Below are 40,390 nucleotides of genomic sequence, written 5' to 3'. Positions count from 1 at the left end.
AAAGATCTGATCGCACAGATCGAAGGTTAAGTGAATAAGGGCGCACGGTGGATGCCTTGGCACTAGGAGCCGATGAAGGACGGGACTAACACCGATATGCTTCGGGGAGCTGTAAGTAAGCTTTGATCCGGAGATTTCCGAATGGGGGAACCCAATATCTTTAATAGGATATTACCTTTAAGTGAATCCATAGCTTAAAGGAGGTAGACGCAGAGAACTGAAACATCTAAGTACCTGCAGGAAGAGAAAGAAAAATCGATTCCCTGAGTAGCGGCGAGCGAAACGGGACCAGCCCAAACCAAGATGCTTGCATCTTGGGGTTGTAGGACTCCGATGTGGGAGCAAGCAAGATAGCCGAATGACTTGGAAAGGTCAGCTAAAGAGGGTGAAAGCCCCGTAGGTGAAATGTTGTAAGCCCCTAGGAGGATCCTGAGTACGGCGGAACACGAGGAATTCCGTCGGAATCCGGGAGGACCATCTCCCAAGGCTAAATACTCCCTAGTGACCGATAGTGAACCAGTACCGTGAGGGAAAGGTGAAAAGCACCCCGGGAGGGGAGTGAAATAGAACCTGAAACCGTGTGCCTACAACAAGTTAGAGCCCGTTAATGGGTGATAGCGTGCCTTTTGTAGAATGAACCGGCGAGTTACGATTGCATGCGAGGTTAAGTTGAAGAGACGGAGCCGTAGCGAAAGCGAGTCTGAATAGGGCGAGTGAGTATGTAGTCGTAGACCCGAAACCATGTGATCTACCCATGTCCAGGTTGAAGGTGCGGTAAAACGCACTGGAGGACCGAACCAGGACACGTTGAAAAGTGTTTGGATGAGGTGTGGGTAGCGGAGAAATTCCAAACGAACTTGGAGATAGCTGGTTCTCTCCGAAATAGCTTTAGGGCTAGCCTCGGAAGTGAGAATGATGGAGGTAGAGCACTGTTTGGACTAGGGGCCCATCTCGGGTTACCGAATTCAGATAAACTCCGAATGCCATTCATTTATATCCGGGAGTCAGACTGCGAGTGATAAGATCCGTAGTCGAAAGGGAAACAGCCCAGACCACCAGCTAAGGTCCCCAAATGTATGTTAAGTGGAAAAGGATGTGGGGTTGCACAGACAACTAGGATGTTGGCTTAGAAGCAGCCACCATTTAAAGAGTGCGTAATAGCTCACTAGTCGAGTGACCCTGCGCCGAAAATGTACCGGGGCTAAACATACTACCGAAGCTGTGGATTGCACTTAGGTGCAATGGTAGGAGAGCGTTCTAAGGGCGTTGAAGGTAGATCGTGAGGACTGCTGGAGCGCTTAGAAGTGAGAATGCCGGTATGAGTAGCGAAAGACAGGTGAGAATCCTGTCCACCGAATAACTAAGGTTTCCTGGGGAAGGCTCGTCCGCCCAGGGTTAGTCGGGACCTAAGCCGAGGCCGACAGGCGTAGGCGATGGACAACAGGTTGATATTCCTGTACTCGTTGTTTTTGTTTGAGCAATGGAGGGACGCAGGAGGCTAGGAAGAGCAAACAGTTGGAAAAGTTTGTCTAAGCAGTAAGTCTTGTGATGAGTCAAATGCTTGTCACTATAAGGATGAGCTGTGATGGGGAGGTTGATTAAGATCGACCGAGCTTCTGATGTCACACTGCCAAGAAAAGCTTCTAGTGAGAAAACAACGACCCGTACCGCAAACCGACACAGGTAGTTGAGGAGAGAATCCTAAGGTGAGCGAGAGAACTCTCGTTAAGGAACTCGGCAAAATGACCCCGTAACTTCGGGAGAAGGGGTGCTGCTCTATGAGCAGCCGCAGTGAATAGGCCCAAGCGACTGTTTATCAAAAACACAGGTCTCTGCAAAATCGTAAGATGAAGTATAGGGGCTGACGCCTGCCCGGTGCTGGAAGGTTAAGAGGAGTGCTTAGCGCAAGCGAAGGTACGAATTGAAGCCCCAGTAAACGGCGGCCGTAACTATAACGGTCCTAAGGTAGCGAAATTCCTTGTCGGGTAAGTTCCGACCCGCACGAAAGGCGTAACGATTTGGGCACTGTCTCAACGAGAGACTCGGTGAAATTTTAGTACCTGTGAAGATGCAGGTTACCCGCGACAGGACGGAAAGACCCCATGGAGCTTTACTGTAGTTTGATATTGAGTGTCTGTACCGCATGTACAGGATAGGTAGGAGCCGTAGAAGCCGGGACGCCAGTTTCGGCAGAGGCGCTGGTGGGATACTACCCTTGCGTTATGGCCACTCTAACCCGCACCACTGATCGTGGTGGGAGACAGTGTCAGATGGGCAGTTTGACTGGGGCGGTCGCCTCCTAAAAGGTAACGGAGGCGCCCAAAGGTTCCCTCAGAATGGTTGGAAATCATTCGAAGAGTGTAAAGGCAGAAGGGAGCTTGACTGCGAGAGCTACAACTCGAGCAGGGACGAAAGTCGGGCTTAGTGATCCGGTGGTTCCGCATGGAAGGGCCATCGCTCAACGGATAAAAGCTACCCTGGGGATAACAGGCTTATCTCCCCCAAGAGTCCACATCGACGGGGAGGTTTGGCACCTCGATGTCGGCTCGTCGCATCCTGGGGCTGTAGTCGGTCCCAAGGGTTGGGCTGTTCGCCCATTAAAGCGGCACGCGAGCTGGGTTCAGAACGTCGTGAGACAGTTCGGTCCCTATCCGTCGCGGGCGTTGGAAATTTGAGAGGAGCTGTCCTTAGTACGAGAGGACCGGGATGGACTTACCGCTGGTGTACCAGTTGTCTCGCCAGAGGCATCGCTGGGTAGCTATGTAGGGAAGGGATAAACGCTGAAAGCATCTAAGTGTGAAGCCCACCTCAAGATGAGATTTCCCATTTCTTTAAGAAAGTAAGATCCCTGAGAGATGATCAGGTAGATAGGTCAGAAGTGGAAGTATAGTGATATATGGAGCGGACTGATACTAATCGATCGAGGACTTAACCAAAAGAATCGGTAGATTGATGAACTTCAAATCCAGTTTTGAGTGAAGCAATTTACTCAATAAAAAAGTGTGGTGGCGATAGCAAGAAGGATACACCTGTTCCCATGCCGAACACAGAAGTTAAGCTTCTTAGCGCCGATTGTAGTTGGGGGTTTCCCCCTGTGAGAGTAGGACGTCGCCACGCAAAACTAAAACTTCTCAGTTAACACTAACTGAGAAGTTTTTTTGCATAAAAGATGTGAAGTAGCTTGTTCAGACATGTGAAAATTCGAGTGTTACTCAATTTTGTAGAAATGTGAAAAGCAGATAAAAAAGCGAATATTCAAGTTGATTTCACTTGAATATTCGCTTTTTCAGTTTGAATAAAATAAGGTCTATTTAAGCATCTTCAAGGACTAAATAAGTCATGGATAATGGTCCATGTACACCAACAACTAGAATCATTTCAATATCACCTGAGTTTGATGGACCGGAAATAAAGCTTAGGTTAGAGCCAATTTTTTCGCCACGCAAAACTTTTTGATTATAATCAGCCGTTGCTTGGGTAATACGTGGGACAATTTGGCTTTTTGGAACGATAGCAACAAAATGTTGTGGTAAAAATTGCAAGGTACGTCCATGACCAGCGTGTGTTTCAAACACAACAGTTGCTGATTCAGCTAGTAGATATTCAGCAAAGGCAATACCAACATTGGCATGATTAGCAGCCTCCAGATTTTCTTCGCGATATTGCGCACCTTTTTTCCAAATATAAGTATGCGGATGATTGGCTAAATCATTTAATTGATATTCACTAAAACGTGGATCGTCTGGAATAATATAATTGCCTTGTCCTTTTTCTTCAAGGATTTTCTGTAAGCTTTGGGCTAGGTCAGCTTTTTTAATTACTTTAAAGTCAGTGTAGATTGCATCAGATTGTTCTTTTGCCACTTCAAGTAGTTCGTCTTGTGATAGGCCTTGTAATTTTTGTAAATTAATTGTATTTTGAGGACGAAATGGCTCGTCAGCTAGACTGTGTCGCGTATAGTCGAGTTTTTTGGCAATTTTATTTAAAAAAGCTTCTTGTTTTTCTGTAGCATCGGCAAACATTTATTTTCCTCCTTGCTCTGCTTTATGACGTTTGAACCATTCTCTAAAACCATCTTTGGCTTTTGGCGGACGTGGTAAATCACGATAATCTGTCCAATTTTTAGCAATGGCTGGTGCCTTTGTTAGATAACCACCATGATTATATAGATTTTCAACAGCAGGTTCTTTTTGTGTAGCCATCATGGCAGAACCAAGGTGATCTACTTTTTCAACAAATTTAAAAACAGGAGCAGAACCAGTTACAGTAGCGGCCATTTTCATACCAAATTGCTCCATCTTGCTTGTACGTTTTAATTCATCGGCCATTACAGTCCGATGAGCGATTAATAAATTGTGTAGTGGAATCTTGACTGGACATGTCTCAGTACATGCACCACACAGACTTGAAGCATATGGTAAATCACCAAATTCTTCATAGCCACCTAGAATTGGTGAAAGGACAGCCCCCATTGGTCCTGGATAAATCGAACCATAGCCATGTCCACCGATATGACGATAAACTGGGCAAACATTTAGGCAAGCACCACAGCGAATACATTGTAGCATTTCTTGGAATTGAGTACCGAGTGCATTCGAACGGTTATCATCTACAATAATGACATAAAAATCTTCTGGACCGTCTGATTCTTCATCAGCTTTGCGGCCAGCGTAGGTAACGTAGCTAGTTAGCTTTTGACCAACAGCACTACGGCATAATAAGCTATCTAATACTTCGGCTTCTTGCATACTTGGAACAATTCTTTCCATTCCCATCAAAACGATTTGTGTTTTAGGGATGGCAATGACTAAGTCGGCATTTCCTTCGTTGGTTACGAGATTAATCATTCCGTTATTCGCAATTGCAAAATTACAACCGGTGATGCCAATATCAGCTGATAAGAAATGCTCACGTAAAACTTTGCGTGCGAATTTAGCCATTTCTTCTGGTTCACTGCTGCCTTCATAGCCCAAATTTTCAAAGATTTTTTGAATTTGATAGCGATCTTTATGAATATTAGGAAAAACGATATGTGAGGGCTCATCCCAATTATCCATTTGTAAGATAAATTCAGCTAGGTCTGATTCAATGACTTCAAGTCCCATTTCGACAAACATTGGATCTAAACCAACTTCGGTAGTAACCATTGATTTAGATTTGACGATTTTTTTAGCATTTTTTGCTAGTGTAATTTCTTTTACATAGTTTCTAGCTTCTTCTTCAGTTTGGGCAAATAAGACATGTCCGCCTTGTTTTTTGACATTTTCAGCGAACATCTCTAGGTAGTCGGGTAAATGAGCTAGGGTATGTTGGCGAATTTCTTGTCCTAGCTTACGCCATTCTTCCCAATCGCCCATATCTTCCCGAGAGGCTTCGCGTTTAATCCATTGACTATCTTGTGCTTTTTTTAAGGCTGCTTGCATTTGAGTATCATTGATGCTTTTTTCGCAGCGTTCTTCAAAGGTTAAGGTACTTGTTTTTAAACCCATATTTTCTACTCCTAACACAAATAAAATTGATTAATCTATTGATGAAAATAGCTATTTAGGCATGTACCAATGATTGAATCCGACTTTCATCGACATCATGATTTAATACTTCAGCAATATGCATGATTTTGATTTTTTTGCCTTCACGATTGAATTTACCACCGATATTCATCAAGCAGGCCATATCCGCACTAATGAGGATTTCTGCACCAGTTGAAATGACGTCATTCATTTTTTCAGTCACCATGGCATTAGAAATCAATGGTTCTTTGACTGAGAAGGTGCCCCCAAAACCACAACAGTTTTCAATATGAGGTAATTCTACATATTCTAAGCCCTTGACATAGTTCATCATGATAAAAGGTGTTTGTTTTTCTTTTAGAATACGAGACATGTGGCAAGAACGATGATAGGTTACCTTCGCATTTAAGGTTGCGCCGACATCGGTTAAGCCTAATTCATAGTGTAAAAATTGGGTGAATTCGAAAGTTCGTTTGCTTAAATCTTCTGCTAAAGCCCGGTATTGTGGGTCATCTTTAAAGAAATGGGCGTATTCTTTGAAGGTAGCGGTACAACTACCTGCAGCACCTACAATGTAGTCTGCATCTTTAAAAGCTTCGATTTGGTTGATTAAAACTTTTCTAGAAGCTTCACGGTAACCACTATTTAGGGTTGGTTGCCCGCAACAAACTTGTTCTTCGGGTAGTAAGACGTTGACACCAAAACGTTCTAAGACTTCAGTCATCGCAATTGGAACATTAGGGAATAATGCGTCAACTACACAGCTTGTAAATAAACTTGCATTCATTTGGTCACACTCATTTCAAATTAAAATAATTAAATAAATAATAACGTATATAATCCCATTTTACGCCTATATTTAGAATTATTCAAAATATTAAAAGAAATTAATTATTGAAATTTTAAATGACAAAAATGATAACGATTTTATATAGTGATAATATGCAAAAAGCTTGATAAATTAAAACTTTTTCTTGTATAAATATCGATGTTTGATATTATGATAGAAAATGCACAAATATACCTTTAAAAATTCTTGACAAATTCTTTAGGAGAATTTTATTTTTTATCTTTAAAATAAATATAAAAAATGGAGGGATGATTAATGAAAAATACGATCAAATGGTTTTTAGCAGGAATAGCCTCAATTGTGCTAGCCTATCTTTTAATCAGTGAATTAGCTTATCCGGTATTGATGAAGTATCATCATTTGGCCACAGCAATGAATCGCTTTGCTTATACAAAATTATTTTTAGAAATCTACGCTGCTTTGAGTTTATTCTTTTTATATGTTCAATGGCTAAAGGGAAAGTTTTCAGCAATTTATTTGTATTTATTTTATAGTGTCTATTTATTTTTACTTTTTATCGTATTATTTGGTAAAGCGCGCAACTATCATTCATATAGCTTAGAACCATGGGATTTTTTAGTATGGAATCGGACGACATTAACTGAAGCTTTGCTTAATGTGATTTATTTTATTCCGTTAGGTGTATTATTTCGTTTGGGAAGTAAATGGTGGGAATTCTTTTTGATTAGCTTTTTAGTGATTTTGGGTGTTGAGACGATTCAATATGTTTTTTCCATCGGGACCTTTGCAGTCAGTGATATTTTGTTAAACTTATTCGGTTGTAGCATCGGGGCTATTTTTTATCAATTATTGTCTAATCGGATGGCAGAAAATAAAAAAATCAACTAGAATAGAGAGAGCGATTCTTTTGATGTATTGAAAATGATGAGGGTTCTATAGTGAGGGAGTATGTATGAAAAAAGAATTAACTTTGCGTTCAGTATTATTGGGCGCATTGTGTACCAGCTTTGGGATGAGCTTTATTTGGCCATTGACCAGTGTCTATTTACATGATGAGCTGCATTTATCATTGACTCTAGTGGGAGTGGTTTTATTTTTTAATTCATTGGCTAGTGTGATTGGCAATGTTGTAGGTGGACTGTTTTTCGACCGGTTTAATCCTTATCGCTTGTTACTGCTTGGTGGCTGGTTAATGTTTTTTACGCTAGTCATTTTAACCATTAATCATGGTGTCTACGCTTTTGCTATTTGTTTATTCTTCTTAGGATTGGGTGCTGGTTGGAATGGAACGGTGGTTAGTGCGTTGGGGGCGAGCTTAAAACAATATGATGGTCGCTATGTCTTTAATATGATTTACTTTGTCCAAAATTTAGGCATCGTAATCGGTTCATCAGTCGTTGGCTTTTTGTATGATTGGCAGTTTAGTCTACCCTTTTTCGTTTCTACTTTGGTAAGTGTTGGCTTTTTGGCGGTAGTTTATTTAGGTTATCGGGTGTTAAAAAATCAAGTGACGAATAAGGAAAAAAATCCGGCTAACAATCAGAAAGCTCAATTAGTTAAAGGCAATGCTCGGCTAATATATTGTTTATTATTTTCCTTGTTTTTAATGTGGGTCATGTATCAGCAGTGGGGGAGTAATGTGTCTGTATATATGACGAGTATGCAGATACCGTTCCGTTATTATAGTGTGCTTTGGACGGTAAATGCTGGTTTAATCGTATGCATTCAATTTTTTATTGTTCGTTTTGGTCATTTGATTAAAAATCATTTTCTTCCCATTTATGGAGGAATTAGCTTTTTTGCTATTTCTTTTGTCGTATTGTTTTTTGCACATAGCTATCCATTGTTTGTCTTAGCGATGGTGATTTTAACATTAGGTGAGGCTTGGGCATTGCCACAGGTACCCGTAGTAGTGAATCAATTAACGCCAGAAGGAAGCAAAGGTAAATACTTAGGCTTAGCCAATTCCTTTGGTTCAGCTGGTCGGGCAGTGGCACCGTTATTTGGTGGTTTGATGATTGAGCTCGCTAGTTACCAGACCTTATTTATGATTGCTGCAGTGGTGAACTTAGCGTTGGTCTTCTTTTTGTGGGGGGCTAAGGCGATTTTAAACGCATCAATTAAGTACTATGAGTAAATCTATGCTTTTCCTAAAAAATGCAACTAGCTGCGGATTCCCCATTCGCAATTAGTTGCATTTTTAGCTATCCTATAATTGCTTCATTTCAATTTGATTTGCTTGAAAGTAGTCGTTAAAAAGCTGATGAATTTCTGGAAAAGCTTTTTTTAGGCTGATTAAGCGTTGCGTTTCTTTAGCTAAAAAGCAATGCTTTGATTCCCCTGTTGTTAATAAATGGTTGCATGCTTGGTCATAAATCCTATAGTGAAAATTTAAACGACTGCCCGTATAGGTGGTAATCCAGACTTGAATCAAAATCTTTTGTCCATAGCGAATCATTTCTTTGTATTCACAGCTCACCCCTAATACTGGAACGATAATGCCTAATTCTTCCATTTTTTCATATGGAAAGCCTAAAAAATCGAGTAAATCCACCCGTGCTTCTTCAAACCAACGAATATAATTGGCATGGTGAATAATCGCCATTTGATCGGTTTCATAGTAATGCGGTTTACGCGCATAGCCAGGATAAGTCTTCAATAAGGTCGCTTCCCTTCAAATTTTTTCCTCTATTCACATTATAAGCAAATAGATGAAAAATAGCGATGGATTATTCTTAGAGTTTATGAAAATTTTCTTATACTTTTCTAGGGTGGAGTATTGACTTTTTAGGACTTATCAAGTATCTTAAAAATTGATATGGTAAAAATCAATGAAAGAGCAGAGTAGATGTTCAGTTTAACTTTCAAGAGAGAGCTACCTTGGCTGGAAGTAGCTTAAGTTGTGACATTGAAGAACAATCTGGAGATGGATAGTGAAAAGCTATTCCGTGGGCGAGCGTTAATCGCAAGTTGAGAGAGTCGAGATAGAATTGGTTATCTTTGACTTTGAATTTAGGTGGCACCACGATTGATTCGTCCTTGTATGGTAAGATACAAGGACTTTTTTTATTCAGCATGTGCTTAGTTAGATAGAAGGAACTTGAGCGTACGCAGTCTGAAAGAAATTGACAAAAGAATAAAATTCCTTTCGTACTGAGGGGCATTTTTGTTAAAACGAGTTGACGAATACTGATTAACTCAAAAATGTGCAACACATTGACAGATTTTCTAAGTAGCTAGTCGTTGAATAAAAAAATCAGACTAAAAAAGAACTACGAGTTTAAGCTTATCAAGTAGATAGAAATAAGGAGGAAGTTATGGCTTATCAACGTCCTAAAGGCACTAATGATATTTTGCCAGGAGAATCACAAAAATGGCAAGCTTTGGAACAAACGGCAAGAAAACTATTTAATCAATATCAATTTCATGAAATTCGTACACCAATCTTTGAGCATATTGAAGTTATTTCTAGAAGTGTAGGAGATACTACTGATATTGTTACCAAGGAGATGTATGATTTCCATGATAAAGGAGATCGTCACATCACCTTAAGACCAGAAGGCACTGCACCAATTGTTCGTTCATTTGTAGAAAATAAATTATTTGGTCCAGAATTTCAAAAACCATACAAGGTTTATTACATGGGACCAATGTTTCGTTATGAACGTCCGCAAAAGGGGCGTTTACGTCAATTCCATCAAATAGGCGTAGAGGTATTTGGCTCTGATAATCCGGCAACTGATGTCGAAACCATGGCGATGGCTTTGCAATTCTTTGGTGAATTAGGGATTAAAGATTTACGCTTAGTGATTAATTCATTAGGTGATCAAGCAACTCGAAAGGCTTATCGTCAAGCCTTGATTGACTATTTAACCCCATTTAAAGAGCAATTGAGTGCAGATTCTAATCGTCGTTTACTAGAAAATCCTTTACGTGTATTAGATAGTAAGGACGAAAAAGATCGAGCGGTGGTTGCCAATGCACCGTCTATTTTAGATTATTTATCTCCAGCAGCTAAGGAGCACTTTGAGCAAGTGACGCAAATGTTGGATGCACTAAATATTGCTTATGAAATTGATAGCAATATGGTTCGTGGCTTGGATTACTATACGCATACGATTTTTGAAATCATGAGTGATGATAAAAAAATGGGCGCACAATCAACTATTTGTGCAGGTGGTCGCTATAATCAATTGGTGGCAGAGCTTGGTGGCCCCGAGACATCTGGTTTTGGGTTTGCGATGGGCTTTGAACGTCTGTTGATGATTTTAGAAGCACAAGGCATTCAACCGGCTACTGAAAAACCACTGAATGCGTATGTTGTTGCTTTAGGAGCAGCAACTAATATTGAGGCCTTACAAATTGTTCAAAGTATTCGTCAAGCCGGCTTTAGTGCCGAACGTGATGTAATGAATCGTAAGGCAAAAGCACAGTTCAAGACAGCTGATAAATTACAGGCTGAGTTAGTCTTAACTATTGGTGAGACCGAATTAGCCAATGGAGTCGTAAATGTTAAAAATCTGGCGACACGAATTGAAAAAGCTTATCCACTAACGCAAATTCAAACACAATTTGCAACGGTTTATGCGGAAATGATGAAAACAGAAAAGGAGTAAAAAAATGGCAACAAGAACATTGTATTGCGGACAAGTTTCAAATGAAACAATTGGCCAAACAGTAACATTAAAAGGTTGGGTACAAAAACGTCGTGACCTAGGAGGCGTTATCTTTATTGATTTGCGTGACCGTGAAGGCTTCGTGCAAGTAGTCTTTAACCCAGAAGTCTCTAAAGAAGCTTGGGCGATTGCTGACAAATGTCGTAGTGAATATGTTATCGAGGTAACAGGTGAGGTCATTGCTCGTGCACCTGAGGCAGTAAATCCTAAAATTGTTACCGGTGGCGTAGAAGTCATGATTACAGCAATCACGATTTTAAATAAGGCGAAAACCCCGCCATTCCAAATTGAAGATGATCAACAAACCAATGATGAAGTGCGTATGAGATATCGTTACTTGGATTTACGTCGTCCAAAAATGACCCAAAACATTATCATGCGTAATCAAGTGACACGAGCTATTCGTACTTATTTGGATGAAAATGACTTTTTAGATATTGAAACACCATATCTAGCGAAATCAACCCCAGAAGGCGCCCGTGATTATTTAGTGCCATCTCGTGTACATCCAGGACATTTTTATGCGTTACCACAATCACCACAAATCTTTAAGCAATTATTGATGAATGCTGGTTTTGATCGCTATTACCAAATCGTTCGTTGTTTCCGTGATGAAGATTTACGTGGTGACCGACAACCTGAATTTACACAAGTAGATATGGAAACTTCTTTCTTAACTGCTGAAGAAATCCAAACCTTAACTGAAGGTATGATTGCTAAAGTGATGAAAGAGGTAAAAGGCATTGAGGTCAGCCTACCATTCCCACGTATGACTTATGATGAAGCAATGAATCGCTTTGGTAGTGATAAGCCAGATACCCGTTTTGCAATGGAGTTAGTCGATCTTTCTGAAGTAGTAAAAGATTTAGACTTTAAAGTATTCCAAATGGCTTTACAAAATGGCGGCGTAGTGAAAGCCTTAAATGCTAAAGGGGCTGCTGATAAATATTCACGTAAAGATATGGATAATTTAGCGCAATATGTTAGCCAATTTGGTGCTAAAGGCTTAGCTTGGTTAAAAGTGGAAGCAGATGGCTTAAAAGGCCCAATCGCTAAATTCTTAGGCGATGCTACAGAAGGCATCATTCAAGCAACCAATGCTGAAGTGGGCGACTTATTAATGTTTGGTGCTGATAGCTTTGAAGTGGTTTGTGCTTCATTAGGTGCGGTTCGTACAAAATTAGGAAAAGAACTAGGTTTGATTGATGAATCTAAGTTTAATTTCTTGTGGGTAGTAGATTGGCCACAATTTGAATATGATCAAGAAGCTGGTCGCTATGTTTCTGCGCACCATCCATTTACTTTACCAAAAGCTAGCGATATTGAATTATTGGCTACTGATCCAGCGAAAGTTCATGCAGAAGCCTATGATATTGTTTTAAATGGTTACGAATTAGGTGGCGGTTCTTTACGTATTTACCAAAAAGAAGTGCAAGAGCAAATGTTTGAAACGCTAGGCTTTTCTCGTCGTGAAATGCAAGAACAGTTTGGCTTCTTGTTAGATGCCCTAGACTATGGTTTCCCTCCACATGGTGGAATTGCTTTAGGACTAGATCGCTTTGTGATGTTACTTGCAGGTGAAGACAATATTCGTGAAGTCATTGCCTTTCCGAAAAATGGTCGGGCGGTTGATCCAATGTCGCAAGCACCAAGTACCGTTTCACCATTACAATTATTTGAATTAAATATTGATGTCACAGCAGTCGAAGAAGACTAATTAGCTGTTTTTAACTCGTTAGCAACCAGGAGAGGAGGGTTCCCCTGTCCTCTTTGGTTGCTTTTTTTGATAGTTAAAAAGAAAAAAACACCTAAGAAAAGTTAAAAATTTTTCATAAATGCCTTTTTTTATTAGTTAGAGCGTATAATGGCAATGAAAAAACGATGAAGCGAGAAGGTAACGATGGCGCAGAAATTCTTTAAACTCTTTCCACATGCTGATTATGCAGCAAAATTTTCATTTTCAATTGTTTATGCTTTATTAGCGGCAATTTCAGTCAACTTTTTTTATCAACCAGGACATATTTACTCCAGTGGAATCACAGGGGTAGCCCAAATTATTACGACGATTTCAAGCAAGTATTTTTCTTTTAGTATTCCTTTTTCTCTAGCCCTTTTAATGTTAAATATTCCCTTATTTTTCCTTGGCTGGTTTAAGATTGGTCATAAATTTACGATTTTTACGGGAATTACCGTAGTCTTAACCTCACTGTTTACGCAAATCCTACCAGAAGAGATATTATCGAAAGATCCAATTATTTGTGCCATTTTTGGTGGTGCCGTGATGGGAGCAGGAATTGGTTATGCTTTGAGAAATGGGTTATCCTCAGGTGGGTTAGATTTTGTCAGTATTGCCATTCGTAAAAAAACCGGTAAGACAATTGGTTCTATTTCCATTGTTTTTAATGTCATGATTATGTTTATAGCTGGTATCTTATTTGGCTGGGCTTACGCTTTATACTCAGCTTTAGCGATTTTTGTTTGTGGTAAGGTGACAGATGCGGTTTATACTAAGCAAAAGAAGATGCAGGTGACGATTATTACTCGTTTTCCTAATGAAGTCATTGAACATATTCAAGAAAAAATGCGCCGAGGGATTACGATTATTAATGAAGCAGAGGGTGCTTATAAGCATGAAAAACAAACGGTGCTAATTACCGTGGTTACTCGCTATGAATTACCTTTATTGCGTTTAGCGATGAAAGAAGCAGATCCACATGCCTTTGTGAGCATTGCGGAAAATGTCCAAATTCTTGGCCGATTTTATGAAGAAAAATTATAGCTTTTAAACAAGCTTATTTTGTTTTAAGACAAAAAAGCTTGTTTTTTTTATAAATTTTTTTAGATTAGAAATTTTCGATGATTTTTTTGTGAATCTATGGCATTATAGAAAAGTACAACTATTTTTAATGAAGAAGGTTAATTACGTTATGCGTTTTAAACATAGATATATTACTGGTTTCGATGGCATTCGAACCTTGGCTGTTTTAGGGGTCATTTTTTATCATTTATTCCCTAATACCATTAAAGGAGGCTATTTAGGCGTTCCTGTCTTTTTTGTTATATCCGGCTACTTAATTGTTGATATTTTACGACAGGAGTATGAAGAAAAGCAGACGATTCAATTAAAGCAGTTTTATTATCGGCGAATGAAAAGACTCTATCCGGCTTTAATTGCGCTTTTATTATTGGCCTCTACCTATATTACGCTTTTTCAAAGGCAGCTACTCAATAATTTACGAGGAGTATTTTTTAGTAGCCTACTATATATCAATAACTATTGGCAGATAGAACATCGCCTGTCCTATTTTGATCGATTCCATAATGAGAATCCGTTCACGCATTTATGGTCACTATCGGTGGAGGGCCAAAACTATTTGATTTTACCACTTATTTTAATTGTCCTTTATCGTTTGACAAAAAAACGGCAATGGATGGCTAGCTTCTTTTTAGGTGGGAGTGTGCTCTCTGCTATCTGGATGGCAGTGCAATATCGCCCAGGTATGGATCCAACTGCGATTTATGATGGTACGTTTTCTAGGCTGTTTTCTATTTGGCTTGGTGCCGCCTTGGCAATGGTTTGGCCAAGCAATAAATTAAAAGAAGCCATTTCCTCACAAGCTAAGCAGATATTGGATATTTCAGGGATTATTTCGCTTGTTTTGATTCTCCTCTCTTTTTTGATGTTAGGAGCCCAAAGTAGTTTTTTGTACTATGGTGGAATGTTTTTGGTTAGCTTGTGTGCGACGGTATTAGTAGCTAGTGTTGCTCATCCTGGCTCGAATCTCAATCATTGGTTAACCAACCCGGTGTTTGATTATATTGGTAAACGTAGCTATGGAATTTATCTTTATCAGTTCCCGATTATGATTTTTTACGAAAGTGCGGTAAAGCAAATCACCAATCATCTATGGTTACATACCATTATTGAGCTCATTTTAATTTTAGCCATTAGTGAATGCTCTTATCGCTTAATCGAAGAGCCGCTAAGACGCTTTGATTACAGTCAAACAAAAGCAAAATTAGCTACTTGGTTTAAACTACCTATCCTGTCAATGGAAAAACCATGGTTAATCCCTGCGCTAATTGTTTGTTTTATTGGCTTCATTGGTATTTTAATCGCACCAAGTAATACTAAAACAGCTGATCAGCAAGCTTTTGAACAGCAATTAACTGAAAATAAGAAAAAAGCAGATGCTACTAAATCAACTGAGCAAGCTGATTCTAATACCCAATTATCAGCAGATACCTTAGAAGGCAAGTATCAGTTGACTACCCAGCAAATTGCGCTGGCTAAAGAGTTATCTATTACTGCAGTTGGCGATTCGGTGATGTTAGGATCGGTTGAAGAATTGAAAGAAATTTTTCCTAAAATCATTGTAGATGCTGATGTAGGTCGTCAATTATACAGCGGTGCAGAAGTGATTCAAAAGTTGAAGGATGAAAAACTTTTGTCTAAAAATCTGATTATTGCTTTAGGAACCAATGGCGTTTATTCGGAAGAAAACTTTGACCAAATGATGCAGTTGATAGGAAAAAAACGCCAGGTATATTTGGTGAATACCTATGTGCCAACGCAGCGTTGGCAAGATGATGTGAATCGTTTCTTAGCTAAAAAAGCTAAGGAGTATAGTAATATTACTTTGATTAATTGGCATCATTTAGCCGAAAAGCATGAAGCTTGGTTTGAAGCAGACAATGTTCACTTAAAGCCAGATGGTCAAATCGGCTATACCAGCCTCATTGCCCAAACAGTATTAGGAAAATGAAAGAATGAATAAAAAGATAGTTCGTTCACTTGTGGTAAAATTACGACAAGTTGGACGAACTATCTTTTTTCGTAAGAATCAAGTAAATTATTTCTTAGTATTTTTTATGCTAAATTGCTTCATCCAGTAGGGAATTTGTTGAATTAATTGCGTAGGTAAAACTACATATTGCTCTTTAGCAATTTGATCGGCAATCAGGCTATGTAGATAAACAGCAGCTAAAATCGCTTGCGTTTTGTCGGCAAATTGTGCAATGAAAGCACCAATGATGCCTGCTAGGGTATCGCCTGTGCCGCCAATCGCCATTCCAGGATTACCTAAAGGATTTTGATAAATTTCACCATTAGGCAGATAGATTTCTGTTTGATGGCTCTTTAACACGACAAAAGTTTGTAATTGTTGTTGCACAAATAGATTCTTAGCGGGCATTTGTTCTTCAATTAAAATTTGGCTTAATCTTTGCCATTCCATTTGATGGGGTGTTAGTACAATCTGATGAGGATAATTGAAACGCAGCTGAATTTCAGACAAAATGGTTAAGGCTGAGCCATCGATGACTAACCATTGCTTTTCTGTTTGGTTACTAATGACTGATTCTAAAATCGTTCTAGCATGTGGATCCGTATCCAAACCAGGTCCGATAATGATTACATCTGCTTCTAAGCAACGTTTTTCTACTTCAATGAGATTTTTCCAATCGATGATCATTGCTTCAGGAATCCGGCTGAGAATCGCGGTCCGATTAATATGATCAGTAATCACTGTAGTCAATCCAGCTCCAGCATGAATACAAGCTTGTGTGGTCATAATAATGGCTCCCCCATAATGAATGTTACCACCAATACAGCAAACTCTGCCAAAATTGCCTTTATGGCAGTTAGCAGGTCGAGCTTGGATAATGGAAAGAATAGATGGATCAAGTAAGTTTAACAAGTAAATCACCTCGAATTTATTTTATCACAAATGAATATAGAAAAAAGATTAGATTTTTCTCCCACTTTCTTGACATTAGTGTTATCATAGAAAAGTGAGTATAGGTGGTGATTGTAGATTTGCCATCAAGATTTAGGAGGTATGACAATGTCTATCGATTGGAAAAAAGAGGTCGAATCACGTAAAGAAGACTTACTTAACGATTTAGTCGAATTATTAAAAGTTAAGAGTGAACGTGAAGATGACAAGAAAACAGCAGATGCTCCATTTGGTCCAGGACCCAAAGCTGCTTTGTTGCATATGCTAGGATATGGAGAACGTGATGGTTTCACTGTCAAAAATGTTGACAACTATGCTGGACATATTGAATATGGACAAGGCGATGAAACACTAGGAATCTTCTGCCATATGGACGTAGTACCGGCAGGCGATGGTTGGGATACTGATCCTTATGAACCGGTCATTAAAGATAATCGAATCTATGCTCGTGGTTCATCAGACGATAAAGGACCAAGTATTGCTGCATATTATGCCTTAAAGATTATTCGTGATTTAGAATTACCATTGTCTAAAAAAATCCGTTTTGTTGTAGGATCTGACGAAGAAAGCGGATGGGGCGATATGGATTATTACTTTGAGCATGAGGAAAAACCGGATTTTGGTTTCTCACCTGATGCTGAATTTCCAATTATCAACGGAGAAAAAGGAAATGTTTCCCTACGTCTACATTTTGCTTCAACGAATGAAGGGACAGTTAAATTGGATCGTTTCCAAGCCGGTTTAAGAGAAAATATGGTACCCGGCAAAGCAGAAGCGACGGTTACATTTACAGATGCAGCTCAGGCTGAATCAGTGGCGGAAAGCTTTAATTTCTATTTAAATACTAAGCCAGTAACTGGACAAGCTACGGTTCAAGGGGCTACTGTTCAATTTGAAGTCGTTGGTAAATCTGCTCATGGGGCTAGTCCGCATTTAGGTGTCAATGCTGGAACTTATTTAGCAGCCTTTTTAAGCAGCTATGACTTTGCAGGTGGTGCGAAGGATTTCTTATCAACCATTGAAGAGTTTATCCATGAAGATGTATATGGTGAAAAATTTGATATTGCCTATGAAGATGAAAAAATGGGTAAATTAACGATGAATGCTGGATTATTCAGTTTTGTAGCTGATGGTGATGAAGCCTATGTTAACTTAAATTTCCGTTATCCTAAAGGCACTTCCTCTACTTTATTAACAGCTGGCATGATTGCTAAAATTGGTGTGAATAAAGTGAAGATTGAAGAACGTCCTCATCATATGAAACCTCATTATGTACCAGCTGATGATCCATTGGTAGCTACCTTGCTAGCTGTGTACGAAGAACATACTGGTCAAAAAGGTGGCGAACAAATTATCGGTGGAGGTACATTTGGTCGTTTATTAGAACGTGGTGTTGCTTATGGTGCGATGTTCCCAGATTACATTGATACTATGCACCAAGCCAATGAATTTATGGATTTAGACGATTTATTTAATGCGACAGCGATTTATGCTGATGCGATTTATCGTTTAGCAAAATAGATATTTATTTTAAACATTTTCTATCTTTTTGAAACTTCGGAAAATGTTGTAATTCATATATTTGGCTTTTGATGAAAATGACGATAACTGATTAGAAAATATTTAGCGGTGTGATTTTGGTGTGATATTTTTAGATATTCCCCCAAAAATCACACCGCTTTTTGTCTTGTTAAAATGCGTTGTTTTTAATTTGCTTAGACACTAAATTGATTCCCTCACTAGCAGTTTTATTTTTGATAAAAGAAATGCGGCAACGTTTTTATTCTGCTATTAAAGATGGTATAATCGAGGCGGAAATTAACGAACAAAAACAAGCTGAGCACATCAGAGATACTAATAAATGGTATTGAATAATTGAGACTAATCTAGCTAATGGGAAAGCAGTTTGAAACGGTTAGCTAAATATACTATAGAAAACCTAGAGTGTACATTGTTTCAACGGGTGGAGATAAGCGATGAAATTATGGACTTTTTTAAGGCAGAACGTGAAACTTGTTCTAAAAGATGGCACGATAGTTTCAGGATTTGTCCAAGAGTATTGTAGTAAAGATGATAATGATGAGGAAGTTGACTCAATCGCTTTAGATGTCGAGGGAACTCTTTATGAATATTTTGAAAAGGAAATTTTTAGTATTTCATTAACTTAGTATTTAGCTAAAAATGATAAAAAAGCTTCGAACAAAAAATGTTCGAAGTTTTTTTGCTTGAAATTCCTATTTTACAATCGATTTAGCTCCAAGATAGCTCCAGTGTTGGCATCGGCTAAGAATTCGTAGGTGACAATCTCATTGTCTTCATAGCGGTTGATACCGCCTAAATAGCTATCAGTTTTGAAGGCGAATTTTTGGAAGGGTTGTTTTTCGTATTGAATCCAACCACCTTCAATAGGGCCTTCCTTTAAAAAGGCTTTTTTAACCTTTTCTAATATTTTATCAGCATGGAGTGCTTGCTCTTTTTGTTTTAAACTTGCTGATAAGATACCACTTGCTAGACCTAAGCCAATTCCTAGAAATAAGCCGTTTTTAAAAGTTGAATTTTTTTTCAATCTTATCACCCGTTTAGAATTATTTGTTTACATTATAACAAATATTTTTTTTAAATACATCTGATAACTGAGTTTCCTAGTTTTTAGTTAAGCAACTCATTGATAATTTTTATGTATCACTGAATAAATAGATTAAAACGCGATTTTTTTTAATATCTAGATAACGTAATAAGATAAATGCTGATTATTGATAAGAAAATCATATCATCAAGCGTTTGACGGGGATAAAATAATTCGTGTAATATCAGGACTATCACGAATAAGGATGAATGAAGGAGTGTGTCTATGAAAAAAACGGGACTATATATCTTATTATTATTTTTAACTTTTGGTTTAGCAGCGTGCGGGCAAAAGGCAACTGCTACTCAAGGTCAACAAAAAACATCTGCTCAAAATCAAACCTTTACCTATGCGATTGATAGTGATCCCAGCTCATTAAATCCCATCAATACAAGTGATCGCTGGGGATTAACGGTAAGTAATATGATGTATTCGCCGTTGATTCGGATTCAGCCAGATGGTGACATTAAGTATGAGTTAGCCAACAAAATTGATACCTCTTCAGATGGCAAGACCTTGACTGTTCATTTGAAGAAGGATATTAAATGGTCAGATGGCCAGCCTTTTACCGCCGATGATGTCGTTTTTACTTATCAACAAAAACAAAAGAAGGAAAATGGGAATGCCACTCATTTATGGATGAATGATCAGCCGATAGGTATTAGTAAATCTGATGATTACACAGTTATTTTTAGTTTACCAACAGTGAGTGCTGCTGCCTTGGAAAATATTGTTAACGAAACCTATATCATTCCTAAACATATTTATACTCAAACAACTGATTTCTCTGGCTCTGAGTTAAATCCAACTGGTGTCGGAACAGGTCCTTATCAGCTAGTGAAGTATCAAAGAGGGGAATATTTACAATTCAAGGCGAATACGTATTACTATGGCGGCCAGCCTAAAATTAAAAATGTGACTTTAAGAATTATTCCTAATGCAGATACGATGAAGGTTGCTTTGCAAAAAGGTGAGATTGATGCATCGTTTGTATTACCAAGTGTCATTAGTGATTTAGATCAAAAGCAATTAAATGTTTATCCATATAGTGAAAATCGTATTGGTTACTTAGGGTTAAATACACATACTGAGCAATTAAAAGATGTTCGGGTACGTCAAGCGATTTTTTATGCGTTGAATAAAGCGGATATGAATAAAGCAGCTTATCTAGATGCTAAATATTATCAAACACCAAATAGCTTTTTACCACCTAAGAATCCATTCCATACGGATGATGTGTCAGCTTATAAGACCAATATAAGTAAGGCTAAAAAATTATTAGCTCAAGCAGGAGTAAGTAGCTTAAAATTAAATTTAGCTTATACTTCAACTGATCCGGCTCAAACCTTACAAGCTACATTAATTCAACAACAATTGCAAAAGATTGGCGTTACGGTGGAATTAGCTGGTGGAGATGGAACAGCTATCTTTACAGAATTACGTACGAAGGATTCAACAAAATATAATCTATTTTTAGGTGGTTATATTATGGGAAATGATCCTGATGGGTATAGTCGCTTATTTAAATCTGGTGGTGCCTCCAATTACTTCCAATATAGTAGTCCAACAACGGATGAATTATTTGAAAAAGGTGCGATTACTTTAGATAAGCAGCAACGTACGACTATCTACAATCAGCTACAGGCACAAATTGCTAAGGATGCTGTCATTTATCCAATTGTAGATAATAAGAAAATTTTAGTGGTAAATAAACGAATCAAAAATGTTAAAAAAGCAAATTTAATTCCAATCTATACTTTTGAGGATATGTCAAAATTAAGCTTTTAAAATAAATAATTAAGTAAAACACGGACACTAGGATAGTGAATTTCTTAGTGTCCTTCAATGTTAATTTAGCAAAAGAGGTGCCTTTTATAATGATGTCACGGTTTATTTTAAAAAGAATTTTACAATTAATTCCGATGCTTTTGATTATTTCATTTATTGTTTTTTCACTTATTCATCTTGCACCCTATGATGTAATTGACTCTATTACTTTACCAACAATGGATAAAGAGCAGGTACAGCTTTTAAGAGAACGCTATGGCTTGGATCGTCCTTTTTTAGTGCAGTACTTTTTATGGTTAAAGCAAATAGCTAGTGGTCATTTGGGTTATTCAATGATTTCTCAGCATAGTATTGCGGATGATTTGTTAGCACGTATTCCTAATACGATTGCTTTGGTTTTACCTGCATATCTGACAGCCTTAGTGATAGCAGCGATTTTAGGATTGTTGGCTGCAGCCTATAAAAATAAATGGCTTGATCGGTTAATTGAAGGCATTGCCTCAGTGGGGATTGCAGTGCCAACTTTTTGGTTTGCAATGATTTTGATCTATCTTTTTGGCTATAAGCTGAATTTAGTCCCAATTATTGGTATGCATACGGTTGGTCAAGAGCATTCATGGAGTGATTATTTTGCTCATTTTATTTTGCCTTATGTTACGTTAACTGTTGCTTTTTGCCCAGAGCTAATCAGATATGTACGCTCTTCAGCTTTGCAACAGGTTGATCAGGATTATGTAATGGTTCAACGTGCGTTTCATGCGACCAAATGGCAAATTTTCTCACGTCATATAGCTAGAAATATTTTAATTCCGATTGTGACACAAATTGGTCTTGCATTACCAATGTTAGTAACTGGCGCGATTATTACTGAAACAATTTTTGGTTGGCCAGGAGTTGGTCCATATATTATGAGTGCGACCAAAAGTCTAGATTATCCGGTAATCATGGCAGTGATGTTACTTTCAGCGAGCTTGGTTATTTTAGGAAATTTATTATCAGATATTTTGTATTATATTGTGGATCCGCGCATTAAAGGAGAGAAGACAGCATGAAAACCATAATCAAAAATTTAAAAGGCATGCTTGCACACTCCCTCATCTATAGGATTTCAATCATCTATTTGCTATTGTTAATTTTCATTTGTGTGCTTGCTCCTTTTATTCCAATAGATCCTAATCAAACGGATGTTTCTCAGTTATCACAACTACCTAGTTTCAAACATTTTTTTGGAACAGATGAAGTGGGCAGAGACTATTTTATCCGAGTGATTTATGGTGGACGTATTTCATTAACGGTAGGTATCTTAGCTATGCTAACGGCAACTACGATTGGTAGTCTAGTCGGGTTAATTAGTGGTTATTTTGGTGGGAAAATCGATCAAATTTTAATGCGAATAGTGGATGTTCTTTCTTCAATTCCTTGGTTAGTCTTAGTGATTGTCCTTAGTGTCTTTTTGAAGCCGGGCTTTGGTACTATTATCCTTGTTATCGGTGGTTTTTCTTGGATGAGCATTGCCCGATTAATTCGTGCGGAAACATTATCGGTAAAGTCAAGAGATTATGTACTTTATGCACAATTTTTAAATCGCCCGTTTATCTATATTATCCAAAAACATATTTTACCAGCGATTTTACCTACGTTGATTGTGGCTTCGTCATTGAGTATTTCAGGGGCAATCATGACAGAATCGGCGCTTAGCTTTTTAGGGATAGGAATTCAGCAACCATTAGCTTCTTGGGGAAGTTTATTACAAAATGCGCAAACCAGTTTACAAAAAGCACCACATATGGCGATTTTACCGGGAATTTTTATTATCTGTACGATCTATTCTTTGAATAATCTAGGTGAAATGCTTAAAAATTATTTACAACGAAAAAATGAATTCATGAATTAGGAGAAAAATGATGGAAGATACGATTTTAACAATCCAGCAATTGTCGATCTATCATCGCAAAGCCAAAGACCAACCCCTTGTTCGACCATTAGACTTAGCTATTCCTAAGGGGAAAACTATCGGTATTATAGGTGAGTCCGGTAGTGGGAAGAGTTTGACGATGAAAGCATTAATGGGGATTCTGCCTAAACAACTTACTGCAGAATATACAAGCTATTATTACAATGGTCAGCAGGTTACACAAACACAGCATTTACCGATGGCGATGATTTTTCAAGATCCAATGACTGCATTGAATCCTTTAAGAACGATTGGTTACCATTTATTTGAGGTTATTCGTAGACGAGAAAAAAATATAACGAAACAAGCGCTTTTGACTGAGAGTATCGCAGCTTTGGAAAAGGTGGGGATTAGCTACCCAGCTGAACGTTTAAAAAATTATCCTCATGAGTTATCTGGTGGAATGCGTCAAAGAATCATGATTGCGATGGCCTTATTAACCAAGCCTAAAATATTAATTGCCGATGAACCAACAACAGCACTGGATGTAACGATTCAATTTCAAATTTTACAACTAATCAATCAACTTCAAAAAACAGAAGGATTGACTGTCTTGTTAGTTACTCATGATTTTGGGGTGGTAGCTGGAATGTGTGATGAAGTAAAGGTCATGTATCAGGGAGAAATTATTGAACAGGGTGATACGGAACAAATTTTTTATCATCCTCAGCATGCATACACACAAAAGTTGTTACAGGCTGCTGATTTGCAACACCTAACTATTTAAATGGAGGGAAGAAAATGAGTTTATTACGTATTGAAGATGCTTCAAAGCAATTTATAGTAACTAAAGGTAAGGCTAGGCGAACGATTCACGCATTAAATCATGTTTCTTTAGCCATTGATGCAGGTGAAACCCTGGGTATTGTTGGAGAATCTGGTAGTGGGAAAACAACGCTTGGCAAGGGAATGATTACCTTCCAATCCTTTGATCAAGGCAAAATTTTTTATTAATTGAGGAAATTATTGAAAATGGAAATAATTGTAAGATTAGTAAGCATATTGGGAAACTAGTATGTAGCGAATAGTGCGAGCTATTCCGATAAAGAAATTGAATTGCTGGGAAGCCGTAAAGCTAATTTAACCACAACGTAGAGATGAAAAATACTCAAGCGTGAAGGTGACGAAAGTAGAAAAAATAAATTAGATGATATAAGGTTCAAACCTAAGTATTTTAAAAATTGGTGATCAGCAGCGAAGCTCTAAATAGGAGAACGTTCAACGACTATTCCTCTTGAGGGAAGTACATTACAAGCGATGGGTAATGGAAGTGGTTTCGCCTAAGTCTAGCATTCTAGATAAGGATAAGATATAGTCTGTGCTTAGTAGAAATACTAAGAAGTTCATTAGAGAACTGCATAGGTGTAGCGTACTTATGTGAACAAATCTGTTAGTTGTCTATGTAATCACTTGGATTAGTAACTAACAGCTCAGAAAGAAAAAGCAATTGATGATTTTTCTAAGGATGAATACCAACAATTTAAACAAAAAATTCAAATTATTTTTCAGGATCCTTATACGGCGCTTAATCCGTATTTAACCGCGTTAGAATTAGTTAGCGAACCGTTATTAGTACAATTTTCTAAAAAAGAAGCTCAGCAAAAAGCATTGGATATGCTGCAAAGAGTGGGGATTGAAGATGTAAATAAGCTCCCTAGCGATTTTAGTGGTGGTCAAAGACAAAGAATAGGGATTGCACGAGCAATGATTAATCAGCCAGAATTGATTTTATGTGATGAGCCTACTTCAGCCTTAGATGTCTCTATTCAAGCCCAAATATTAAAATTATTGAAGCAACTACAAAAAGAGCATAATCTAGCCTATTTGTTTATTTCACATGATTTAGGGGTGATCAGACAGATATCTGATCGGATTGCTGTATTGTATCGAGGTTTTTTAGTAGAAATTGGTACTACTGAGGAAATTTTTCATAGCCCTCAGCATGAATATACTAAAAAATTGTTACAGTCTATTCCTATTTTGGATCCGAAAAAAGCGAAGGCACAATTTTTGAATACGCAAATTACTGATAATATAGCTGTACCTAGTGAGCAAGCCACCTATCAAGCCCTTTCGGCGACTCATTATGTTTTAGTAGATAAAAAAGCGTAATAAATTAAGCAGAAATGCCTCATTTTTTTACCGTTCGGGTTATAATAAAGCTAACAATTATAGGAAGGTAGTCAGTAATGATTGACTAAAAGGAAAGTTAAATGAATGAAAAGACATTTCAACGGATTAAGGAATTAACTGAATTAACTGGGACAAGTGGCTTTGAACAGGATATTCGGCAATATATGCGTGAAAAGATGACCCCCTTAGTCGATGAGATTCAACAAGACCGTTTGGGTGGAATCTTTGGTATTCGCCATCATGAAGACAAAACAGCACCCAAAATTTTAGTTGCGGCTCATATGGATGAAGTAGGTTTCATGATTACGCAGATTACTGATCGTGGCTTGTTTAAAGTCTCTCCGCTTGGTGGTTGGAATCCTTATGTGGTTTCGGCGCAGCGCTTTGTTTTAAAGACTGCTAAAGGGAATTACCCTTGTATTTCTTCATCCATTCCGCCACATTTATTACGTGGAAAAGGCCCCCAGGCTAATATTCAAGTAACAGATATTTTATTTGATGCAGGTTTTGAATCAAAAGAAGAAGCTTTAGCCTATGGGGTATTACCAGGAGATACAATTGTTCCAGATGTGGAAACGATTATGACAGCGAACCAAAAACGGATAATTTCTAAGGCCTGGGACAATCGTTTTGGCTGTACTTTGGTTTTGGAAGCTTTAGAAGCCTTAAAGGATGAAAGTCTAGCCCATACGTTAATTGCTGGTGCGAACGTTCAAGAAGAAGTTGGCTTACGTGGAGCTAGAGCTTCGGCCCACTTATTTAAACCAGATTTATTCTTTGCGTTAGATTGCTCGGCAGCTGATGATTTAGTGACAACCAAAGGCACACAAGGACACTTAGATGAAGGGACATTATTGCGGATTTTAGATCCTAGACATATTCTATTGCCTAGATTCAAAGAGTTTCTTTTAGATATTGCGCATACGCATCATATTCCTTATCAATATTTTGTTTCTGGTGGGGGGACAGATGCTGGAGCAGTTCATTTAGAAAATGACGGGATTCCTTCTACGACAATTGGTGTAGTTGCCCGTTATATCCATACCCACCAAACAATGTTTAGTATTAAGGATTACGAGGCAGCTCGTGAATTATTAATTCAGGTGTTGCGCGCCTTAGACAAATCAACTGTTGCAACTATTTTGTATGATTATCATGAGGAGGAAGTAAAATGATTATTCCTAAAAATTTAGAAGAATTAGCAAGTTATGTCGAAAAAGGAAAGAATGTCTTTTTCTTTACGGCTGATTGGTGTGGTGATTGTCGCTATATTAAACCAGCAATGCCAGAGATCGAGGCAGATTTTAGTGATTATCAATTTATCCAGGTTGATCGTGATGAATTCATCGATGTCGCAAGTGAATGGAATATTTTTGGGATCCCTAGCTTTGTGGTCATTGAAGATGGTAAAGAGCTTGGACGGTTGGTGAATAAAAATCGTAAAACAAAGGAAGAAATTGAAACCTTTTTAGCTAATCTATAAAGCCTTGATGGGGTGAGTGAGGATGTTTCAAGCATATGAATGTATCTTAGTAGGAATAGATGGGTCAAAGCAAGCTTTTGAAGCTTTTAAGGTAGCTTGTAGCATTGCCAAGCGTAATCAAGCGTTTTTGCTAGCAGTGCATGTCATTGATCAGCAATTGCCGAGAATGATGGGATTTGCGCCGGTGAATGAAGCTTTATATGAGCATGAAGAAAAATTAGCGGAGAGCTATTTGTCAGCCTGTCGCCAATATGCTTATGACCAATCGTTTGCTCCTTTAAAAACGCTAGTCGTGCGTGGCTCGGCGCGCAGTGTGCTAGTCGAGGATTTAGTTAGTAAGTATCGAGTGGATTTAATCGTAATGGGACAATCAGGCTTACACGCATTAGAGCGAGTGATGATTGGGAGTGTGGCTGATTATGTCATTCATCAGGCGCGTTGTGATTGTCTGATTGTTCCGTATAAGTGCTAATAAAGTCAATGGCTAAAAGTAAAAATAGCCATTGATTTTTTATGCGATTAATGAAGAGGGTTCGCCTATTTGTATGATGAACTATCAGAAAGTATTTACGTTAAGCCGATTCTTTGATAAGATAGCTAAGTATGCGATGAATTTAAAGGAGGGCAGCAAGTATCTTTTGATTAGATACTTATACTTAAATGATTTTTGCTTATAATCGTGAACATGTTGGAGATGTCTTAATGGTGATTGTTGAAAATGACCACCAATTAGAACAAAAAGTTGAACGCAAAGCTAATGTAGCTGAGATTTCTACTATAGATGGGACTATTGTCGGCTATAATTTTTTTGATGTATCTAGCTATTTAACTATTGAAGGTCATGGACAGGTTGCTATTAGCGATGACCAACTAGCTGTATTAAATGAACAGTTGAAACAAGCTGGCTTTACGAATCAATTGCAGGCAGACCATACCCCAAAATTTATGGTAGGATTTGTCAAAAGCTGTGAAGCACATCCAGATAGTGATCATCTTTCAATTACGGAAATTGATTTTGCCGATGCACATGAGCCACTACAAATCGTCTGTGGTGCACCAAATATTAGAAAGAATCTAAAAGTGGTTGTTGCTTTGCCAGGGGCTATGATGCCAGATGGGTTGATGATTTGGCCGGGTGAATTACGTGGAGTAAAAAGCTATGGTATGATTTGTTCTGCACGTGAGCTGCATTTACCAAATGCACCAATGAAACGAGGGATTCTAGAATTAGCTGCTGATGCAGTGGTGGGTTCTAGTTTTACACCTGGTAAATAAAATAAAAAAATTCGGTATCAAAGAGCTATTCCTTTGATACCGAATTTTTTTAGATGTTAGCCAAGCTTTATGATAGCTAGTTGACCAACACAATTTATTAATGAAAGTTTACACGTAATAAGTAGGGGAAGTTTAGCTTACAAGGGAAGTTTGCGGTAAACTTTACACGCTTTTTTAGCCCATGATATTGTCATTTTGAATAGCAGAGCGAATAGCTAATAAATAGCTTTCTTCTTCCATTCGACGTTGATCTTCGTGTGCTTCCAATGTTTCAAGTCGTTGATTGGTTTCGTCTAATTTAGAAAGCACTTGTTTCATCAAAGTAAGTAGATTATCATTTGTATTCATACCATTGCCTCCAATATTCAAAAATTATTTGTTTTGATTTGCACGTTGTAGACGTAAAGCTTGTTCTTTCTTTTCGTAGCTTGGATGATAGAATAATTTATAAACAATCGCACAAGCAATTGGTAATAATCCAGAAACGAAATAAAGCTTAGGGAAGGTTAAGAATTGATGTAATTCACCTAAAATATAAGGTCCTACACCCAATCCTAAGTCTAAACCAATAAAGTATGTTGATAATGCAATGCCAATATGATGGCCATCACAAGTTTTCAAACAAACAGCTTGTCCATTTGACATAAATGTACCGTAACCTAAGCCAACAAAAGCACCAGAAAGTAGTAACAACCAACCGCTATGAGTCACGCTCAAACAAAATAGTCCCAAGGTTAAGAAGAAGTAGCTAGGATACATGACATAGCGTTCACCTTTAGCATCAAAAATTCGACCAGTCATTGGACGAGTGAAGGTAATGACTAATGCATAAACAACAAAGAAAAATGAACTAATTGCAACTAAATTTAATTCCTTAGCATAAGATGATAAGAAGGACAATACACATGAATAGGCAACACCGATAACAAAAGCGATAGAAGAAATAAAGGCCACTTTCTTTTCTAAGAAAGTATTTAGTTTCCATGATTCCAACATTGCACGATGTTCAGCAGTAATTTGAATATTTTTTACTGGGAAAATGAAACATGCGATAGTTGTCAATAAAATTAATACAATTGAAAAGATAATAATAAAGTAAAAGCTAGTTGTGTTTAATAATATCATCCCAATAAATGGTCCGATGGCTGCAGCTAAGCTGGTACTTAGTCCATAATAATTGATGCCTTCACCATGTTTTGAAGATGGAATATAGGCGGTAACAATTGCGTTAGTGGCAGTGGACACTGTACCATAACCAAATCCATTTAAAAAACGAACTAAATAAAGTAGTTGAATGGTTGGAATGTAAAGATAAGCGATGGTTGTTAATAAATAAAATAATGCCCCGTAACGTAAAACAGCCTTACGACCAACTAATTCTAATTTTTTACCGACAAATAATCGAGCTAATAAAGTACCAATAATATAAATGCCAGAAGCTAAACCTGCTTGACCCAAACTAGCGTGTAGTTGGTCTTGAGCAATGACGGCGATAATCACCATCAATAGGTAATAAACCAAATAAACGACGAAATTAATGACGGTAATACTAATAAATCCTTTGTTAAATAATTTTTCTACTGAATTTTCCACGATTTGACTCACATTCTCCTTTTAAATAATTTTCATAAAATAAATCGATTTTTTGGAAATAACTCCCTCTTTCCATGAAAAATTTAGTAGAAAAACAAGTGTATTTGATGGATTGGTTAATGTAAAAAAGATTGTGATAGAAGGTTATAAATAAAAATCAAAGAGAAAAAATACACTTGTTTTTCACTATAAATTCGCTTGTGAGCCTAATATACTCGCAATTTCTAAAAGAAAAATGCTACTTTGTTAATTTTTTTTGATTAAAACAAAGTAAAAATACAAATTTTATATACATTTGTTGTTGTGTTTTGAGTTATAATCAGTTTAATAAAGAATGTAATATTTTCAGAAAATATTTTGAAAATAATCGGTATAGATAAGTGAGGAACACAATTATGGATGATCGGATTTTAGAAAAGTACTTAGCAGCTAGCGACTTTCCAGTGATTGTTAAGGAAAAAAAGAAATATCTAATGTATGAGGGATTGCAAGATCGCTATGTATATATCTTAAAAGATGGAATTATCAAAACTTCTGTCATTTCTAGGGATGGTCGTGAGTTTAATCTCCGCTATATTACTGGCTTAGAAATTGTTTCTTTGTTAAAAGATGAGTATTCACAATTTATCGATGCCCCATTTAATATTCGAGTGGAATCGGAAAAAGCAGAGCTGTATCAAATTGATCGAGTACAATTTTGGAAAGATATCAATCAGAATCATGAATTGCAGCTTTATGTGAAAGATTATTATCGTGTTCGTTTACTATATGCAATGAAAAAATTACAGCAAATGCTGATGAATGGAAAATTTGGAGCTGTTTGCACGCAGCTATACGATTTATATGAAAGCTTTGGCGTAGAAACGAATGAAGGCATTCTGATAGATTTTGTGGTAACCAATGAAGAAATTGCGCATTTTTGTGGAATTGCTTCAGCAAGTAGCGTCAATCGTATGATGCAACAACTTAAAGATTTAGGGGCGATTGAGCTAAAAAATCGCAAAATATTGATTAAGGACTTAGAGATTATTAAAGAAAATATCATTTTTTAGTAGTAAAAAGGAGCTATCCAGAAAATTTATCTGAGCAGCTCCTTTACTATTTGTTAATTTTTTTCGTTAATTGATTGATCAACGGTTAATGCTACAGTTGTTGTCTTTTTATCATTTCCACGATAGTAGGTTACTTTAATAGAATCACCTACAGATTTTTTGTATAAAGCAGCTCTTAACTCTGTACCAGTTTTAACTTCTTGTCCATCAATAGCAGTAATCACATCATATTGTTTTAAGCCGGCTTTTTCTGCTGGTGTTGCGCTATTAACTTGGGCTAAAACAACACCATTGGTTAATGAGGTTGGAACTTTTAGAATTTGTTCTTTTTGTTGATCAGTTAAGGCGTTTAAATCAACTGTTCTAACACCTAAAGCTGGGCGGGTAACCTTACCATTTTTCTCAAGCTGGCTAATAATAGTAGTTACATCATTACTTGGAATAGCAAAGCCCATCCCCTCAACGCTAACACCAGAACTAGAAGTAGAGGTAGAAGCAATCTTACTTGAATTGATACCAATTACTTGACCAGCGATGTTGACTAAAGCACCACCTGAGTTCCCTGGGTTAATCGCCGCATCCGTTTGAATAGCATTGATATTTACCTCTTGTCCTGAGTCGTTTTGGCTAACTACTTGTCGATTTAAAGAAGAAATAATTCCTTCTGTTACCGAATTAGCATATTCTGTTCCAAGTGGTGAACCAATAGCAATTGCGGGTTCGCCGACTTTTAATTGACTTGAATCGCCAAAGGTTGCTACCGTTGTAACATACTTAGATGAAATTTTTACGACAGCCAAATCAGTATATGAATCGGTTCCGACTAGTTCAGCATCGACTTTTTGACCATCAGCTAGTAATACTTGTAGCGCGCTTTGCCCTTCTACCACGTGATTATTGGTTACCACATAGGCGTAGTTTCCTTCTTTTTTGTAGATAACCCCACTACCTTCACTAGCCGTTTCTAAACTATCACTTGATTGGCTAGAATTATCATTTTGCGATGAGCCACCAAATAGACCTTCTAAACCATTTGAATTACTTGATTGACTTTGTAGATTAATAATTGAGACAACTGCTCCTTGAACTTTTTGAACAGCCTCCGTAATATCGCTATTTACATTATATTTTACATTAGAAACCTTTGTTGATGATTGAGCAGTTTGTACCCCAGTAGAGGTTTGATTGCTTCCGCTATTGATGGCATATAAACCGCCAAAAGCAATAGCCCCACCAAGTAAGCCGCTGCATAATCCAATCCCAAATCTTGCTAAAAGGTTATTCGTATTTTTTCTTTTTTTAGACATTTTTTTATCCTCCTAATTGATAGTTATATACTATTTCTCTTACCTGTCAATCTTTTTTGTTGACCTATTCTCAAGTACATCTTTATATTACCGAATACTTATGAAAAATATATGAAGATGTTTAGGTAAAATTTTTGCAAATACATGAATTTATTGCTCAAATTTAAACGATCGTCTCATAATCATGGGTATTCGGTATGAGTCGAGCAGATTTTCGGCAATAAGCCAGCAGTTAAAAAATAGTTTTAAAATGTCGCTATTTTTTCCTGCATTGCTTATTGCTCAAATCTAAACGCTCACCTCATAACCTTGGTTATTCGGTATGAGTCGAGCAGATTTTCGGCAATAAGCCAGCAGTTAAAAAATAGTTTTAAAATGTGCTATTTTTCCCCTGCATTGCTTATCGCTCAAATCTAAACGCTCACCTCATAACCATGGGTAAAAAGTTATCCACATATTTGTGGATGATGGGGATAAAGTAGATAAGAATAGATGTTCTTATAAAAAAGCTGAATAAATTAAGAAGTAGTTCTATATGTCCTGTGGAAAACTATGTGCATAATGTGGATAAGCTTGTGTAAAAACAGGAGAGGATTTATCCACAACTGTGTAAAACATTATATCGCTGCGAATAATCACATTTTTATCAAAAAAATAGTATAATGAAATTGAAAAAATAAAGTGGAGGTTAGCTGTGAATATTAAAATTATTGCTGTGGGTAAATTAAAAGAGAAGTATTTAATCCAGGCGCTTCAGGAATATACCAAGCGTTTAGGGGCCTACGCTAAAGTAGATATTATAGAGGTTCCTGATGAAAAAGCACCAGAAAACTTAAGTGCAGCACAGATGGAGCAAATTAAAGAAAAAGAAGGCGAACGGATATTAGCTAAGATTAAGGAGCAGGAATATGTTTGGGCTTTAGCTATTGAAGGGAAAAACCTCTCCAGTGAAGCATTTGCTAGTCAAATTGAGCAATTAGCCATACAAGGTAAGAGTCAGCTGGTTTTTGTCATTGGCGGATCATTAGGTTTAAGCCCTGCCGTTATGCAGCGGAGTAACGCACAAATTTCATTTGGAAAAATGACTTTTCCTCATCAATTAATGCGCGTGATGTTAGCTGAGCAAATTTATCGTTGTTATCGTATTATTCATCATCAACCTTATCATAAATAGTTGGAAAGAAGGAATTTACATGTCAGAAACGCCACAAAATTATCGAGTAGAAAAGGCCATGCCAGAATTATTTTCAGAACTACGCCAAAGTATTGTCCATCTACCAAAAGTGATTCGTAATGCAAGTGGTATCAGTATTTATGGTAAACGGATCAAGAGTATTATTTATACCATGGATGTGGCCGTGATTGCTAATAATGATGCTGATGCGATTTTAGCAGTCTATCCCTGGACACCGAATACGCGCATTTTATCAGCGATTTCACAAGTAGCGCAGGTGCCAATTTTTGCTGGTATTGGCGGGGGATTGACTTCAGGAAAACGCTCTGCAAGGTTAGGTGCTTTTGCTGAAGAGCATGGAGCCTATGGGGTTGTTTTAAATGGACCGACCGATGTGGAAACAATTCGTGCGGTAAATGAAACCGTCGATATTCCAATTATCTATACGGTAGTTAATGATCAACGTGATTTAGGTCAGCTGATTGAAGCTGGCGTAGATATTTTTAATGTAGCTGGAGGAAAGCAAACGGCTGAACTTGTACGCTGGATTCGTAAGCAATATCCAAGCTTTCCAATTATAGCCTCTGGTGGTCGAACGGATGAACAAATTATGGAAACCATTGAGGCAGGCGCAAATGCCATTACTTATACGGCTTACGGCCAAACCGAGAAATATTTCCAACAAAAAATGGAAGAATATCGCGAAAAAACCAAGGATTGAGGAGATGTGCATGCAAGCTGGTAAGAGAGTACTTCAATTAATGGGAACGATAATTGAATTGTATGTAGCACATCCAGAATATGAACAGTTACTCCATTCAGCTGAGGCAAGCTTGCGAGATTATGCCAAGCGTTTTTCAGCTCACGATAGTCAATCACAGCTGGGACATTTACAGCAGATGGCGGGTAAATCCAGGATTATGCTTGAAAAAGATTTATTTGAGCTTATCAAAATAGGCACGCATTATAGTCAGAAGCAGGACTTATTTTTAAATATTGCTATTGGACCATTGACACGTTTATGGCATATTGGTTTTTCGGATCAAAAACGCCCAACACAAGCAGAAATTGATCGTGTACTGCCGCTGATTGATCCTAAGTCAATTATATTAGATGAAAAAGAGCAAAGTGTTTTTTTAGCTAAGGCGGGAATGGCTTTGGACTTAGGTGCGATTGCTAAAGGGTATTTTGCTGATCTTATTATGCAGAGCTGGCGACAAGCAGGTGTGACAGCAGCTTATATTAATCTTGGAGGAAATGTTTTAGTCTATGGTCCAGCTCTACATACCAAAGATTTTCAATGGCGTGTAGGCATACAAAATCCATTCATGCCAAGGGGAAATACCTTATTAACATTAAAAATCCATAATCAGTCAGTCGTTACTTCTGGAATTTATGAAAGAAATTTTCAGCTAGGAAACAATCACTTTCATCATATTTTTGATAGTCAAACGGGTTATCCGATTGCCAGTGAAATAGCCTCGATTACGGTTATTGCCGAGCAGTCACTAACCTGTGAATTATGGACCACCTTGTTGTTTGGTGCTTCGGCCAAAGAGGCGATTTGCTATCTCAATCAATTACCAGCAGTTGAGGGAATCGTGATTACCAAGGACCACCAGTTATTTCAGACCGCTAATCTAAGTCATTTTATTGCTGAATAATACACACGCATCAGTAGTAGTCGATTGTTAACTACTGATGTTTTTTTTAGCATAAGAAATTTTGAATGAAGTCTGACTCATAGTCAGCTAGTTTCTTATCTTTATGATGGGCAATGAAATAACGCGAAGTTAAAATATCAGCATCAATAAGTAAAAGCTTATAATTTTCACTTTCTTGAAGTGAGGTCAAGACAGAATAAGGCGTAAAGGTTAAACCATAGCCTTTCTTAGCTAAATCGACTGCCGTATAGATATTGTTGGTTTCTAATAAAGGCTTAGGGGTTTGTTTGAATTTGCTAAATAACTGATCAACTTGCCGGCGGATGGCTGAACCACTAGCGGTTAAAACAACAGGTTTACTTAGTAGTAAGGCATAATCGATTGGTTGATTCATCACATGTAAGCTAGTTTCATATAAGCGACTTGGGATCACAGCATAATAAGGCTCAGCGCTTCGTTCGTAGACGGTCAAATTAGGTGCGGCTAATTCAGGATTTTGACCAATATAAAGATCTAATTCATTATTTAAGATTTTTTTCTCGTTTTCTTGCGGAAGAGCCTCATTTAGGATGATTTTTACCTCAGGCTGTTTTTGTTGATACTTAGGTAACAAATTGGGTAAGAAAAATTGCCCCAGACTAGCTAAGATACCAAGATGAATGGTTGGTTGTTTCACTTGATATAAAGCTAAGGTTTTTAGTAGCTGGGCATTTTCTAATTCCAATTTTTCTAAATATTGGTAATAAAGTTTGCCAGCTTCAGTTAATTGTAGGGGATTCGCTTGTCGGTTAATAATCGCTGTTCCTAAATCAAGCTCAATTTTTTTAATCGTTTGTGTCAGATAGGGTTGAGAGATATAAAGCTGCTGAGCGGCTTTGGTAAAATTGCCGTATTTTAACAGGGTATCTAAATAATTCAACATTTCAGGATTCGTTAATTGCATAGCCCAATTCTCCTTTGATAAGTAATTGCTTATAATTAAATAATAAAATAAATATTTCACAAAATAAAGCGTTTTTTCTAAAATAGCTATAGAACGACTCATTGTTAGTTCGATTGTGAAAAGATAAACAATATGGGCTTCAAAATGAAAAAATGGAGGGATACTTATGCATTTTATCGCAATCGTTGGTAGCAATGCTGAGCAATCAACGAATCGTCAGCTGTTAGCGTACATGCAAAGGGAATTTAAGTCACAAGCTGACATTGAGCTATTTGAAATTGCCGGAATTCCTGGCTTTAATGAACCAGAAGATCGTCAAGCGCCAGAGAGCATCATGCTTTTAGCTCAAAAAATTCAGGAGGCAGATGGGGTAATCATCAGTACGCCTGAATATGATCATTCCATTCCAGCAGCGTTAAAGAGTGTATTAGAATGGCTATCTTATAGTGTACAACCACTGATTAACAAGCCGGTCATGATTACTGGTGCTTCTCATGGGATTTTAGGTTCTTCACGAGCACAAGCTCATTTACGTCAAATATTGGATTCACCAGAATTAAAGGCACGAATTATGCCGAGCTCAGAATTTTTATTAGGTCAATCCTTGCAGGCATTTGATGAAAAGGGTGATATCAAAGATGAGCAGACCAAAGCGAAATTAGCGCAATGCTTTGCAGAATTTTTACATTTTACGCAAATGACCAATCAATTACTGATTGAGCACCCAATCCAAACAACGCCACACTTTTCATGGTTAGCTGAGGAGGGAAAAGAATGAAATTTGTAGCTATTGTTGGCACGAATGCCAAAAAATCTTATAACCGTCAATTATTATTGTTTATGCAAGAGCATTTTCGTCCACAAGTCTCAATTGAACTTTTAGAGTTAAATCAAGTTCCACTTTTTAATGAATCAGAAGATCAAACGAATAGTCCAATTATTCAATACTTTAATACCGCGATTACGCAAGCCGATGGTGTGATTATCGCTACGCCTGAGCACAATCATTCTATTCCTTCTGCTTTGAAAAGTATTTTAGAATGGCTATCTTTTAAGATTCATCCCTTAGATGGGAAACCTGTCATGATTGTCGGCGCTTCTTATGATGTGCAAGGGTCCTCACGAGCACAATTACATTTACGGCAGATTTTAGATGCGCCTGGAGTAAATGCGACGGTGATGCCTGGTAATGAATTTTTATTAGGCCGGGCACATGAAGCCTTTGATGAAAATGGTCATTTAAAAGATGAACGAACGATTGATTTTCTAGAAAGCTGCTTTAGAAAGTTTATGCGCTTTACCAAAGTAGCTAATCTCTTAAATGAACCAGAAGAATTAGTTTTAACACCGGGCGAATATGAGGTAAAAACCATTGGGCATAATGGAGATTTGCCAATGAAGGTTGTCTTAAGTGAAGATCGGATTGAACAAATCGATATTGATACGTCTTCTGAAACACAAGGGATTGCTGACATTGTTTTCACCCGTATTCCAGAAGAAATCATTGCAGGACAGACGTTGAATGTTGACTTAATTTCTGGGGCCTCGATTACTAGTAACGGTGTGTTAGATGGAGTAGCCAAAGCGATTAAATTGGCAGGCGGGAATCCAGATATTTTAAGAAAACGAGCGAAGGTACAATACGATACCAGTGATCAGGAATTAACTACTGATGTTGTTATCATTGGTGGTGGGGGTGCCGGCTTAAGTGCAGCTGCTTGTGTATTACAAGCGGGTAAACAGGCAATAGTAGTTGAAAAATATCCAGCAATTGGTGGCAATACGGTGCGAACAGGTGGTCCGATGAATGCGGCTGATCCTACCTGGCAAAATCAATTCGCTGCGTTACCTGGTGAAGCCCATACGCTTAAAGAAGTGTTAGCTATGGATGAAAATAGCATTGATAATGAATATAAGGCTGATTTTAAAGCCCTAAAAGCCCAAATCAATGCTTATCTAAGTGAGCAAGAAAATGGCAAGGATTATTTATTTGATTCTAGTTTGTGGCATCGTATTCAAACTTATTTAGGTGGTAAGCGCACGGATCTTTTGGGGAATACTATTTATGGACAATATGATTTGGTGAAAATTTTAACCGATAAAGCGAGCGAATCAGTCAAATGGTTAGAATCAATTGGTGTTGCCTTTGATAAGCATCAAGTCGATATGCCGGTAGGAGCAATGTGGCGTAGAGGTCATAAACCATTGAAAAGTCAAGGCTTTGCTTATATTCAGGCACTAGAAGCCTTTATCAAAGCACATCAAGGAACCATTTTAACGGATACTAAAGTTGAAGAATTAATGGTAGCAGATGGGAAAGTCGTCGGTTTAATTGCAACAGGACGCTTTGGCCAAAAGGTAACGATTCATGCTCAGGCAGTTATCTTAGCTAGTGGTGGTTTTGGCGCGAATACCCAAATGTTGAAAAAATATAACACTTATTGGAGTAAAATAGAAGATGATATTCAAACCTCGAATTCACCAGCAATTACAGGTGATGGAATTGTTCTTGGTGAAGCGGTGGGGGCTGAGCTAGTCGGAATGGGCTTCACCCAAATGATGCCGGTTTCTGATCCGGATACAGGTGAGCTATTTAGTGGCTTACAAGTGCCGCCAGCGAACTTTGTCATGGTAAATCAACAGGGCAAACGTTTTGTTAATGAATACGCTAGTCGAGATGTTTTAACGCAAGCAGCTATTGATAATGGTTCACTGTTTTATTTAATTGCCGATGATAAAATTAAGGAAACAGCCTACAATACCAGTCAAGCAAAGATTGATCAAGAAGTGAAAGAGGGACGTTTATTTAGAGCCGATACGCTAGAAGCATTAGCTCAACAAATCAAGGTTGATCCTGCCACCTTAAAACAAACCATCGAGCAATATAATCACTGTGTGGCAATTGGTGAGGATAAAGAGTTTGGCAAAAATGTCTTTGATTTACCAGTTAAAGTGGCGCCATTTTATGCAACGCCTAGAAAGCCAGCCGTCCATCATACTATGGGTGGGTTAAAAATTGACACGAAGACCCATGTTATTGATAAAACGGGTCAAGTGATTCCGGGACTTTATGCAGCTGGTGAGGTCGCTGGTGGTATTCACGCAGGTAATCGACTAGGTGGGAATTCTTTAACCGATATTTTTACTTTTGGTCGCATTGCGGGGCAAACAGCAGTCAGTGAATGGCTATAAATAGATGATAAAACGACAGAGTGGATGAAAGGCTCTGTCGTTTTTTGTCAATGCCGATTAACTGCCTGATAAAAAAATACTATCGGTTGAACTAATTGACGGAAAAATATTCTGTGGGTATACTTGGAATACTATATAATACGTGTTTTATATTAAAGAACGATTAAAAATGGGGGAATAAAGAATGTCAATCAATGAATTTGTTGAAAAATATCAACGTGAACGATGTCAGACGAATGCTTTAAAATGGGATGCATTAGCCGAACGCTTTGGTGATGCAGATTTATTACCATTATGGGTAGCTGATATGGAATTTGCTGCGCCAGAAGCAGTCACCGAGGCTTTGACTAAACGGATTGCTCATGGTGTTTTTGGTTATTCAATAGTGGATGACCAATACTTTGATACCTATTTAGGTTGGCAAAAGCGTCATGAAAATACACCATTCAAGCGTGAGTGGTTATCATTTTCTACAGGCGTTGTTCAAGCTTTATATGATTTAGTGGATTGCTTTACTAAAGAAGGTGAGGCAGTAATGATTCAACGCCCCGTTTATTATCCATTTAGTAATGCAATCAAGGATAAAAATCGTCAGCTAGTCAATAGTCCTTTAGTTAATGTTGATGGACACTATCACATGGATTTAGCTGATTTTGAAGCCAAAATTGTTGAAAATCAAGTGAAGTTATTTATTCTTTGTTCACCACATAACCCAGTTGGTCGTGTTTGGACTGAAAAAGAATTGGCTGATGTTTTAGCGATTTGCCAAAAACATCAAGTCTTGGTTATTGCCGATGAAATTCATAGCGATTTTATTATGCCAGGTTATCAGTTTACTTCAGCAATTTCAGTGGCCAATGGCGCTTATTTAGACCAATTAATTGTTTTAAATGCACCTTCGAAAACGTTCAATTTAGCCAGCTTGTTAAATTCGCATATTTGGATTCCAAATGAAGCGTTACGCAAGCAATATCGTACTTGGGCTAGCAAAAATCGCCAAACTGAAAGTAGTATGCTAGGACAAGTGGCTGCTAAGGCGGCCTACGCAAATGGCGATGCTTGGTTAGCCTCACTGATTGAAGTCATTGAAGCTAATTATCAAACCATTCGTACGCGCTTGGCACAGGAAGCTCCACAAGTCAAAGTTGGTCAGCTAGAAGGAACGTATCTTTTATGGCTTGATTTACGCCAAGCAATCGATGAAAATCAGGTGAAAACAGTTATTCAGGATAAAGCCAAATTAGCTGTTGATTTTGGTAGCTGGTTTGATCAAGATTCTAAAGGTTTTATTCGATTAAATCTTGCAACTACACCAGCGATCATCCACCAGGCAATTGATCAATTGGTTGCAAGTCTTTAAAATAAATAGCATGTGATTGAGCTGATACTCGGTAAATAAGCCAAGTTGCTGAAAAAATCTTAAAATATGGAGGATTTTTCCATCCACTTGGAACTTATTTACTCGTATCAA

General features: G+C 37.7%; 35 protein-coding genes, 2 rRNA genes and 1 other annotated feature. Of the genes, 27 read left to right on the top strand and 10 right to left on the bottom strand.

Translation table 11 applies throughout. The features are described from left to right. Nucleotides 1–24: 24 nt before the first annotated feature. Nucleotides 25–2,936: ribosomal RNA gene (locus tag RK02_RS09180) — 23S ribosomal RNA — on the top strand. A gap of 65 nt (nucleotides 2,937–3,001) precedes the next feature. Then, nucleotides 3,002–3,117, top strand: a 5S ribosomal RNA gene (gene rrf / locus RK02_RS09175). 194 nt (nucleotides 3,118–3,311) lie between these two features. Here the strand turns inward: rrf and RK02_RS09170 are convergent. Genes RK02_RS09170 through RK02_RS09160 form a run of 3 tightly spaced genes read right to left on the bottom strand, consistent with a single transcriptional unit; the run spans nucleotide 3,312 to nucleotide 6,297 of the window. After that, nucleotides 3,312–4,022: a LutC/YkgG family protein gene (locus RK02_RS09170; protein ID WP_016183960.1), complete on the bottom strand. Its 711-nt coding sequence runs from the start codon at nucleotides 4,020–4,022 to the stop codon at nucleotides 3,312–3,314. Next, nucleotides 4,023–5,489, bottom strand: coding sequence for a LutB/LldF family L-lactate oxidation iron-sulfur protein (locus RK02_RS09165; protein ID WP_016183959.1), 1,467 nt, complete (start codon nucleotides 5,487–5,489; stop codon nucleotides 4,023–4,025). Nucleotides 5,490–5,544: 55 nt separating this feature from the next. Beyond that, nucleotides 5,545–6,297, bottom strand: a complete 753-nt coding sequence (locus tag RK02_RS09160) for a (Fe-S)-binding protein (protein ID WP_016183958.1) — start codon at nucleotides 6,295–6,297, stop codon at nucleotides 5,545–5,547. 318 nt (nucleotides 6,298–6,615) lie between these two features. Between RK02_RS09160 and RK02_RS09155 the strand changes: the two genes are divergently transcribed. Further along, nucleotides 6,616–7,209 carry a VanZ family protein gene (locus tag RK02_RS09155; protein WP_016183957.1) on the top strand — a complete coding sequence of 198 codons (594 nt, stop codon included), beginning with the start codon at nucleotides 6,616–6,618 and terminating at the stop codon, nucleotides 7,207–7,209. Nucleotides 7,210–7,273: 64 nt separating this feature from the next. Further along, nucleotides 7,274–8,458, top strand: coding sequence for an MDR family MFS transporter (locus RK02_RS09150; protein WP_016183956.1), 1,185 nt, complete (start codon nucleotides 7,274–7,276; stop codon nucleotides 8,456–8,458). Between the two features lie 72 nt (nucleotides 8,459–8,530). On the opposite strand, the gene RK02_RS09145 is transcribed toward RK02_RS09150, so the two are convergent. Next, the gene (locus RK02_RS09145) at nucleotides 8,531–8,980 is read right to left on the bottom strand and encodes an acyl-CoA thioesterase (protein WP_016183955.1); all 450 of its coding nucleotides are present in this window, start codon (nucleotides 8,978–8,980) and stop codon (nucleotides 8,531–8,533) included. 163 nt (nucleotides 8,981–9,143) lie between these two features. Beyond that, nucleotides 9,144–9,365: a binding site (T-box leader), on the top strand. A 273-nt stretch (nucleotides 9,366–9,638) separates the two neighbouring features. Between RK02_RS09145 and hisS the strand changes: the two genes are divergently transcribed. The 4 genes from hisS (at nucleotide 9,639) to RK02_RS09125 (ending at nucleotide 15,763) form a co-directional block, all read left to right on the top strand. Beyond that, nucleotides 9,639–10,937 carry a histidine--tRNA ligase gene (gene hisS, locus RK02_RS09140; RefSeq protein WP_016183954.1) on the top strand — a complete coding sequence of 433 codons (1,299 nt, stop codon included), beginning with the start codon at nucleotides 9,639–9,641 and terminating at the stop codon, nucleotides 10,935–10,937. A gap of 4 nt (nucleotides 10,938–10,941) precedes the next feature. Continuing rightward, nucleotides 10,942–12,714, top strand: coding sequence for an aspartate--tRNA ligase (aspS, locus tag RK02_RS09135; RefSeq protein ID WP_016183953.1), 1,773 nt, complete (start codon nucleotides 10,942–10,944; stop codon nucleotides 12,712–12,714). A gap of 183 nt (nucleotides 12,715–12,897) precedes the next feature. Then, nucleotides 12,898–13,776, top strand: coding sequence for a YitT family protein (locus tag RK02_RS09130; protein WP_016183952.1), 879 nt, complete (start codon nucleotides 12,898–12,900; stop codon nucleotides 13,774–13,776). Between the two features lie 148 nt (nucleotides 13,777–13,924). Continuing rightward, a complete protein-coding gene (locus RK02_RS09125) occupies nucleotides 13,925–15,763 on the top strand; it encodes an acyltransferase family protein (RefSeq protein ID WP_016183951.1) in 1,839 nt (612 codons plus the stop codon). An 87-nt stretch (nucleotides 15,764–15,850) separates the two neighbouring features. Here the strand turns inward: RK02_RS09125 and RK02_RS09120 are convergent, their stop codons facing one another. Then, complete coding sequence (locus tag RK02_RS09120; protein WP_016183950.1) at nucleotides 15,851–16,696, bottom strand: NAD(P)H-hydrate dehydratase; 846 nt, start codon at nucleotides 16,694–16,696, stop codon at nucleotides 15,851–15,853. Nucleotides 16,697–16,843: 147 nt separating this feature from the next. Between RK02_RS09120 and pepV the strand changes: the two genes are divergently transcribed. Beyond that, nucleotides 16,844–18,256, top strand: coding sequence for a dipeptidase PepV (gene pepV, locus RK02_RS09115; protein ID WP_016183949.1), 1,413 nt, complete (start codon nucleotides 16,844–16,846; stop codon nucleotides 18,254–18,256). Nucleotides 18,257–18,711: 455 nt separating this feature from the next. Next, nucleotides 18,712–18,903: a hypothetical protein gene (locus RK02_RS09110; protein ID WP_016183948.1), complete on the top strand. Its 192-nt coding sequence runs from the start codon at nucleotides 18,712–18,714 to the stop codon at nucleotides 18,901–18,903. Between the two features lie 71 nt (nucleotides 18,904–18,974). Here the strand turns inward: RK02_RS09110 and RK02_RS09105 are convergent, their stop codons facing one another. Next, nucleotides 18,975–19,310 (bottom strand): PepSY domain-containing protein, encoded by a 336-nt coding sequence (locus RK02_RS09105; RefSeq protein WP_016183947.1) that lies wholly within the window; start codon nucleotides 19,308–19,310, stop codon nucleotides 18,975–18,977. Nucleotides 19,311–19,586: 276 nt separating this feature from the next. On the opposite strand from RK02_RS09105, the gene RK02_RS09100 reads away from it, so the two are divergent. The 10 genes from RK02_RS09100 to ytpR all read left to right on the top strand — a co-directional run bounded on the left by RK02_RS09100 (nucleotide 19,587) and on the right by ytpR (nucleotide 27,994). Further along, complete coding sequence (locus RK02_RS09100; RefSeq protein ID WP_016183946.1) at nucleotides 19,587–21,149, top strand: ABC transporter substrate-binding protein; 1,563 nt, start codon at nucleotides 19,587–19,589, stop codon at nucleotides 21,147–21,149. A gap of 92 nt (nucleotides 21,150–21,241) precedes the next feature. Next, nucleotides 21,242–22,201, top strand: a complete 960-nt coding sequence (locus RK02_RS09095) for an ABC transporter permease (RefSeq protein ID WP_026231378.1) — start codon at nucleotides 21,242–21,244, stop codon at nucleotides 22,199–22,201. Next, nucleotides 22,198–23,043: an ABC transporter permease gene (locus RK02_RS09090; RefSeq protein ID WP_016183944.1), complete on the top strand. Its 846-nt coding sequence runs from the start codon at nucleotides 22,198–22,200 to the stop codon at nucleotides 23,041–23,043. The genes RK02_RS09095 and RK02_RS09090 overlap by 4 nt, the downstream gene beginning before the upstream one ends. Nucleotides 23,044–23,053: 10 nt before the next feature. Next, the gene (locus RK02_RS09085) at nucleotides 23,054–23,830 is read left to right on the top strand and encodes an ABC transporter ATP-binding protein (protein WP_016183943.1); all 777 of its coding nucleotides are present in this window, start codon (nucleotides 23,054–23,056) and stop codon (nucleotides 23,828–23,830) included. Between the two features lie 14 nt (nucleotides 23,831–23,844). After that, nucleotides 23,845–24,057, top strand: a complete 213-nt coding sequence (locus RK02_RS09080) for an ATP-binding cassette domain-containing protein (RefSeq protein WP_016183942.1) — start codon at nucleotides 23,845–23,847, stop codon at nucleotides 24,055–24,057. A 492-nt stretch (nucleotides 24,058–24,549) separates the two neighbouring features. Then, nucleotides 24,550–25,215: an ABC transporter ATP-binding protein gene (locus RK02_RS09075; protein WP_081617818.1), complete on the top strand. Its 666-nt coding sequence runs from the start codon at nucleotides 24,550–24,552 to the stop codon at nucleotides 25,213–25,215. A 101-nt stretch (nucleotides 25,216–25,316) separates the two neighbouring features. Next, nucleotides 25,317–26,411, top strand: coding sequence for a glutamyl aminopeptidase (gene pepA / locus RK02_RS09070; RefSeq protein ID WP_016183940.1), 1,095 nt, complete (start codon nucleotides 25,317–25,319; stop codon nucleotides 26,409–26,411). Further along, entirely contained in the window at nucleotides 26,408–26,719 is a 312-nt protein-coding gene (locus RK02_RS09065; RefSeq protein WP_016183939.1) for a thioredoxin family protein, read from the top strand. Before pepA ends, RK02_RS09065 begins: the two co-directional genes overlap by 4 nt. A gap of 22 nt (nucleotides 26,720–26,741) precedes the next feature. Further along, on the top strand, nucleotides 26,742–27,191 hold the full coding sequence (locus RK02_RS09060; RefSeq protein WP_016183938.1) for a universal stress protein: 450 nt from the start codon (nucleotides 26,742–26,744) through the stop codon (nucleotides 27,189–27,191). A 188-nt stretch (nucleotides 27,192–27,379) separates the two neighbouring features. Next, nucleotides 27,380–27,994: a YtpR family tRNA-binding protein gene (ytpR, locus tag RK02_RS09055; RefSeq protein ID WP_026231379.1), complete on the top strand. Its 615-nt coding sequence runs from the start codon at nucleotides 27,380–27,382 to the stop codon at nucleotides 27,992–27,994. Nucleotides 27,995–28,168: 174 nt separating this feature from the next. Here ytpR and RK02_RS12380 read toward each other — a convergent pair whose 3' ends face one another. Both RK02_RS12380 and RK02_RS09050 read right to left on the bottom strand, forming a co-directional pair. Beyond that, nucleotides 28,169–28,342 carry a hypothetical protein gene (locus tag RK02_RS12380; RefSeq protein ID WP_016183936.1) on the bottom strand — a complete coding sequence of 58 codons (174 nt, stop codon included), beginning with the start codon at nucleotides 28,340–28,342 and terminating at the stop codon, nucleotides 28,169–28,171. A 24-nt stretch (nucleotides 28,343–28,366) separates the two neighbouring features. Continuing rightward, nucleotides 28,367–29,590, bottom strand: coding sequence for an MFS transporter (locus RK02_RS09050; protein ID WP_026231380.1), 1,224 nt, complete (start codon nucleotides 29,588–29,590; stop codon nucleotides 28,367–28,369). 392 nt (nucleotides 29,591–29,982) lie between these two features. Here RK02_RS09050 and RK02_RS09045 point away from each other — a divergent pair, with 392 nt between their 5' ends. Next, entirely contained in the window at nucleotides 29,983–30,639 is a 657-nt protein-coding gene (locus RK02_RS09045; RefSeq protein WP_016183934.1) for a Crp/Fnr family transcriptional regulator, read from the top strand. Between the two features lie 53 nt (nucleotides 30,640–30,692). On the opposite strand, the gene RK02_RS09040 is transcribed toward RK02_RS09045, so the two are convergent. After that, nucleotides 30,693–31,946: a S1C family serine protease gene (locus RK02_RS09040; RefSeq protein WP_016183933.1), complete on the bottom strand. Its 1,254-nt coding sequence runs from the start codon at nucleotides 31,944–31,946 to the stop codon at nucleotides 30,693–30,695. A gap of 694 nt (nucleotides 31,947–32,640) precedes the next feature. Here RK02_RS09040 and rlmH point away from each other — a divergent pair. Genes rlmH through RK02_RS09025 form a run of 3 tightly spaced genes read left to right on the top strand, consistent with a single transcriptional unit; the run spans nucleotide 32,641 to nucleotide 34,784 of the window. Then, on the top strand, nucleotides 32,641–33,120 hold the full coding sequence (gene rlmH / locus RK02_RS09035; protein ID WP_016183932.1) for a 23S rRNA (pseudouridine(1915)-N(3))-methyltransferase RlmH: 480 nt from the start codon (nucleotides 32,641–32,643) through the stop codon (nucleotides 33,118–33,120). 19 nt (nucleotides 33,121–33,139) lie between these two features. Then, nucleotides 33,140–33,841 carry a beta/alpha barrel domain-containing protein gene (locus RK02_RS09030; RefSeq protein WP_016183931.1) on the top strand — a complete coding sequence of 234 codons (702 nt, stop codon included), beginning with the start codon at nucleotides 33,140–33,142 and terminating at the stop codon, nucleotides 33,839–33,841. Between the two features lie 10 nt (nucleotides 33,842–33,851). Beyond that, nucleotides 33,852–34,784, top strand: coding sequence for an FAD:protein FMN transferase (locus tag RK02_RS09025; RefSeq protein WP_016183930.1), 933 nt, complete (start codon nucleotides 33,852–33,854; stop codon nucleotides 34,782–34,784). A gap of 46 nt (nucleotides 34,785–34,830) precedes the next feature. Here the strand turns inward: RK02_RS09025 and RK02_RS09020 are convergent, their stop codons facing one another. Continuing rightward, nucleotides 34,831–35,727 (bottom strand): LysR family transcriptional regulator, encoded by an 897-nt coding sequence (locus RK02_RS09020; RefSeq protein WP_016183929.1) that lies wholly within the window; start codon nucleotides 35,725–35,727, stop codon nucleotides 34,831–34,833. A 166-nt stretch (nucleotides 35,728–35,893) separates the two neighbouring features. Between RK02_RS09020 and RK02_RS09015 the strand changes: the two genes are divergently transcribed. The 3 genes from RK02_RS09015 to RK02_RS09005 all read left to right on the top strand — a co-directional run bounded on the left by RK02_RS09015 (nucleotide 35,894) and on the right by RK02_RS09005 (nucleotide 40,279). Continuing rightward, on the top strand, nucleotides 35,894–36,505 hold the full coding sequence (locus RK02_RS09015; RefSeq protein WP_016183928.1) for an NADPH-dependent FMN reductase: 612 nt from the start codon (nucleotides 35,894–35,896) through the stop codon (nucleotides 36,503–36,505). Beyond that, on the top strand, nucleotides 36,502–38,919 hold the full coding sequence (locus RK02_RS09010) for a flavocytochrome c (protein WP_016183927.1): 2,418 nt from the start codon (nucleotides 36,502–36,504) through the stop codon (nucleotides 38,917–38,919). The genes RK02_RS09015 and RK02_RS09010 overlap by 4 nt, the downstream gene beginning before the upstream one ends. Before the next feature lie 184 nt (nucleotides 38,920–39,103). Then, on the top strand, nucleotides 39,104–40,279 hold the full coding sequence (locus RK02_RS09005) for a MalY/PatB family protein (RefSeq protein ID WP_016183926.1): 1,176 nt from the start codon (nucleotides 39,104–39,106) through the stop codon (nucleotides 40,277–40,279). The last annotated feature ends 111 nt before the right edge of the window (nucleotides 40,280–40,390 follow it).

This window comes from Enterococcus columbae DSM 7374 = ATCC 51263 (assembly GCF_000406925.1).
Classification (GTDB): Bacteria; Bacillota; Bacilli; order Lactobacillales; family Enterococcaceae; genus Enterococcus_E; species Enterococcus_E columbae.
This window is presented reverse-complemented; position numbering and strand designations above follow the sequence as displayed.

What these genes read in the sequence shown, in the direction of transcription:
- RK02_RS09100 (WP_016183946.1), top strand. Translation starts at nt 19,587, where the DNA reads ATGAAAAAAACGGGACTATATATCTTATTATTATTTTTAACTTTTGGT.
- RK02_RS09015 (WP_016183928.1), top strand. Translation starts at nt 35,894, where the DNA reads ATGCATTTTATCGCAATCGTTGGTAGCAATGCTGAGCAATCAACGAAT.
- ytpR (WP_026231379.1), top strand. Translation starts at nt 27,380, where the DNA reads ATGATTTTTGCTTATAATCGTGAACATGTTGGAGATGTCTTAATGGTG.
- RK02_RS09065 (WP_016183939.1), top strand. Translation starts at nt 26,408, where the DNA reads ATGATTATTCCTAAAAATTTAGAAGAATTAGCAAGTTATGTCGAAAAA.
- RK02_RS09080 (WP_016183942.1), top strand. Translation starts at nt 23,845, where the DNA reads ATGAGTTTATTACGTATTGAAGATGCTTCAAAGCAATTTATAGTAACT.
- RK02_RS09010 (WP_016183927.1), top strand. Translation starts at nt 36,502, where the DNA reads ATGAAATTTGTAGCTATTGTTGGCACGAATGCCAAAAAATCTTATAAC.
- RK02_RS09005 (WP_016183926.1), top strand. Translation starts at nt 39,104, where the DNA reads ATGTCAATCAATGAATTTGTTGAAAAATATCAACGTGAACGATGTCAG.
- RK02_RS09130 (WP_016183952.1), top strand. Translation starts at nt 12,898, where the DNA reads ATGGCGCAGAAATTCTTTAAACTCTTTCCACATGCTGATTATGCAGCA.
- RK02_RS09090 (WP_016183944.1), top strand. Translation starts at nt 22,198, where the DNA reads ATGAAAACCATAATCAAAAATTTAAAAGGCATGCTTGCACACTCCCTC.
- RK02_RS09125 (WP_016183951.1), top strand. Translation starts at nt 13,925, where the DNA reads ATGCGTTTTAAACATAGATATATTACTGGTTTCGATGGCATTCGAACC.
- RK02_RS09160 (WP_016183958.1), bottom strand. Translation starts at nt 6,297, where the DNA reads ATGAATGCAAGTTTATTTACAAGCTGTGTAGTTGACGCATTATTCCCT.
- hisS (WP_016183954.1), top strand. Translation starts at nt 9,639, where the DNA reads ATGGCTTATCAACGTCCTAAAGGCACTAATGATATTTTGCCAGGAGAA.
- RK02_RS12380 (WP_016183936.1), bottom strand. Translation starts at nt 28,342, where the DNA reads ATGAATACAAATGATAATCTACTTACTTTGATGAAACAAGTGCTTTCT.
- RK02_RS09170 (WP_016183960.1), bottom strand. Translation starts at nt 4,022, where the DNA reads ATGTTTGCCGATGCTACAGAAAAACAAGAAGCTTTTTTAAATAAAATT.
- RK02_RS09110 (WP_016183948.1), top strand. Translation starts at nt 18,712, where the DNA reads ATGAAATTATGGACTTTTTTAAGGCAGAACGTGAAACTTGTTCTAAAA.
- RK02_RS09025 (WP_016183930.1), top strand. Translation starts at nt 33,852, where the DNA reads ATGCAAGCTGGTAAGAGAGTACTTCAATTAATGGGAACGATAATTGAA.
- pepV (WP_016183949.1), top strand. Translation starts at nt 16,844, where the DNA reads ATGTCTATCGATTGGAAAAAAGAGGTCGAATCACGTAAAGAAGACTTA.
- RK02_RS09020 (WP_016183929.1), bottom strand. Translation starts at nt 35,727, where the DNA reads ATGCAATTAACGAATCCTGAAATGTTGAATTATTTAGATACCCTGTTA.
- RK02_RS09165 (WP_016183959.1), bottom strand. Translation starts at nt 5,489, where the DNA reads ATGGGTTTAAAAACAAGTACCTTAACCTTTGAAGAACGCTGCGAAAAA.
- pepA (WP_016183940.1), top strand. Translation starts at nt 25,317, where the DNA reads ATGAATGAAAAGACATTTCAACGGATTAAGGAATTAACTGAATTAACT.
- RK02_RS09060 (WP_016183938.1), top strand. Translation starts at nt 26,742, where the DNA reads ATGTTTCAAGCATATGAATGTATCTTAGTAGGAATAGATGGGTCAAAG.
- RK02_RS09045 (WP_016183934.1), top strand. Translation starts at nt 29,983, where the DNA reads ATGGATGATCGGATTTTAGAAAAGTACTTAGCAGCTAGCGACTTTCCA.
- RK02_RS09095 (WP_026231378.1), top strand. Translation starts at nt 21,242, where the DNA reads ATGTCACGGTTTATTTTAAAAAGAATTTTACAATTAATTCCGATGCTT.
- RK02_RS09150 (WP_016183956.1), top strand. Translation starts at nt 7,274, where the DNA reads ATGAAAAAAGAATTAACTTTGCGTTCAGTATTATTGGGCGCATTGTGT.
- RK02_RS09030 (WP_016183931.1), top strand. Translation starts at nt 33,140, where the DNA reads ATGTCAGAAACGCCACAAAATTATCGAGTAGAAAAGGCCATGCCAGAA.
- RK02_RS09155 (WP_016183957.1), top strand. Translation starts at nt 6,616, where the DNA reads ATGAAAAATACGATCAAATGGTTTTTAGCAGGAATAGCCTCAATTGTG.
- aspS (WP_016183953.1), top strand. Translation starts at nt 10,942, where the DNA reads ATGGCAACAAGAACATTGTATTGCGGACAAGTTTCAAATGAAACAATT.
- RK02_RS09085 (WP_016183943.1), top strand. Translation starts at nt 23,054, where the DNA reads ATGGAAGATACGATTTTAACAATCCAGCAATTGTCGATCTATCATCGC.
- RK02_RS09040 (WP_016183933.1), bottom strand. Translation starts at nt 31,946, where the DNA reads ATGTCTAAAAAAAGAAAAAATACGAATAACCTTTTAGCAAGATTTGGG.